This is a genomic window from Pseudomonas sp. TE36184, assembly GCF_054060055.1.
Genome location: NZ_JBSSCU010000001.1, coordinates 4258619 through 4314921, shown reverse-complemented (window position 1 = coordinate 4314921; position 56303 = coordinate 4258619). Strand labels below are relative to the sequence as shown.

The 56303-nt window shown below is 59.0% G+C and carries 51 protein-coding genes and 3 pseudogenes (1 of these 54 cut by a window edge); 19 read left to right on the top strand and 35 right to left on the bottom strand.

The features are described 5' to 3' along the window. The 3 genes in view from rimK to rimA are tightly spaced (at most 13 nt apart) and all read right to left on the bottom strand, a layout consistent with a single transcriptional unit that may run on beyond the window. Nucleotides 1-499: the 5' portion of a 30S ribosomal protein S6--L-glutamate ligase gene (gene rimK, locus ACVWZP_RS19395; protein WP_003213178.1), read on the bottom strand. Its footprint begins 407 nt before the window's first position; the window shows 499 of its 906 coding nt (coding positions 1-499); its start codon is at nucleotides 497-499; its stop codon lies off the left edge, out of view. Beyond that, the gene (gene rimB, locus ACVWZP_RS19390) at nucleotides 496-978 is read right to left on the bottom strand and encodes a retropepsin-like aspartic endopeptidase RimB (RefSeq protein ID WP_026140222.1); all 483 of its coding nucleotides are present in this window, start codon (nucleotides 976-978) and stop codon (nucleotides 496-498) included. The genes rimK and rimB overlap by 4 nt, the downstream gene beginning before the upstream one ends. Nucleotides 979-991: 13 nt before the next feature. After that, entirely contained in the window at nucleotides 992-1771 is a 780-nt protein-coding gene (rimA, locus tag ACVWZP_RS19385) for a S6 modification regulatory phosphodiesterase RimA (RefSeq protein WP_017848572.1), read from the bottom strand. A gap of 116 nt (nucleotides 1772-1887) precedes the next feature. Between rimA and ACVWZP_RS19380 the strand changes: the two genes are divergently transcribed. Beyond that, nucleotides 1888-2295 carry an RNA-binding S4 domain-containing protein gene (locus tag ACVWZP_RS19380; RefSeq protein WP_017848571.1) on the top strand — a complete coding sequence of 136 codons (408 nt, stop codon included), beginning with the start codon at nucleotides 1888-1890 and terminating at the stop codon, nucleotides 2293-2295. 45 nt (nucleotides 2296-2340) lie between these two features. Here ACVWZP_RS19380 and ACVWZP_RS19375 read toward each other — a convergent pair whose 3' ends face one another. Beyond that, nucleotides 2341-3144 (bottom strand): phosphatase PAP2 family protein, encoded by an 804-nt coding sequence (locus ACVWZP_RS19375; protein WP_017848570.1) that lies wholly within the window; start codon nucleotides 3142-3144, stop codon nucleotides 2341-2343. Between the two features lie 126 nt (nucleotides 3145-3270). Here ACVWZP_RS19375 and hslO point away from each other — a divergent pair, with 126 nt between their 5' ends. Next, nucleotides 3271-4173, top strand: a complete 903-nt coding sequence (hslO, locus tag ACVWZP_RS19370; protein WP_017848569.1) for an Hsp33 family molecular chaperone HslO — start codon at nucleotides 3271-3273, stop codon at nucleotides 4171-4173. Nucleotides 4174-4352: 179 nt separating this feature from the next. Beyond that, nucleotides 4353-5894, top strand: a complete 1542-nt coding sequence (locus ACVWZP_RS19365) for a phosphoenolpyruvate carboxykinase (RefSeq protein WP_017848568.1) — start codon at nucleotides 4353-4355, stop codon at nucleotides 5892-5894. A gap of 86 nt (nucleotides 5895-5980) precedes the next feature. Here ACVWZP_RS19365 and ACVWZP_RS19360 read toward each other — a convergent pair whose 3' ends face one another. The 4 genes and pseudogenes from ACVWZP_RS19360 to ACVWZP_RS19345 all read right to left on the bottom strand — a co-directional run. Further along, the gene (locus ACVWZP_RS19360) at nucleotides 5981-6337 is read right to left on the bottom strand and encodes a DUF1493 family protein (protein ID WP_017848567.1); all 357 of its coding nucleotides are present in this window, start codon (nucleotides 6335-6337) and stop codon (nucleotides 5981-5983) included. A 269-nt stretch (nucleotides 6338-6606) separates the two neighbouring features. After that, a complete protein-coding gene (locus tag ACVWZP_RS19355; protein ID WP_082107806.1) occupies nucleotides 6607-7242 on the bottom strand; it encodes a DUF1493 family protein in 636 nt (211 codons plus the stop codon). 5 nt (nucleotides 7243-7247) lie between these two features. Then, nucleotides 7248-7730, bottom strand: coding sequence for a hypothetical protein (locus tag ACVWZP_RS19350; RefSeq protein ID WP_046385050.1), 483 nt, complete (start codon nucleotides 7728-7730; stop codon nucleotides 7248-7250). A gap of 365 nt (nucleotides 7731-8095) precedes the next feature. Continuing rightward, a pseudogene (locus tag ACVWZP_RS19345) lies at nucleotides 8096-8254 on the bottom strand (Fic family protein); the annotation flags it as partial. Between the two features lie 160 nt (nucleotides 8255-8414). Here ACVWZP_RS19345 and ACVWZP_RS19340 point away from each other — a divergent pair. The 3 genes from ACVWZP_RS19340 (at nucleotide 8415) to ACVWZP_RS19330 (ending at nucleotide 12269) form a co-directional block, all read left to right on the top strand. Beyond that, nucleotides 8415-9590: a tetratricopeptide repeat protein gene (locus ACVWZP_RS19340; RefSeq protein ID WP_017848566.1), complete on the top strand. Its 1176-nt coding sequence runs from the start codon at nucleotides 8415-8417 to the stop codon at nucleotides 9588-9590. A gap of 286 nt (nucleotides 9591-9876) precedes the next feature. After that, nucleotides 9877-11814 (top strand): RecQ family ATP-dependent DNA helicase, encoded by a 1938-nt coding sequence (locus ACVWZP_RS19335; protein ID WP_457370062.1) that lies wholly within the window; start codon nucleotides 9877-9879, stop codon nucleotides 11812-11814. A gap of 23 nt (nucleotides 11815-11837) precedes the next feature. Beyond that, on the top strand, nucleotides 11838-12269 hold the full coding sequence (locus ACVWZP_RS19330; protein ID WP_102617764.1) for an acyl-CoA thioesterase: 432 nt from the start codon (nucleotides 11838-11840) through the stop codon (nucleotides 12267-12269). A gap of 118 nt (nucleotides 12270-12387) precedes the next feature. Here ACVWZP_RS19330 and ACVWZP_RS19325 read toward each other — a convergent pair whose 3' ends face one another. From ACVWZP_RS19325 to ACVWZP_RS19310, 4 genes are all read right to left on the bottom strand, one after another. Continuing rightward, entirely contained in the window at nucleotides 12388-12864 is a 477-nt protein-coding gene (locus ACVWZP_RS19325) for a glycine zipper domain-containing protein (protein WP_017848563.1), read from the bottom strand. A gap of 199 nt (nucleotides 12865-13063) precedes the next feature. Next, nucleotides 13064-15412 (bottom strand): FdhF/YdeP family oxidoreductase, encoded by a 2349-nt coding sequence (locus ACVWZP_RS19320; protein ID WP_126585936.1) that lies wholly within the window; start codon nucleotides 15410-15412, stop codon nucleotides 13064-13066. Further along, complete coding sequence (gene fdhD / locus ACVWZP_RS19315; protein ID WP_046385046.1) at nucleotides 15409-16248, bottom strand: formate dehydrogenase accessory sulfurtransferase FdhD; 840 nt, start codon at nucleotides 16246-16248, stop codon at nucleotides 15409-15411. The genes ACVWZP_RS19320 and fdhD overlap by 4 nt, the downstream gene beginning before the upstream one ends. A 97-nt stretch (nucleotides 16249-16345) precedes the next feature. Then, nucleotides 16346-17233: a LysR family transcriptional regulator gene (locus tag ACVWZP_RS19310; protein ID WP_017848560.1), complete on the bottom strand. Its 888-nt coding sequence runs from the start codon at nucleotides 17231-17233 to the stop codon at nucleotides 16346-16348. A 131-nt stretch (nucleotides 17234-17364) separates the two neighbouring features. Between ACVWZP_RS19310 and lysM the strand changes: the two genes are divergently transcribed. Beyond that, a complete protein-coding gene (gene lysM / locus ACVWZP_RS19305; protein WP_457370061.1) occupies nucleotides 17365-17808 on the top strand; it encodes a peptidoglycan-binding protein LysM in 444 nt (147 codons plus the stop codon). Nucleotides 17809-17850: 42 nt separating this feature from the next. Here the strand turns inward: lysM and yrfG are convergent, their stop codons facing one another. Continuing rightward, a complete protein-coding gene (gene yrfG / locus ACVWZP_RS19300; protein WP_046385044.1) occupies nucleotides 17851-18513 on the bottom strand; it encodes a GMP/IMP nucleotidase in 663 nt (220 codons plus the stop codon). 87 nt (nucleotides 18514-18600) lie between these two features. On the opposite strand from yrfG, the gene nudE reads away from it, so the two are divergent. Further along, nucleotides 18601-19167 (top strand): ADP compounds hydrolase NudE, encoded by a 567-nt coding sequence (nudE, locus tag ACVWZP_RS19295; protein ID WP_017848557.1) that lies wholly within the window; start codon nucleotides 18601-18603, stop codon nucleotides 19165-19167. Further along, complete coding sequence (cysQ, locus tag ACVWZP_RS19290) at nucleotides 19164-20000, top strand: 3'(2'),5'-bisphosphate nucleotidase CysQ (protein WP_046385043.1); 837 nt, start codon at nucleotides 19164-19166, stop codon at nucleotides 19998-20000. The genes nudE and cysQ overlap by 4 nt, the downstream gene beginning before the upstream one ends. A 60-nt stretch (nucleotides 20001-20060) precedes the next feature. Here cysQ and ACVWZP_RS19285 read toward each other — a convergent pair whose 3' ends face one another. From ACVWZP_RS19285 to rfbB, 7 genes are read right to left on the bottom strand one after another with little or no spacing between them, the layout of a single operon-like run. Beyond that, entirely contained in the window at nucleotides 20061-20516 is a 456-nt protein-coding gene (locus tag ACVWZP_RS19285; protein ID WP_457370060.1) for a thioesterase domain-containing protein, read from the bottom strand. A gap of 26 nt (nucleotides 20517-20542) precedes the next feature. Then, nucleotides 20543-21928, bottom strand: a complete 1386-nt coding sequence (locus ACVWZP_RS19280) for a sigma-54-dependent transcriptional regulator (RefSeq protein WP_046385041.1) — start codon at nucleotides 21926-21928, stop codon at nucleotides 20543-20545. Then, the gene (locus ACVWZP_RS19275; protein WP_046385040.1) at nucleotides 21925-23733 is read right to left on the bottom strand and encodes a sensor histidine kinase; all 1809 of its coding nucleotides are present in this window, start codon (nucleotides 23731-23733) and stop codon (nucleotides 21925-21927) included. The genes ACVWZP_RS19280 and ACVWZP_RS19275 overlap by 4 nt, the downstream gene beginning before the upstream one ends. Before the next feature lie 36 nt (nucleotides 23734-23769). Continuing rightward, complete coding sequence (rfbD, locus tag ACVWZP_RS19270; RefSeq protein WP_457370059.1) at nucleotides 23770-24651, bottom strand: dTDP-4-dehydrorhamnose reductase; 882 nt, start codon at nucleotides 24649-24651, stop codon at nucleotides 23770-23772. After that, on the bottom strand, nucleotides 24648-25193 hold the full coding sequence (gene rfbC / locus ACVWZP_RS19265) for a dTDP-4-dehydrorhamnose 3,5-epimerase (protein WP_177031907.1): 546 nt from the start codon (nucleotides 25191-25193) through the stop codon (nucleotides 24648-24650). Before rfbC ends, rfbD begins: the two co-directional genes overlap by 4 nt. After that, the gene (gene rfbA, locus ACVWZP_RS19260) at nucleotides 25190-26065 is read right to left on the bottom strand and encodes a glucose-1-phosphate thymidylyltransferase RfbA (protein WP_457370058.1); all 876 of its coding nucleotides are present in this window, start codon (nucleotides 26063-26065) and stop codon (nucleotides 25190-25192) included. The genes rfbC and rfbA overlap by 4 nt, the downstream gene beginning before the upstream one ends. Further along, the gene (gene rfbB, locus ACVWZP_RS19255; RefSeq protein ID WP_046385036.1) at nucleotides 26062-27144 is read right to left on the bottom strand and encodes a dTDP-glucose 4,6-dehydratase; all 1083 of its coding nucleotides are present in this window, start codon (nucleotides 27142-27144) and stop codon (nucleotides 26062-26064) included. The genes rfbA and rfbB overlap by 4 nt, the downstream gene beginning before the upstream one ends. 152 nt (nucleotides 27145-27296) lie before the next feature. Here rfbB and ACVWZP_RS19250 point away from each other — a divergent pair, with 152 nt between their 5' ends. The 4 genes from ACVWZP_RS19250 to ACVWZP_RS19235 all read left to right on the top strand — a co-directional run bounded on the left by ACVWZP_RS19250 (nucleotide 27297) and on the right by ACVWZP_RS19235 (nucleotide 33757). Further along, nucleotides 27297-30206 (top strand): aminotransferase, encoded by a 2910-nt coding sequence (locus tag ACVWZP_RS19250; protein WP_457370057.1) that lies wholly within the window; start codon nucleotides 27297-27299, stop codon nucleotides 30204-30206. Between the two features lie 120 nt (nucleotides 30207-30326). Continuing rightward, entirely contained in the window at nucleotides 30327-31433 is a 1107-nt protein-coding gene (gene aguA / locus ACVWZP_RS19245; RefSeq protein WP_046385034.1) for an agmatine deiminase, read from the top strand. A 234-nt stretch (nucleotides 31434-31667) separates the two neighbouring features. Further along, on the top strand, nucleotides 31668-31883 hold the full coding sequence (locus tag ACVWZP_RS19240; RefSeq protein WP_017848546.1) for a hypothetical protein: 216 nt from the start codon (nucleotides 31668-31670) through the stop codon (nucleotides 31881-31883). Nucleotides 31884-32470: 587 nt separating this feature from the next. Beyond that, complete coding sequence (locus ACVWZP_RS19235; RefSeq protein ID WP_079442642.1) at nucleotides 32471-33757, top strand: OprD family porin; 1287 nt, start codon at nucleotides 32471-32473, stop codon at nucleotides 33755-33757. A 73-nt stretch (nucleotides 33758-33830) separates the two neighbouring features. Here ACVWZP_RS19235 and ACVWZP_RS19230 read toward each other — a convergent pair whose 3' ends face one another. From ACVWZP_RS19230 to ACVWZP_RS19195, 8 genes are all read right to left on the bottom strand, one after another. Continuing rightward, on the bottom strand, nucleotides 33831-35960 hold the full coding sequence (locus tag ACVWZP_RS19230; RefSeq protein WP_457370056.1) for a M48 family metallopeptidase: 2130 nt from the start codon (nucleotides 35958-35960) through the stop codon (nucleotides 33831-33833). Nucleotides 35961-36096: 136 nt separating this feature from the next. Then, nucleotides 36097-37674, bottom strand: a complete 1578-nt coding sequence (locus tag ACVWZP_RS19225) for a M48 family metallopeptidase (protein ID WP_026140221.1) — start codon at nucleotides 37672-37674, stop codon at nucleotides 36097-36099. 13 nt (nucleotides 37675-37687) lie between these two features. Then, nucleotides 37688-38053, bottom strand: coding sequence for a hypothetical protein (locus tag ACVWZP_RS19220; protein ID WP_017848541.1), 366 nt, complete (start codon nucleotides 38051-38053; stop codon nucleotides 37688-37690). A 37-nt stretch (nucleotides 38054-38090) separates the two neighbouring features. Continuing rightward, a complete protein-coding gene (locus ACVWZP_RS19215; RefSeq protein ID WP_169863812.1) occupies nucleotides 38091-39434 on the bottom strand; it encodes a CHASE2 domain-containing protein in 1344 nt (447 codons plus the stop codon). Nucleotides 39435-39773: 339 nt separating this feature from the next. Next, nucleotides 39774-40772 carry an NADP-dependent oxidoreductase gene (locus ACVWZP_RS19210; protein ID WP_457370055.1) on the bottom strand — a complete coding sequence of 333 codons (999 nt, stop codon included), beginning with the start codon at nucleotides 40770-40772 and terminating at the stop codon, nucleotides 39774-39776. 68 nt (nucleotides 40773-40840) lie between these two features. Continuing rightward, nucleotides 40841-41710 (bottom strand): alpha/beta fold hydrolase, encoded by an 870-nt coding sequence (locus ACVWZP_RS19205; RefSeq protein WP_457370054.1) that lies wholly within the window; start codon nucleotides 41708-41710, stop codon nucleotides 40841-40843. A 46-nt stretch (nucleotides 41711-41756) separates the two neighbouring features. Then, the gene (locus ACVWZP_RS19200; RefSeq protein WP_457370053.1) at nucleotides 41757-42545 is read right to left on the bottom strand and encodes an SDR family NAD(P)-dependent oxidoreductase; all 789 of its coding nucleotides are present in this window, start codon (nucleotides 42543-42545) and stop codon (nucleotides 41757-41759) included. Between the two features lie 66 nt (nucleotides 42546-42611). Then, complete coding sequence (locus ACVWZP_RS19195) at nucleotides 42612-43712, bottom strand: alkene reductase (RefSeq protein ID WP_275958516.1); 1101 nt, start codon at nucleotides 43710-43712, stop codon at nucleotides 42612-42614. 146 nt (nucleotides 43713-43858) lie between these two features. On the opposite strand from ACVWZP_RS19195, the gene ACVWZP_RS19190 reads away from it, so the two are divergent. From ACVWZP_RS19190 to ACVWZP_RS19175, 4 genes are all read left to right on the top strand, one after another. Further along, the gene (locus ACVWZP_RS19190; protein ID WP_457370052.1) at nucleotides 43859-44428 is read left to right on the top strand and encodes a TetR/AcrR family transcriptional regulator; all 570 of its coding nucleotides are present in this window, start codon (nucleotides 43859-43861) and stop codon (nucleotides 44426-44428) included. Between the two features lie 619 nt (nucleotides 44429-45047). Next, entirely contained in the window at nucleotides 45048-45632 is a 585-nt protein-coding gene (locus ACVWZP_RS19185; protein WP_457370051.1) for a hypothetical protein, read from the top strand. Between the two features lie 317 nt (nucleotides 45633-45949). Next, nucleotides 45950-46336: a TIR domain-containing protein gene (locus ACVWZP_RS19180; RefSeq protein WP_434626535.1), complete on the top strand. Its 387-nt coding sequence runs from the start codon at nucleotides 45950-45952 to the stop codon at nucleotides 46334-46336. Continuing rightward, complete coding sequence (locus tag ACVWZP_RS19175; RefSeq protein WP_434626533.1) at nucleotides 46336-47322, top strand: caspase family protein; 987 nt, start codon at nucleotides 46336-46338, stop codon at nucleotides 47320-47322. Before ACVWZP_RS19180 ends, ACVWZP_RS19175 begins: the two co-directional genes overlap by 1 nt. Nucleotides 47323-47397: 75 nt before the next feature. Here ACVWZP_RS19175 and ACVWZP_RS19170 read toward each other — a convergent pair whose 3' ends face one another. Then, a complete protein-coding gene (locus ACVWZP_RS19170) occupies nucleotides 47398-47661 on the bottom strand; it encodes a hypothetical protein (RefSeq protein WP_457370050.1) in 264 nt (87 codons plus the stop codon). Nucleotides 47662-48227: 566 nt separating this feature from the next. Between ACVWZP_RS19170 and ACVWZP_RS19165 the strand changes: the two genes are divergently transcribed. Beyond that, nucleotides 48228-49226: a hypothetical protein gene (locus ACVWZP_RS19165; RefSeq protein ID WP_457370049.1), complete on the top strand. Its 999-nt coding sequence runs from the start codon at nucleotides 48228-48230 to the stop codon at nucleotides 49224-49226. A 55-nt stretch (nucleotides 49227-49281) separates the two neighbouring features. On the opposite strand, the pseudogene ACVWZP_RS19160 reads toward ACVWZP_RS19165, so the two are convergent. The 3 genes and pseudogenes from ACVWZP_RS19160 to ACVWZP_RS19150 form a co-directional block, all read right to left on the bottom strand. Next, nucleotides 49282-49605, bottom strand: a pseudogene (locus tag ACVWZP_RS19160) (hypothetical protein); the annotation flags it as partial. Between the two features lie 549 nt (nucleotides 49606-50154). After that, nucleotides 50155-50445 (bottom strand): DUF3077 domain-containing protein, encoded by a 291-nt coding sequence (locus ACVWZP_RS19155; RefSeq protein WP_457370048.1) that lies wholly within the window; start codon nucleotides 50443-50445, stop codon nucleotides 50155-50157. A 476-nt stretch (nucleotides 50446-50921) separates the two neighbouring features. Beyond that, on the bottom strand, nucleotides 50922-51332 hold the full coding sequence (locus ACVWZP_RS19150; RefSeq protein ID WP_457370047.1) for an NUDIX hydrolase: 411 nt from the start codon (nucleotides 51330-51332) through the stop codon (nucleotides 50922-50924). A 123-nt stretch (nucleotides 51333-51455) separates the two neighbouring features. Here ACVWZP_RS19150 and ACVWZP_RS19145 point away from each other — a divergent pair, with 123 nt between their 5' ends. Then, nucleotides 51456-51758 carry an SDR family oxidoreductase gene (locus ACVWZP_RS19145; protein ID WP_457370046.1) on the top strand — a complete coding sequence of 101 codons (303 nt, stop codon included), beginning with the start codon at nucleotides 51456-51458 and terminating at the stop codon, nucleotides 51756-51758. A gap of 97 nt (nucleotides 51759-51855) precedes the next feature. Here the strand turns inward: ACVWZP_RS19145 and ACVWZP_RS19140 are convergent, their stop codons facing one another. The 3 genes and pseudogenes from ACVWZP_RS19140 to ACVWZP_RS19130 all read right to left on the bottom strand — a co-directional run bounded on the left by ACVWZP_RS19140 (nucleotide 51856) and on the right by ACVWZP_RS19130 (nucleotide 55848). Further along, nucleotides 51856-54288, bottom strand: coding sequence for a TonB-dependent siderophore receptor (locus tag ACVWZP_RS19140; protein ID WP_457370045.1), 2433 nt, complete (start codon nucleotides 54286-54288; stop codon nucleotides 51856-51858). Between the two features lie 111 nt (nucleotides 54289-54399). After that, nucleotides 54400-55347: a FecR domain-containing protein gene (locus tag ACVWZP_RS19135; RefSeq protein ID WP_457370044.1), complete on the bottom strand. Its 948-nt coding sequence runs from the start codon at nucleotides 55345-55347 to the stop codon at nucleotides 54400-54402. Beyond that, nucleotides 55347-55848 (bottom strand): annotated as a pseudogene (locus tag ACVWZP_RS19130) (sigma-70 family RNA polymerase sigma factor). Before ACVWZP_RS19130 ends, ACVWZP_RS19135 begins: the two are co-directional and overlap by 1 nt. Nucleotides 55849-56303: the final 455 nt, after the last annotated feature.

The following is a 56303-nucleotide window of genomic DNA, read 5'->3' as shown; positions in this document are numbered from 1 at the left end:
ATGCCTCGATCACCGACTCCGCCGCCGTGGCGGTTTCGCACAGCACCACGCCGATGCCCTGGGTGCCTTCCAGCACCTTGATCACCAGCGGCGCGCCGTTGACCATTTCGATCAGGTCGGGAATGTCGTCGGGGGAGTGGGCGAAGCCGGTGACCGGCAGGCCGATACCCCGGCGCGACAGCAATTGCAGCGAGCGCAGCTTGTCCCGTGAGCGCGCGATCGCGACGGATTCATTCAGCGGGGAGACGCCCATCATTTCAAACTGGCGCAACACCGCGCAGCCATAAAAGGTCACCGAGGCGCCGATACGCGGGATCACCGCATCAAAGCCTTCCAGTGGTTTGCCGCGATAATGGATCTGCGGCTTATGGCTGGCAATGTTCATATAGGCACGCAACGTGTCGATCACCACCATTTCGTGGCCACGTTCGGTGCCGGCCTCGACCAGGCGGCGGGTGGAATACAGACGCGGGTTTCGCGACAGCACAGCAATCTTCATGCAGCACCTGGGGCAGAAATAGTGGAGACCGGGAACACCGGCTTGTCTTGAACGTACTTGACGCCGGGATTGACCACCAACTGGCCGTCAATCAGCGCCTTGGAACCGAGGAGCAGGCGGTAGCGCATGGCCTTGCGGCAGGCGAGGGTGAATTCCACCCGCCATACCCGGTCGCCCAGCGCCAGGGTGGTGCTGATCACATAGCGCACCTGCGCATGACCATTGGAGCTCTTGATGGTTTTCATCGCCACCAGCGGCGCTTCGCAGCGGCGGTGACGCAACTGCACAACGCTGCCCAGGTGTGCGGTAAAGCGCACCCATTTCTCACCGTCGCGCTCAAAGGGTTCGATATCGGTGGCGTGCAGGCTCGAAGTGCTGGCACCGGTGTCGATCTTCGCGCGCAGGCCTGCCACTCCCAAGTCGGGAAGTGCCACCCACTCACGCAGACCGACAACGGTCAAATGGTCAAATGTCTTCAATATGGGTAACCGGTCAATTCGCCCAGGCTTGAGGGGAAACCTCGGCCAGCGCGTTGAATGCGGGCTTGGCGAACCAGTAGCCCTGCATCAGAAATATTCCACAGTCGGACAGGAAGTCGCGCTCACCGGCACTTTCAATGCCTTCAGCGATGACAGTAACGCCCAACTGCTCACAGATTGTGACAATCCCCTGGACGATGACCTGGCGGACACGATCCTGGTCGACATCGCGAATCAGCGCCATGTCGAGTTTGATCAAGTCAGGTTGGAAATCGGCCAGCAGGTTCAGCCCCGAATAGCCCGCGCCGAAATCGTCGATGGCAGTTTTGAAGCCGAATTCGCGGTATTCACGCAGAATATTCGTCAAATGGCGATGGTTATCTATGTGTTCGCTTTCCAGTGTCTCGAAAATCAGCTGGTCAAGCGGAAAATTGTGCGTGCGGGCGGCCTCCAGGGTGCTGCGAATGCACAGCTCGGGTCGATACACCGCGTTGGGCATGAAATTGATGGAAAGACAGGTTTGCATCCCCAGGGCCGCGGCGCCGGCGATTGCCTGGGTACGGCAACGCTGGTCGAAACGGTAGCGGTTGCTATCGTTGACCTGGGCCAGCACCGACAACGCCCCTTCGCCCTGTGAACCCCGCACCAAGGCTTCGTGGGCAAAAACCGAATGGTCGCGAAGGTCTACGATCGGTTGGTAGGCGAATGCAAAATCAAAACCCAAGGGCTCGCTTTGCTGGCAGCCCACGCAATGCTGGTTGGGCGAGGTGAGTGAAGTCGGGAAGTCGGTCACAGGGTATCCTCGCGAAAACAGGGGGCTACCTGGCGTATCTTAGGTGAGCCTTGGGGTTTATGCGTCGAAGGGTTTCAACAGTAAAGTTGCGACATTTTTCAGAACGAGGAATTCAAGTGGCTCAGAAGCAGGCAGAGGAAGAAAAAATCCGTTTGGACAAGTGGCTGTGGGCGGCGCGTTTCTATAAGACCCGTGCCTTGGCCAAGGCTGCTATCGAGAGTGGCAAGGTGCATCATCGCGGCGAACGCTGCAAGCCGGGCAAAGAGCCGCGCGTGGGTGATGAGTTGCAGATTCGTATAGGGTTTGACGAAAAAACTGTCGTGGTTCAGGCGCTTTCCAGCGTGCGCCGCGGCGCGCCCGAAGCGCAGGCGCTGTATGCCGAGACCGAAGCCAGCGTCGCCAAGCGCGAAAACGCAGCGGCGATGCGTAAGGCCGGCGCCACAGGCATGACCACCGATGGCAAGCCGAGCAAGAAGCAGCGCCGCGACCTGTTCAAGTTTCGCGGCAGCGGTAATGACGATTGACCGCGCACATCGTCAGCGCAAAGCAGATCGATAGATGTGGGAGCGTCAGCAGGATGCGCGCATGACGCTCAATCGCCCGATCACCGGCAGCTTGGCGAGTAACCCGAACACCGGCGCGGTCAGCCGTAGCAACACCTGCGACACCTTTGCCGCAAACGGTGTGTAATAGCCCCATCCCAATGCCAGCAGTGCCAGCAACACTCCGCCGATATAATCGTCCTGCGCCCAATGTGCGCCCGCCACCAGCCGCGGCATCATGAACAACAACGCCAGGCCCCAGATCACCAGCACCTGGCCCAGCCGCTGGGCGAATACCGTCATGAACATTCCCCAGATCAGCAGCACCGAAGCATGATCCCCAGGGAAACTCTGGCTCGAACGGTCTTTCAACTCCCAGGTTTTCTCCAGACCCGGGAAATAGTCGCTCATCTGAATCGCGCCGCTGAGCACCATCGAAGGGCTGCTGTGTTGCCAACCCATCTGCGCCGCGAGTTTGGAAAACAGCATGCGGATAAACAGCAACAGCAGCAGAATCCCGAAGAAGCCAAGAAACGCCTGGCGCACCTGCGCCGCCTTGAACACCCAATCGCCGCGAATCAACAGCGTCAGCAGAATCACGCCGACCACCGCATCAAACGGCCGCAGGCTGGCCGCGGCCCACACATGCAGCCAGGTCGGATTGCTCGCCAGGGGGGCATTGAACAGGTGAAACAGCCACTCGTCGAAAAACACGCATAGCATCTGGCCTGCGGGCCACAGCCAAAAACACAGCAGCCCGAATGCGAGTAGATTGCAAAAAGCCCATCGCCGGAGGTTCCACTTGGCTTGGAACAAACCCGGATTGTTCATAAACTGTCCCTCTTTGCTCTATATAAGCTCTCTGTTTCCAGGAGAGAGCCGCACCAGAATGGTGCTAAAGCGTTCAATTTTATAAACGTTGTAACAATTTTGTCATCAATTCAGATACCTAGACCTATGACTGATTTACCGGATACCGACTTCACCCAACGCTTCATCTTCGACGAGAACGACGCCCGCGGCGAACTGGTCTCGTTGGAGCGCAGCTATGCCGAAGTCCTCGCCAAGCACCCCTATCCGGAGCCGGTCGCGCAACTGCTCGGTGAATTGATGGCGGCGGCGGCGCTGTTGGTAGGCACCATGAAATTCGACGGGTTGCTGATCCTGCAGGCGCGGTCCGAAGGTCCGGTCCCGTTGCTGATGATCGAGTGCTCCAGCGAGCGTGAGATCCGTGGCCTGGCCCGGTATGAGGCTGACCTGATCGCCCCGGACGCGACCCTGGCCGACCTGATGCCCAACGGCGTGCTGGCGCTCACCGTCGACCCGACCGACGGCCAGCGTTACCAGGGCATCGTCGACCTCGACGGCGAAAACCTGTCGGACTGCTTCACCAACTATTTCGTTATGTCCCAGCAGATCGGCACGCGCTTCTGGCTCAACGCCGACGGCAAGCGCGCCCGTGGCCTGTTGCTGCAACAACTGCCCGCCGACCGCATCAAGGACGACGACGAACGCGCCGAAAGCTGGCGCAACCTCACCGCCCTGGCTGGCACCCTGACCGCTGAAGAATTGCTGGCCCTGGACAACGAAACCATCCTGCATCGCCTGTACCACGAAGAGACTGTGCGCCTGTTCGACGCGCAGGGCTTGCGCTTCCATTGCAGTTGCTCTCGCGAGCGTTCGGCGAACGCGCTGGTCAGTCTCGGCCTGGAAGATGCGCAAAATCTGGTGGTGGAACACGGTGGTCAGATCGAAATCGACTGCCAGTTCTGCAACCAGCGCTACCTGTTTGACGCCGCCGATATCGCCCAATTGTTCGCCGGCGCCGGTATCGGTACCCCCTCCGATACCCGCCACTAAAACGTTTAAGCACAGGTAAATCACCTGACAAATGCCGGATTAGCGCTGTTCTGACGGGAGGGCCCTACTTTTTTTGGGCTTTTCTGGCATAATCCGGCCCACTTTTTTCGCGGTAGTAGTGCGCAACTTTCTACTACAAAACGTTTGGAGCACTCGGCCACAGGCCGACGGGGAACCTCATGACGCAAGCCAATAACGCCGTATACACCGATCTGAGTGTTGACGATCTGGTCAAAGAAGCCCTGCAGCGCGGTGAAGGCGTGCTTGCCGATACTGGCGCACTGGTCGTAGAAACCGGTCACCGTACCGGCCGTTCGCCAGTCGACCGTTTCATCGTTGAAGAGCCTTCGACCCAGGACGCCATTGCCTGGGGCCCGATCAATCGCAAGTTCCCGGCCGACAAGTTCGATGCCCTGTGGGCTCGCGTCGAGGCGTTCAACAACGCGCAAGAACATTTTGTTTCCCACGTGCATGTAGGGGCCTCCGAAGACCACTACCTGGCCGTGAAGATGACCACCCAGACTGCCTGGCATAACCTGTTCGGTCGTTGCCTGTTCATCAACCCGGCCCAGTACAACCCGGCCGGCCGTGACGAGTGGCAAGTGCTCAACGTGGCCAACTTCGAGTGCGTGCCTGAGCGTGACGGCACCAACTCCGACGGTTGCGTGATTCTCAACTTCGCCCAGAAAAAAGTGCTGATCGCCGGCATGCTTTACGCTGGTGAAATGAAGAAAGCCATGTTCTCGGTGCAGAACTTCCTGCTGCCGGCCGCCGATGTACTGCCGATGCACTGCGCCGCCAACATTGGCGAAGCAGGCGACGTGACCCTGTTCTTCGGCCTGTCCGGCACCGGCAAGACCACCCTGTCCGCCGACGAAAGCCGTTACCTGATCGGTGACGACGAACACGGCTGGGGCAAGGGCGTGGTGTTCAACATCGAAGGCGGTTGCTATGCCAAGTGCATCGACCTGTCGGAGAAGAACGAGCCGGTTATCTGGAAAGCCATCAAGCACGGCGCGGTGCTGGAAAACGTCGTCATCGACGAGGCCAAGCATGCCGACTACAGCGATGTCAGCCTGACCCAGAACAGCCGTGCCGCCTACCCGCTCGAGCACGTGGCCAAGCGTTCCGAGAAGAACCTCGGCGGCGAGCCAAATGCTGTGATCTTCCTGACCTGCGACCTGACCGGCGTACTGCCGCCTGTGTCGATCCTCAGCGAAGAACAAGCGGCCTACCACTTCCTGTCCGGCTACACCGCACTGGTGGGCTCGACTGAAATGGGTTCGGGCAGCGGCATCAAGTCGACGTTCTCGACTTGCTTCGGTGCGCCATTCTTCCCACGCCCGGCCGGCGAATACGCCGAGCTGCTGATCAAGCGCATCCGCGGCTTCGGCTCCAAGGTCTACCTGGTCAACACCGGCTGGACCGGCGGCGGCTACGGCGTCGGCCAACGCTTCAACATCCCGACCACTCGCGGCGTGATCGCAGCGATCCAGAGCGGCGCGTTGATCGGCGTTGAAACGCAACACCTCGACACCATCAACCTGGACGTGCCATTGGCTGTACCGGGTGTTGAGACCGGCCTGTTGAACCCACGTAACACCTGGGCTGACAAGGCTGCCTACGACGAAGCGGCGAAGGCGCTGGCGGGTCTGTTCATCGAGAACTTCAAGAAGTTTGACGTGAGCGATGCGATCAAGGCAGCGGGTCCGAAGTTGTAAGATTCGGTCGTTGTGAAAAAGCCGCCCCTTGTGGGCGGCTTTTTTGTGCGCGAACGGTCAGTTGGCGCCTGCCGCTGTTTTGTCGGTTAGCTCAAGTTTTCCAGCGTCTGCGTGTCCCAGCTGTGGGTTTTGATCGCCAGGTAAAGCATGCCGATAGTCAGCGGCACCTTTTCGCCACGCCCCTTGGCCCGCCGCTTGAGGAACACATCAAACACCGGTGGGTTGAAGTAACGATAAGTGTCGTAGTCGCCCAGATCGAGGGCGAATTCCTGTTCCAGCGCTTCCATGAGTTGCTTGGCTTCGCTGCCGTCGCAGCCCAGGTCGAAGTTGAGTGAGGTCTGCAGGCGAATGGTCTTGTGTTTGGGCAGGCCGATTTCTTCGTGCAGCAGTTGCAGGAGTTGCTGCATGACCGGGTCTTCGGGGAAGTTGGGGGCGAGGTTCATGGTGGGAGCACGCAGGAGTGGGTGAGGGGGACGGTCGCGTTTGAGGCGAAATTTGTTTCGGGTGATGAAGAGTGCCAAGCCTATCAAGAATAGAAAAACAGGCAGGAAGGGCATTCTAAGGATTACTGCTACGTAGGGTAGTAGGAAGGTGAAAATCAGGCCGGTTGCGAGAAATGTGATTGCCAAGCGCTTTCTGAGCGTGCAGTCGGTTATTTGGTAGTGCAGCACAAGGTAGAACCCGAGGAAACACATTGATTGCAGGTAGAAATTCATCGCTTCTGAGGTCCCGTCGCTTCGAGTGTTCGGGTATCCCAGCGTTTGGCTTTGACGGCTTGATAGAGCATGTGGATGGTTAGCGGGATCTTTCCCTCGCAGCCTCTTTCCACGAGTCGTAAGTACGCATCAAAACCTCGGTGCTTGAAGTAGCGGTTGTTTTTATAGTCGCCGAGGTTTATGCCGAAATATTGTTTCAGCGCTGCCATCAGTTGTTTTGCCTCGACGCCGTTACAGCCGAGATCATGGTTGATTGAGGTATTGATGGTTATGATTTGGTGTTTGGGCAGACCTACATCTTCATGAATTAGCTGCAGAAGATGGAGCATGACAGGATCGTCAGGAAAACCGGGGGCCAGGTTCAACGTTGGGGCGACGAGTAGCGGGTGAGTTGACCTGATTCGACTGTAGCGGTCGCGGTCCAAGAACAATCCTGAGCCTATTAGGATAGCGCCTATCGGGATGCTGGGAAGTTGGATTTCAGTTATCCAGTAAGGGAGCCATATTGAACAGATCAGCCCCGCAGCCAGTAGGGACAGGCCTGCGTATTTCCTGAGGTTATGGGATCTGATTTTTTTGACAAGGACAATGTCCAAAACGATAAAAACGATCCATTGAAGATATTCAATCATTGGGCTTAACCGCCTAGGAACGGGACGACAATGGCAGACATGGAGCGTTGAGGGCCTATCCCGCCTTCGACCTGGGCTTCAATTCCAATGACCACGTCGCCAGCGGGGTAGCTACGGATGATGCTTTTGATGATTAAGCCCACCGTGGTGCCAACGACGCGTGCTACAGGTTTTGAAAGCGGGTGAATGGGCGCACCGAAGGCCCCTGCCAATAATAAGGCGACGATGGTCCCGCGTTCGTTAAGCAGATCGGCTTGTTGCCGGGTCAGCGGCTTGGAAATCGCGACAGTCATCTTGCAGGGCAAATCACGAGCAAACATCTTTTCATAAAGATCCACTAGTCGATAGCGCACCTCGTTTGCTGAAGCACCGGCTTCTAACAAGCAAAGGTTTGCCAGAGCATGCTTGTGAGTGGGGAGAACGGTAAGGCGAATGACCGTGAAGGTGACGCCGTAGTGGCCGATGTGTTGAGTCCTTTCGATGTCCATGGGTTTTTGCCGAGGCAGTTGAGAGATCAATAGTTTCGGCCATGCGAAGGGGGGTTATGTAGAGGATTGGGCGGGTGTTTTAAGCAGTTTGGGAAGGGGACTACGCAGTAATAGATAGTTTCTTACGGAGGATTCCCGCATTTTCAATTTCACCGAGATTTGCAGGGCAAAGCCAATCAATTGTGGGAGTCGGGCTTACCCGCGATGGCGGTGGGTCAGGTATAGAAATATAGCCTGAAGTTTCGCCGTCGCAGGCAGGCCCACTCCCACAGTTTTAGCTGTGTGGCTGGCTTGGTTGTGTTTGCTTAATAGCTGGTTTAGCCGTTCGTGGTTCGATCAGGCACTGACAGGCCTACTGATACACCCTGGATGATTTTCGCCGCTTCCGGCGGGATGCGTTCCGGGGTGCAGAACAGTGTGCTGCCTTTCTGGATGTTGACGCTGCGCAACTCGCCAGCCCAGTCGTAGATGTCGTCGAACAGCGTGCGGTGGATGTGTTGCAGGCGGTCGAGGTCGTAGGGCGGTTACGCAGGACGCCGCTACCGGGGTAGCAAGGCTTGATTGTAGCGAAATAAAATCACCTCACATTTTGTATAAAAAGTCCGCAAGGGCTCTAAATTCAGCGTATGTTTCACCGCAAAATCTTGTAGGACGATCCCGTCCACTACTTAAAGGGAGTTAAGCATGGGTTTGCTTCGTGTCGCTTCGGCGATGTCATTGTGTGCAGTGGCTTTTTCGATCCAGGCCGAGCAGTTGCCGATCGAGGTGCTCAGTGCGGTGGTCAAGGACCAGAAAATCGCCGACGCCGAAGTCCTGCTGCAACGTAACGGCGCACAGAACGTAGTGGGCCGCACCAACGCCCAAGGCCAGGTGACCCTCACCAGCGAAGCGGCCGATGATGCCAGCAACCTGTTGATCATCAAGAAGCCCGGCTATTCCAACCTGGTAGTGAAGTGCCCCTGCGCCGGCATGACCTACGCCATCAGCCCGGTGATGGAAAACCTCGACGGCCTGCGTGTGGTGCTGACCTGGGGCAAGACCCCGCGCGACCTCGACTCGCATATGATTTTCCCCGGCAATAACATCTTCTTCCGTAACAAAAAGGGCACCGACGCTGAGTTGGATGTGGACGACACCGACAGCTATGGCCCGGAAACCATTACCCTGCAGAAGAAGCACTACGGCGAAAGCTACGTGTATGCCGTGCATGACTACTCCAACAGTGGTTATCCAAACTCGAACGAGTTGTCCAACAGTGAGGCCAAGGTGTTTGTGTACATGGGGCAATCCCTGGTACGCACCTACTACGTGCCGCAGAACCGCGCTGGCAACCTGTGGACCGTGTTCCGCATGACCGGTAGTGGCGACTTCCAGGACATCAACACGTTCACCGGTGTGAGAGTCGGTGCCGAAGACGTACTCAATGAGGTCAAGCCTCTGCTGGACGACAGCGTGGCCGTCACCGCAGTGGCTGTCAGCTCGTCGGTACAAGCGGATGCGAAGAAGCTGAACCTGAAGGGCGAAGCAGCCTACCAGGCAGGTAACCTGGACCAGGCCATCGACCTGTTCCGTCAGGCCATCGACCTGGACAATAGCTTTGGCAAAGCCTACGGCAACCTGGGTCTGGCGTATCAGAAGGCCGGCAACACCGCCGAGTCGATCTGGGCCAACCGCAAGGCCATCGCCCTGGCGAACGGTGCCACTGCCGCGACCGTGCGTGCCGGCGCCTACTACAATATTGCGCGGATCTACGAAGCGGCGGGGCAGTTCGCGGATGCGTTGCGTCACTACCAGTTGGCCAAGGAACAGAAGGCCAATCCGGTGTATGACACGGCGATCGAGCGTGTGCAGAACCGCTGATTTAGCTGTAGGGCCGTTCTAAGGTGTGGGAAGGGGGTTGCTCCCGATGGCGGTAATTCAGTCGGTTAATTTCTGACTGATACACCGCCATCGGGAGCAATCCCCTTCCCACATTTGGTTTGTGATGTTCCTACTTACACAGTCGAACTTGTCACATTTGGCCCAAGGCCATTGCCCCAGCCTGTGTATCATCCTGTCTCTTTTTTCCTTGCGACCTATCTCGATTCGCTGAGCGTCCCAGGCTATGTTTTTGAGCCACCTTCAGCGGTCAATGGAGTGACAGCTTATGCACGACACCCTCCAGCAGGTCTTTGGTTATCCACAATTTCGTTTGGGCCAGGAAGCCGCGGTCAGCGCCGTGCTGGCCGGTCGTTCGGCGGCAGCGATTTTTCCGACCGGGTCGGGCAAGTCCCTGTGTTACCAGCTGTCGGCGGTGTTGCTACCGCACCTGACGCTGGTGGTATCGCCGTTGCTGGCGCTGATGCAGGACCAGTTGGGTTTCCTGCAACGCCATGGCATCTCGGCCGGCAGTATCGATTCGGCGCAAAGCCGCGATGAGGCCAATGAGGTGATGGCGCGCGCGCGCTCGGGCGAGTTGAAAATCCTGATGATTTCCGTGGAGCGCTTGAAGAACGAGCGCTTTCGCAACTTCCTGCAGAGCGTGCCCATTTCATTGCTGGTGGTGGATGAGGCGCACTGTATTTCCGAATGGGGCCACAACTTCCGTCCGGATTATTTGAAGCTGCCGGACTACCAGCGTCAGTTCAATATCCCACAAGCGCTGCTGCTGACGGCTACAGCGACGCCCAAGGTGATTGCCGACATGCAGGCCAAGTTCGCCATTGCGCCTGACGACGTGATCACCACGGGCTTCTACCGGCCGAACCTCAACCTGTTGGTAGAGCCGGTGAGCGGCGCGGACAAGCGTCGGCGGCTGGTCCAATGGATGAGCGAGCGGCCCGGCCAGCCGAGCATCGTCTACGTCACCTTGCAGAAAACCGCCGAGCAGATCGCCGAGCACCTGAATCGCCATGGCATCCAGGCCGAGGCGTATCACGCCGGCTTGCCCCACGATAAACGCGAGGGCATCCAGCAGCGTTTCATGGGTGGGCGCTCCAATTGCATCGTCGCCACCATCGCGTTTGGCATGGGCATCGACAAGAGCGATATCCGCAACGTGGTGCATTTCGACCTGCCCAAATCCATCGAAAACTACAGCCAGGAAATCGGCCGCGCCGGGCGTGATGGGCAACCCTCGGATTGCCTGGTGCTCGCCAACCGCGACAGCCTCAATGTGCTGGAAAACTTCGTGTACGGCGACACGCCCGAGCAGGAGGGCATTTGCCGTGTGCTGGACGAGTTGCAGGCAGCGCGAGGGGACGGGCAGTGGGAGTTTCTGCTGCGCTCGCTGTCGGACCACAGCAACATCCGCGAGCTGCCCCTCAAGACGCTGCTGGTGCAGTTGGAACTCAAAGGCGTGATTGCGCCGCGCTACGCGTTTTACGCCGAGTACCGGTTCAAGTACCTGATCGAGCCCGATGCCTTGTTGGCGCGGTTTTCCGGGGAGCGGCAGGCGTTTGTCGCAGCGATCGTCCAGGTGTGCAAGCGGGCCAAGACCTGGGCGACAGTGGATTTCGACACGCTTTATCAACAGCACCAGGCCGAGCGCAATCGCGTGGTGAAAGCGCTGGATTACTTCCAGGAGCAGGGCCTGATCGAGCTGGAAAGCAAGCAGATGACGGAGGTCTACAGCCTGCTGAAGACCGATTTCGATCCGCAGGTGTTGAGCGCCGAGTTATACACAGGCTTCAAGCAACACGAGGTCACGGAAGTGGAGCGGATTCACGCCATGCTCGACCTGTTCGCCACCGAACACTGCCTGGGCCAGCGTCTGGCTCGCTATTTCGGTGATGAACATGCACCGCAGCGCTGCGGGCATTGTTCGGTGTGCCACGGCCATGTCGCGCATTTGCCGGCGCCGCCGAGCCTGGCGCCGCTTGTGGATAAAAACTTCATGGGGCTGTGCGGTGATTTTATCCACAGGCATCATGAGTACTGCGGCCAACTGCCCGGCGCCGAACGGCTGACGCGGTTCCTGGGCGGTATCAGCGTGCCGCTGTTCACCAAATTGAAGGCACGCGGCATCCCTGGTTTTGCTGCGCTGGAGGACTACCCCTACGCCGAGGTACGCGAGTGGGCCGAAATCCATTTGAATAACCTGTAAACCCACTTTGACGAGACGCGCCGATGCCTGACTCCATGCCCCAACGCGCCGATTACCGGCACTTCCAGCCGATCATTACGCGCTGGCACGACAATGATGTGTATGGCCATGTGAACAACGTGACCTACTACAGCTTCTTCGACACTGCGGTGAATACCTACCTGATCGAACACGGTGGCTTGGATATTCATGACGGCGAGGTGGTGGGGTTTGTGGTGAGTTCGGCGTGTGATTACTTTGCTTCCGTCGCCTTTCCCGAACGCATCGAAATAGGCCTGCGGGTCGGCAAGTTGGGCAACAGCTCGGTGCAGTATGAGTTGGCGGTGTTCAAGGCAGGCGAGGAGGACGCCTGTGCGGCAGGGCGCTTCGTGCATGTGTTCGTGGATCGGGGGACGAACCAGCCGGTGACGATTCCGGGGATGTTGCGCGAGGCGTTGCAGCGGTTGGTGGCCTGACTGTGGGAGGGGGCTTGCCCCCGATAGCGGTGTATCAGCCAGCACATGGGTGACTGAAACTCGGCTATCGGGAGCAAGCTCCCTCCCACAGTGTTTCTTCAGTGTTCTTTAGATCTGATCAATCACGGTAGTGATGCTTGTTCTTGCGATGGCCATAGGCATGGCCACGGCCAGGGTGACCATCCCGGTAGTAGCGACGGTCGTCACGGCCACGGTAACGACGGTCGTCGTCATCGCTCTTGTTGCCCATGTAGTTGCCCAGCGCGCCGCCCGCGCCGCCGCCAGCGGCTGCGCCGATCAGGCTGCCGGTGGTGCCGCCCATGCTGCGGCCTACCACGTTGCCGCCCGCTGCGCCCAGGGCGCCGCCAATGGCTGCTTCGCCGCGGCTGCGCTTGTCAGCGCCGACCGCACTGCCGCCCGCGCCGCCCAGGGCTGCACCGATGGCTGAACCGGTATTACCGCCGACCTGCTGGCCGACAACCGAACCGAGTACCCCGCCCAATGCGCCGCCTACACCGGCTTCGGTGGTGCCACCGGCCATGGCTGCGCCACTGACCAGGCCAAGGGACAACAAGAGAATCGAGGAGAACTTCATAGAGAGACCTCAAGAGGATGACGGCGCGATCCTGAGGCTGTGTCGACATTGTGACAATAGAAATCCGACCAGTAACACGACTTGTACACAATTCTCTAACTTACTGTTTTAGCTAGGGAACTTAAGTGATTTCGGCGGGTCTTTAGTTACTTCGGAACGGCCGCTTTTATGCAAAAGCGGCCTTTTTTGTGCCCGGGATTTACGCCGAGCGCGCCATGATCAGGCCATTGTCGCTCGCCGCTTCCAGACGGATCGCCACAAATTTTGACGTCGGCGTATGGCTGCCATCCCCGGTGCTTTCCAAGGGCACCAGCGGGTTCACTTCCGGGTAGTAAGCCGCTGCCTGCCCCGCCGGAATATCGAACGCGAGCAAGGTGAAGCCTTTTACGCGGCGCTCACGGCCGTCTTCCCACAGCGACACGATGTCGGCCTTTTGCCCTGGCTTGAAGCCCAGGCGGATGATGTCGGCTTCGTTGACGAACAACACGTCGCGTTGACCTTTGACCCCGCGATAGCGGTCGTCCAGGCCATAAATGGTGGTGTTGTACTGATCGTGGGAGCGCATCGACTGCATGATCAGGTCCGGCACGTGCCCGGTGGCGTGGGTGCGTTCGTGGATCAGGTCCTTGGGCAGGACGTTCGGGCGGAAGTTGGCGCGGCCCGAAGGCGTGTTCCAGCGACGTGCCCCGGCGGCGTTGCCCAGGTAGAAACCGCCCGGGTTTTTGATCCGCTCGTTGAAGTCCTTGAAGCCTGGGATGGTGTCGGCGATCAGCTCGCGAATACGTCCGTAGTCGGCCACCAGCCAGTTCCAGTCCACCGGTTGGCTGCCCAGGGTGGCGGCGGCGATGCCGGCGAGAATGGCCGGCTCGGATTTCATCCGGCTCGACAGCGGTTGCAGCTGGCCGTTGGAGCCGTGGACCATGCTGAACGAGTCTTCCACCGTCACCGCCTGCGGGCCTTCGGCCTGGATGTCGATGTCAGTGCGGCCCAGGCACGGCAGGATCAGCGCGTCTTTGCCGTGCATCAGGTGGCTGCGGTTGAGCTTGGTGCTGATCTGCACGGTCAGGTCGCAATTGCGCAGGGCTTCGAAGGTGCGCGGGCTGTCCGGGGTGGCTTGGGCGAAGTTGCCGCCCAGGCCGATAAATACTTTGGCGCGGCCTTCCAGCATGGCGTGGATCGCCTCGACCACGTTGTGACCGTTGGTGCGCGGCACCTGGAACTGGAAGCGCCGCTCCAGGGCGTCGAGGAACGCCACCGGCGGCCGTTCGTTGATGCCCATGGTGCGGTCGCCCTGCACGTTACTGTGGCCGCGCACCGGGCACAGGCCGGCGCCTGGGCGGCCGATATTGCCGCGCAGCAGCATCAGGTTGGCGATTTCCTGGATGGTCGGCACCGAGTGACGATGCTGGGTGATGCCCATCGCCCAACACATGATCACGTTCTTGCCTTTGGCGTACATGCGCGCCGCTTGCTCGATTTCCACCAGGGGCAGGCCGGACTGCGCGACGATTTCTTCCCAGGAGGTGTCGTCGATCTGGCCGAGGTAATCGAGCACGTGGGTGGTGTGTTCGTTGAGGAAGTCGTGGTCGAACACCGCTGCCTTGCCTTCGGCTTGGGCCTGGCGCTCCCACAACAGCAGGAACTTGGCCATGCCGCGCAGGATGGCCATGTCGCCCCCCAGCGCTGGGCGGAAGTATGCGGTGTTGGTCGGCTTGTCGCCGTTGGTGAGCATTTCCAGCGGGTGTTGCGGGTGCTGGAAGCGTTCCAGGCCGCGCTCTTTCAGCGGGTTGATGCACACCACCTGAGCGCCGCGTTTCACCGCTTCGCGCAGCGGTTCGAGCATGCGCGGGTGGTTGGTGCCGGGGTTCTGGCCCCAGACGAAAATCGCGTCGGCGTGTTCGAAGTCGTCAAAGGTCACGGTGCCTTTGCCGACGCCGACACTTTGCGCCAGGGCCACGCCACTGGCTTCGTGGCACATGTTCGAGCAATCCGGGAAGTTGTTGGTGCCGTAGGCGCGTACGAACAACTGGTACAGGTACGCCGCTTCGTTGCTGGCGCGGCCCGAGGTGTAGAACTCGGCCATGTCCGGGCTCGGCAGGGCGTTGAGGTGCTGGCCGATCAGCTCGAACGCCGCCTCCCAACTGATGGCCTGGTAACGGTCGGTCTGTGCGTCGTAGCGCATCGGCTCGGTCAGGCGGCCCTGGTATTCCAGCCAATAGTCACTTTGCTCCAGCAACGCGGTGACGCTGTGCTTGGCGAAGAACGCGGCATCGACGCGGCGTTTGGTGGCTTCCCAGTTGACTGCCTTGGCACCGTTTTCGCAGAACTTGACCATGCCGCTTTCCGGCGAGTCGCCCCAGGCGCAGCCCGGGCAGTCGAAGCCGCCGTTCTGGTTGGTCTTGAGCATCATGCGCAGGTTTTTCAGCGCGTTGTCGCTGGTCAGCCATGCCTGTGCCACGCTGATCAGCGCGCCCCAGCCGCCCGCCGCACCCTTGTAAGGCTTGTAGCGCGGGGTTGGGGTTTGGTCGGCTTGGTGGTGATTGCTCATGGCTGTTTCTCCATCGCAGGGCTGTAGACCCGCGGCGCACTTTTCTGCGGCAGGTGGATGAGATTGAGGTTGTGCCGGCGTGCCCATTGCAGGGCCAGGCCGGTGGGCGACGACAGGCTGACCAGGGTCTGGATGCCCGCGCGCAGGACTTTCTGGATCAACTCAAGGCTGCAACGGCTGGTGACAATGGCCAGGCCGCCTTCGCTTGGAATCCGTTGGCGGATCAGCGCGCCGATCAATTTATCGAGGGCGTTGTGTCGGCCGATGTCTTCGCGGCCCAGCAGCAGTTCGCCCTGGTTGTTCATGAACACCGCCGCATGCACCGCGCCGCTGTGCTGGCCCAGAGGCTGGAACGCGCTGATGCGCTGGCGCAGGCCGTCGAGCCACTCGGCCGGCGGCAGAGGCGCGCCGGGCAGTACCTCAAGGTCCGGCAGGGCGTGTTCCAGCGCTTCCACGCCGCACAACCCGCAACCGCTGGTACCGGCCAGTTGGCGGCGCTGCTGCTTGAGGTTCCAGAACGCGCGGCTGGAAATCTGCACCTGAGCGTACTGGGCAGAGCCCGTGCCGCTGAGTTTCAGGTCATAAATGTCGCTAACGTCGGCGATAATGCCGCTGCCGATACTGAAGCCTACAATGAAGTCTTCGAGGTCCGTCGGCGTCACCAGCATCACGGCCTGGCTGATGTCGTTATAGGCAATCGCCAACGCCACTTCTTCCGCCAACGCGGTGCTGGCGACTTCCGTGTGTTCGAGCGTGCAAAACTGGTAGCTCTGGCTGGCGGCGGGCGCGGGCGTTTGAACAGCGGGCGCCGCGCAGACTGGGCGCTTGGCGTTCATGAGGCAGTACCGACGGCGGATGGGTCAGTGTTTAGACTAGGCGCGACAAAGCGTCGCGTCTAATTGCCAGTACTGATCTACCGATAGATGACGTCGATCAAGACTCGGTTTGCGATTTCTGAAACAGCGCGAAACACGCTTCCGCCAACGCAGAGCGCGGGGCGCTGCGGCGCATGATCAGCCCCAGGCGCGCCAGGGTGTGGGCGTCTTCGATCGGTTGCAGGCGCAGATGCTCGGTCAGCGCGTCCAGGCCGCCGTCCAAGGGCATCACCGCACAGCACAGCCCGCCGTGGACCGCTTGTAACAACTGATGGACCGCGTCGGTCTGCAACAACGGTTGCGGGTGCAGGCCCCGGCTATGGAAGTTGTGATCGATGGACTGCCGGAAGTGCATGCCGCTGGTGAGCATGCCCAGCGGCAGTTCGATCAGGGCTTCCCAGCTCAGGGGCTTTTCGCCGAAGCTGAAATAGCGTTGGTCGTACAGCAGGCCCATGCGGGTTTCGCCGAGGGCCAGGGAGTCGAAGCGCTCGTTGTCCAGGCGGTCGAGGTAGGACACGCCGAGGTCCAGGCGATTGCTCGCCAATTGTTCGAGGATCTGTTCAGAGCTGAGGGCCGACAGCTCAAAGCGCAGGCTTGGGTGTTCTGTGTGCAGTTGCTGCATCAGCGCCAACGGATCGAAACTCGACAGCGGCACCACGCCCAGGCGCAACGTCCCCACCAGGTTGCCGCGACAGGCTGCGGCTTCGGCCAGCAGGCCGTCATACGCCGCCAGCACCGTGCGCGCCCAGGCCAGCACGCGCTCACCCGGGGCGGTGAAGCCTTCGAAGCGCTGGCCACGGTTGACCAGTGGCAGATCGAGTTCTTCTTCGAGGCTGCGCAGGCGCATCGACAGGGTCGGCTGGGTGATATGGCAACGCGCGGCCGCCTGGCCGAAGTGGCGCGTCTCGTCGAGGGCGATGAGGAATTTCAGTTGCTTGATGTCCATCTTCGCTCCAGGGCTTATTCCAATGGCGGGGGGATTCTAGCGTGTTTGGGTCTTTAGGCGGCTGGGAACCCAGATCTGTTGGGCTGGTCTAGTCTTTGGCATCTGGAACTCAAACCCAAGGAGAGAGCAGCATGAGTATTTTGAGCTTTGTTAAGGAAGCCGGCGAAAAGTTGATCGACCTGTTGACGCCGGGTAATGCGAACGCCAGCGAGCAGTTGAAAGAGCATGTGGCCAAGGTCGGTCTGGGTAATCCGAACGTACAGACCACGGTTGACGGCGACAAGGTGACCGTGACCGGCGAAGTCGCCAGCCAGGAAGAGAAAGAGAAGATCCTGCTGGCGCTGGGCAATATTGCCGGGGTCGCGAGTGTGGATGACCAGATCAAGGTCACCGACCCCGCACCGATTGTGGCGGCGCGTTTTGTCGTGGTGAAAAAGGGCGACACCCTCAGCGCGATTTCCCTGGCGATGTATGGCAACGCCAATCTGTACAACAAGATCTTTGAGGCCAACAAGCCGATGTTGTCGCATCCGGACAAGATCTACCCGGGGCAGACGCTGCGCATTCCCGAGTAGTACACGCGGTAAACCTGTGTGGGGGCTTGCTCCCACATGGGTTCAGAGTCCGACAATGAGATCCCGGTAATCCTCGACTGCCGCAAATTCCCCGGTGTCCTTTGGCCCTTTTTTGCTGTCCGGCTCTTTCACCGCCAGCAAATGCCCCACGCCGAAGTCCCTGGCGCTGCGCAGGATCGGCAAGGTGTCGTCGATGAACAGGCTGCGCGCCGGGTCGAAGTCGATATCGGCCTGCAGGGCGTCCCAGAACTGTGGGTTTTCCTTGGCGAAACCGTAGTCGTGGGAACTGATCATCCGCTCGAAATACGGCGCCAGCTCGATGCGTTCCATCTTCAATGACAGTGAATCACGGTGCGCGTTGGTGATCAGGATCACGCGCTTGCCGGCCTGTCGGATCGCCGCCAGAAACGTATCGGCATCCGCACGCAGGGCGATCAGGTGGGCGGTTTCCTGCTTGAGTTCGCGCACCGGGATTTTCAGCTCGGTACTCCAGAAATCCAGGCAATACCATTGCAACTGGCCGGCGTTACGCTCGAACAGAGGCTGCAACTCCATTTCGGCCATGGCACGGCTCACCCCGTGCAACTCGGCGTAGCGTTGGGGCAGGTGTTCCATCCAGAAGTGGTTGTCGTAATGCAGGTCGAGCAGGGTGCCGTCCATGTCCAGCAGAACGGTGTCGATGGCGTGCCAGGGCAAAGAGGGCATGGGGCGTTCTCACGTAAGTAAAGATATCCGACACAGACAATCGGAAAAGCCACGGTATAGTAACCCGATCACCCCAAGGAGCCGCTTATGCGCCAGAAACCCACCGTCCTCTCCCGCGAAATAGTCGCCAGTAGCCGTTTGTTCCGCGTGGAAGCAGTGCAATTGCGCTTTTCCAACGGCGTAGAACGGACCTACGAGCGCCTGGTGGGGCGCGGTGCCGGCTACGGCGCGGTGATGATCGTGGCGATGATCGACGCCGAGCATGCGTTGCTGGTGGAGGAGTACTGCGGCGGGACCGACGAATACGAGCTTTCGTTGCCCAAGGGTTTGATCGAACCGGGCGAGGATGTGCTGGCGGCGGCGGACCGTGAACTCAAGGAAGAAGCCGGCTATGGCGCGCGCCAGTTGGAGCACCTCACCGAGCTTTCGCTGTCGCCTGGCTACATGAGCCAGAAAATCCAGGTGGTACTGGCCACCGATCTGTATGAAGAACGCCTGGAAGGCGATGAGCCCGAGCCGATGCGTGTAGACCGGGTCAACCTGCGCGAGCTGGCGCAACTGGCGCAAAACGAGCAGTTCAGCGAAGGCCGTGCCCTGGCCGCGCTGTACCTGGTACGAGACCTGTTGACCCAGCGTGGAGTGTTCAGCGCATGAGCGAATTGTTTCTAGGCCACCCATTCATTGCCCCGGTGATCGAGCTGGCGCGCCAGGCCGGTGAAGTCATCATGCCGTTCTGGCGCGCCAATGTGGCCGTGACGTCCAAGTCCGATAATTCACCCGTGACGGCGGCCGACCTTGCCGCTCATCATCTGATTCTCGCCGGCCTTACCGCGCTGGACCCGAGCATCCCGGTGCTTTCTGAAGAAGACGCCGATATCGACCAGAGCGTGCGTGCCGGCTGGCAGCGCTGGTGGTTGGTGGACCCGTTGGATGGCACCAAGGAATTCATTTCCGGCAGCGATGAATTCACTGTCAACGTCGCGTTGATCGAACAGGGCCGCGTGGTGTTTGGCGTGGTGTCGATGCCCACCAGCGGTCGTTGCTACTTTGGCGGCGCGGGCCTGGGGGCGTGGCGCTCCGATGTGAACGAAGCGCCCAGGCCGATCCAGGTGCGCCTGGCCCCGGCCGCCGGCGAGGCGTTTACCGTGGTTGCCAGCCGCCGACACAGCAGCCCTGAGCAGGAGCGTTTGCTCCAGGGCTTGAGCGAAGGCTTGGGTGAGTTGAAGCTGGCGAATATCGGCAGCTCGTTGAAGTTTTGCCTGTTGGCCGAAGGCAGTGCCGATTGCTACCCGCGCCTGGCGCCGACCTCCCAGTGGGATACCGCCGCAGCCCAGGGCGTGCTCGAAGGTGCGGGCGGCGAAGTGCTGGAGTTGAGCGGCGAGCCGTTCAGCTATCCGGCGCGGGAATCGTTGCTGAACCCGTTCTTCCTGGCGCTGCCGGCCAAAGCCGCGTGGCGCGAACGCCTGCTCACCCTGGCCCGCGCTTAAGGCCTCAGCAGATCAAAATGTAGGGGGGGCTTGCACCCACTTTGTTTTGTGGCGCGGCGGCTAGCGGTGCAGGACGTACTGGCCGCTGAAAACCACCGCCCGCTCGTCACTGCCGTCATTCACAATCCGCGTTTCCAGGGTCAACCGCGCGCGGCCATGGCGCTTGTACGTCGCCACAAAGCGCTTCCACACTTTCTCCTCCGGCGCCTGGCAGATCACGGTCGCGTCTCGTGTGACGGGCAGCGGGTAACTGATCTGCCCTTCCTGGATCACGATATGCCCGTCTTCAATGCCTTCTTCGCGCAACTGCAAGTGCAGCCAACCCCAGCCCGCCAAGACCGCGCCGCAATACAGGCTGCCGCCGAACATGGTGCTCTTGTGGTTGATATTGGCTTGCAGGGGCAAGTGCAGTTGCAATTGGCCGTTTTGCCAGTCGAGCACCTTGAGGCCCATTTCCCGGGTGAGGGGGATGTCGTGGTGGAGGATAGATTCCAGGTAACGGCTGTCGCGGCTCATGGCGGCCTCTTGGCGGATAGGGTGGGTCATTCGTCGTCGCTGCTGTGGCTGGCGCTGTCGGCAAAGTTGAGGCCGTGCTTGCGCAGTTTGTCATGCAGGGTCTTGCGCGGTACGCCGAGGGCTTCGGCGAGGCTGCGCAGGGAACTGTGGGGGCGGCTCAGTTCGGCGGCGATCAGGCTTTTTTCGAACTGTTCGACTTGTTCGCTCAGGCCGCCGGGGGTGGAGGTCAGCAGGCCGGCGGAGAGATTGTCCGGGGTGTTGTCCAGCGCCAACTCCAGGCCCAGGGCGAAGCGCTCGGCGGCGTTCTGCAATTCCCGCACATTGCCCGGCCAACTGTGGCGCAGCAGCAGTGCGCGCTGGCCCGGCTGCAATTCGTGCAGCGGCAGGCCATGGCGGCTGCTGGCTTCGTCGGCAAAGTGCTGGAACAGCATCAGCGCATCTTCACCGCGCTCACGCAGCGGCGGAATGCGCAACGGCGCGACGTTGAGGCGGTAATACAAGTCGGCGCGGAAGCGGCCCTGGTCGGCGGACTGGCGCAGGTCTTCCTTCGTGGCGGCGATGATGCGGATATCCAGCGGGATCAGTTGATTGCCGCCCAGGCGCTCGACCACGCGCTCCTGCAGCAGGCGCAGCAGCTTGACCTGCACATCCAGGCTCATGCTTTCGATTTCGTCGAGGAACAATGTGCCGCCGTTGGCGAATTCGAATTTGCCGATGCGGCGTTTTTGCGCGCCGGTAAAGGCGCCCGGCTCGTGGCCGAACAGCTCACTTTCGACCACCGACTCGGCGAGCGCGCCAGCGTTGATCGCCACGAAAGGCCCGCTGCGCCGGCTCGACAAGTCGTGCAGTGCGCGGGCGACCACCTCTTTGCCGGCGCCGGTTTCGCCGAGGATCAGTACATCGGCCTTGGTTGCCGCCAGCGCGCCGATCTGCTCGCGCAGGCGCAGCATTTGCGGGGAATGCCCGACCAGGCGCGTGCTCAATTGCTGGCGATCGCTGAGGGCCAGGCGCAGGCTGCGGTTATCCAGCACCAGCCGGCGCAGGGCCAGGGCGCGGCGCACGCTGTCGAGCAGGGCGTCGCTGGCGAACGGCTTTTCGAGGAAGTCATACGCACCGGCACGCATGGCCTGCACCGCCAGCGGTACATCGCCGTGGCCGGTGATCAGCAGCACCGGCAGCTCCGGGTCCTGGCCGTGCAGCTCGGCCAGCAACTCCAGGCCGTCCATGCCGGGCATGCGGATATCGCTGACCACCACGCCCGGCCAATCCCGCGACAGCTGCGCGGTGAGGCCGGTGGCTTCGCCCAGGGGCAGGACTTTCAGCCCGGCCAGGTCCAGGGTCTGGCACAGGGCCTGACGCAAGTGTGGATCGTCGTCGATCAACACCACCTGAATCTGGTTATCGATACTCATACACTGCGGTCCTCGGACGGTTGCAGACTGACGCCCGGCGAGCCGGCACGCAATTTCAAGGTTAACAGCGCGCCGCCTTGCTTGTGGTTGGCAAACAGCAGTTCGCCACCAAAGGCACGCATCAAGGTGTCACAGATCGCCAGGCCCAGCCCGAGGCCCTGGGTGCGGGTCTTGGTGGTATAGAACGGCTCGCTGGCGCGTCCCAGGGCTTCCATGCAAAACCCCGGGCCGTTGTCGCGAATGTACAGGTTGACGCCCTGCTCGGTGGTTTCGGCACTCAGCCAGAGTTTGCGCGGCGGGCCTTTTTCGGTGAGGGCGTCGAGGGCATTGGCCAGCAGGTTGCCCAGCACTTGGCGTAGACGGGTTTCACCGGCCTCGACCCACAAGGTCGCCTCGGGCAAATCGCGGATCAGCTCGACTTCCATCGCGCGCCGCCGCTTGGCCAGCAACGCCAGCGCGTCGTCCAGCGCCGGTTGCAGGGCGACGCTTTCCGGCGCATGCCGATCGCGGCGGGCGAACGCGCGCAAGTGGGCGATGATCGAGGCCATGCGCCCGGTCAGCTCGCTGATCAGTTTGAGATTGCCGCGCGCGTCGTCGGTTCGCTCATGGTCGAGCAGGATTTCGGCGTTTTCCGCGTAGCTGCGAATCGCCGCCAGGGGCTGATTGAGCTCGTGGCTGATGCTCGCCGACATGGTGCCCAGCGCCGACAGTTTGCCCGCCTGCACCAGGTCGTCCTGGGCGCGCACCAGTTCCTGCTGCGCATGTTCGCGCTCCAGCACTTCCTGTTTCAGGCGCCGGTTGAGCCCTTCCAGGTCGCTGGTTCGCTCGGCCACGCGCATTTCCAGTTCGCGTCGGGCCTTGGCTTCGAAGGCGATGCGGTCCAGGTAGTGTCGACGGCGCTGCATCATCAGGCCCAGCAGCAACATCAGCACCAACAGCGTGGCGCCGCCCACCGCGACCACGGTGCGTACCGGGCGGTTGATCAACGATTGTGGCGCGAGGATCTCCACGTTCCAGCCGGTTTCGGCGATGGCCGTGGATTGGCGCAGCCAGGCCGTCGGGCTCAAGGCCAGCGGTTGCGGATCGCGGGTCGGGTAGGGCTGGATCGCGATGATCGCCTGGCGCTCTTCGTCTGTCAGTGGCCGGGTGGCGCGGAACCGCCATTGCGGGCGCGAGGTCAGGATCACGACGCCGTTGTGGTCGGTGACCAGCAGTTGCTCGGGGGTGTTGCCCCATAGGCTTTCGGTGTGGTCCAGGTCGACCTTGACCACCAGCACACCGATGACTTTCTCGCCATCGCGCACCGCGGCGGCGAAGAAGTAGCCGCGTTTGGCCGAGGTAGTGCCCAAGCCGAAGAACCGGCCCAGGCGCCCGGCCATGGCTTCGCTGAAATACGGGCGGAACGAGAAATTGCGCCCGACGAAGCTGTCTTGCTTGTCCCAGTTGGACGCAGCGAGGGTCTTGCCGGTGGTGTCCATCAGGTACATCACTTCGACCCCGGCCTGGGCGGCGACGTCCTTGAGCAACAGGTTGGCGTTGGCCAGGTTGGTACTGACCTGCGGTGCCGCCAGCGCGGTGCGCAGGGCTGGCAAGTCGCCGAGGATCTGCGGCAGCACTTCATAGCGGTGCAGGGTGCCCAGCAGGTTGGCGACGTACAGGTCGAGGGTCTGGCGGTTCTGCCCGGCCAGTTCGCTGCGGTAGTAGCGCTCGGCCAGGTGCTCCAGCGGCCACAGCAGCGGCGCCAGGCACAGCGCCAACAGGGCGAGGCTGCGCCAGCGGGGTCTTCGCGGGAGGGGTGGGGTCATGGGAGTCATGCGCCTGAGGGTACAGACGCATTATGCCTAGTGCTGCTGTGCAAGACACTCGCGCAATGCGTCTTGCCATAGCGGCTGGCTGACCTGCCACTGCTGTTGCAGGCGGCTGCAATCGAGGCGCGAGTTCAGTGGGCGCCTGGCCGGCGTCGGGTAGGCGCTGGACGGGATCGCTTCCAGGTCGGCGCAGGGTTTGCCTGTGGCGCGCAGGTGCTCGCCAATCGCCTGGGCGAAGCCGAACCACGACGTTTCGCCTTGGGCGGTCAGGTGATAGATACCCCAGTCGCCCGCTTGCCCGGCCTGCCAGCGCTCGATCAACGCGCGGGTGCTGTTGGCGATGGTGCCGGCCCAGGTCGGCGCGCCGATCTGGTCGGCGACGATCCGCATCTGCGGTTTTTCTTGCAGCAGACGCTGCATGGTCAACAGGAAGTTCTTGCCGTGAAGGGAGTAGACCCAACTGGTGCGCAGGATCAGGTATTCGCCCCCCACTGCCACGATCGCCTGCTCACCGGCGAGCTTGCTCTGGCCGTAGACGCCCAGCGGGTTGGGTGTGTCGGCTTCGGTGTAGGGCGCAGGTTTACTGCCGTCGAACACGTAGTCGGTGGAGTAATGGATCAGCGGCACGCCCAAGGCCTTGGCTTCCTCGGCGAGAACGCCGGGCGCGGTGGCGTTGATCGCGAAGGCCGCGTCCGGCTCACTTTCGGCCTGATCGACCGCGGTGTGGGCCGCGGCGTTGATGATCAGGTCGGGGCGATGGGCGCGCACTTGCTGGCGGATCTGGTCGACGTGAGCCAGGTCCAGCCTGTCGCGGCCCAGCACGATGAGTTCGCCCAGGCCCAGGAGTCGTTGTTGCAGCTCTTGGGAGAGTTGGCCGTGTTGGCCGGTGATCAGAATTTTAAGGCGGCTGCTCAAGGGAATAGCTCCGCGTCCCTCAGGTCTTTGCCGTTCTGATCCTTGGCGGACAATGTCGGTGTGCCGTCCAACTGCCAATCGATGTCGAGTTCAGCGTCGTTCCAGCGAATGCAACGCTCTGCGGCAGGCGTGTAGTAGTCGGTCGTCTTGTAGAGAAACTCGGCGTAGTCGCTGAGGACCACAAAGCCGTGGGCGAACCCCGGTGGAATCCACAATTGGCGGCAATTGTCGGCAGACAGGCGCACGCTGGCCCACCTGCCGAAATTAGGCGAACTGCGGCGAATATCCACCGCCACATCCAATACTTCACCCGCTGTCACGCGTACCAGTTTGCCCTGGGCGTGTTCGATCTGATAGTGCAGGCCCCGCAGCACGCCTTTTTGCGAGCGTGAGTGGTTGTCCTGCACAAATTGTGGTTGTAAACCTGTGGCCTGGGCAAAGTCCCGGGCGTTGAAACTTTCGTAGAAAAAGCCGCGCTCATCGCCAAAAACCTTCGGCTCGATGATCAATACACCGGGCAACTCAGTGGCGGTTACATTCATTCAGTATCCCCGGCGAGCGTGTACAAATATTGACCGTAGCCGGTTTTGCCAAAGTACTTGGCGCGTTCCAGCAGATGGTCACGATCGATCCAGCCATTCTCGTAAGCGATCTCTTCAAGGCAGGCAACTTTCAGCCCTTGGCGGTGCTCGATGGTCTGCACATAGGTCGAGGCTTCGAGCAGGCTGTCGTGGGTGCCGGTGTCGAGCCAGGCAAAGCCACGTCCAAAACGCTCCACATGCAAGTCGCCGCGCTTGAGGTAAGCGTTGTTCACGTCGGTGATCTCCAGTTCGCCACGGGGCGAGGGCTTGACCGCCTTGGCGATCTTGATCACGTCGTTATCGTAGAAATACAGACCGGTCACGGCATAGCTGGATTTCGGCTTCGCCGGCTTCTCTTCGATCGACAGGGCGCGGCCCTCTTTGTCGAAGTCGATTACGCCGAAACGCTCTGGATCTTTGACCCAATAGCCGAACACGGTGGCGCCGGACGGGCGTTCGGCCGCGGTGCGCAGTTGATCACCGAAGTGTTGGCCATGGAAAATATTGTCGCCCAGGATCAGGCACACCGGATCGTCGCCGATGAATGCTTCGCCAATGATGAAGGCTTGAGCCAAACCGTCCGGCGACGGCTGCTCCGCATAGCTGAAACGCACGCCGAACTGGCTGCCATCCCCCAGCAGATTGCGGTATTGCGGTAAGTCCACTGGCGTGGAGATCACCAGGATGTCCTTGATTCCCGCGAGCATCAGCACCGAGATCGGGTAGTAGATCATCGGCTTGTCATACACCGGCAACAGTTGCTTGGACACGCCCAGAGTGATGGGGTGCAAACGGGTGCCGGAGCCGCCGGCCAATACGATTCCCTTTGTCATGCAATCAGATCCTTCATGTCGGTATTGCCCAATCGTTCGCCCTGATAACTGCCGTCCTGGACCCTGCGGCACCATTCCAGGTTATCGAGGTACCACTGCACGGTTTTGCGCAGCCCGGTTTCAAAGGTTTCTTGCGGGACCCAGCCCAACTCGCGTTCGATCTTGCTGGCATCGATGGCGTAGCGCTGGTCGTGGCCGGGGCGGTCCTTGACGAAGGTGATCAGGTCGGCAAAGTGCGCGACACCGGCCGGGTGTTGCGGTGCCAGCTCTTCCAGCAGGGCGCAGATGCTGCGTACCACGTCGATATTCTTCTGCTCGTTGTGGCCGCCGATGTTGTAGGTCTCGCCGACCACGCCTTCGGTCACCACCTTGAGCAACGCACGGGCGTGGTCTTCGACGAACAGCCAGTCGCGGACCTGCAAGCCGTCGCCGTAGACTGGCAACGGCTTGCCAGCGAGGGCGTTGAGGATCACCAGGGGGATCAGCTTCTCGGGGAAATGAAACGGCCCGTAGTTGTTCGAGCAGTTGGTCAGCAATACCGGCAGGCCATACGTGCGCTGCCAGGCGCGAACCAGGTGGTCGGACGCGGCCTTGCTGGCCGAGTAGGGCGAGCTGGGTGCGTAGGGCGTGGTTTCAGTGAACAGATCGTCTACGCCGTGCAGGTCGCCGTACACCTCGTCGGTGGAGATGTGGTGGAAGCGGAACGCGCTCCTGGCCGGTTCTGCGAGCGTTTGCCAATACGCGCGGGCGGCTTCCAGCAGGCTGTAGGTGCCGACAATGTTGGTCTGGATAAAATCCGACGGGCCGTCGATGGAACGGTCGACATGGGACTCGGCCGCCAGGTGCATGATCGCCTGGGGCTCGAAGCGCGCGAGCACGGCGCTGACGGTGGCCTGGTCGACGATATCGGCCTGGACGAACTCATAGCGGCTGTTGGACGCGATGCTGGTCAGCGACTCCAGGTTGCCGGCGTAGGTCAGTTTGTCCAGGTTGAGCACTTCGTGCTCGGTGTGTTGAATCAGGTGGCGGATCAGGGCAGAGCCGATGAAACCGGCACCTCCGGTGATGAGAATACGCATGTCGGGGGGCCTTTTCCTTAGACGGACATTTAGCGAATGGGGCATAGCTTGAGTTGTGACGCGGATCTGTGCAAGCGCGGCACGTTGGGGGGTTGCTTAACCCCCATTAACAATGGCGATATAGGCGCCTGATAAAAACAGAGGTCCTCATCATGTTGCTTGCCACGTTGATCCATCGTACCAGCCTGCCTTGCCCGCAAGTGGGGCCCGATCAGGCTGCACACTTGCTTGAGCGGCATTATGGCCTTGGCGGCACATTGCAATCACTTGGCAGCCAACAAGACCTCAACTACAGCGTCGACACCAACCATGGCCGCTTTGTTCTGAAAATCTGCCTGGGCGACTACGCCGCCGTCGAATTGCACGCCCAGCATGCCGCGCTCCACGCCTTGCAGACGCAGGACGGGTTGCGCGTCCCCCGAGTCATCAAGGCCCTGACCGGTGAGGACCTGCTGACCGTGACCGTCGACGGGCAAACCCTGCACCTGCGGCTGTTGGATTACATCGACGGCCAGCCCTTGACCCACCTGCCTCACGTGGGCCGCGAGGTCATCGCAGGCTTCGGTGACTTGTGCGGGCGGATGAGCCAGGCGCTGGCCGATTTTGCGCATCCGGGCCTGGAGCGGACCCTGCAATGGGACCCGCGCCACGCGCAGGAACTGATCAGCCACCTGCTGGCGACCCTGCCAGACCTGCCCCACCGCGCGGCATTGGAGCAAGTCGCCGAGCAGGTCGGCGAGCGCATTCGGCCCCTGGCGGATCACTTGCCGTGGCAAGCGGTACACATGGACATTACCGATGACAATGTGGTCTGGCAGCGCGATGCCCTGCGTCATTGGCAGATCCAGGGGGTGATCGATTTCGGCGATCTGGTGCACACCTGGCGCATCGCCGACCTGTCGGTGACCTGCGCCGCCTTGCTGCACCATGCCCAGGGCGATCCCTTTGCCATCTTGCCGGCAATCCAGGCCTGTCACGCCGTTACGCCGTTACAGCGCGAAGAACTGCAGGCGCTATGGCCGCTGATCGTCGCCCGTGCGGCGGTGCTGGTGCTCAGCAGCGAACAGCAGCAACGCCTGGACCCCGATAACGACTACCTGTTGAAAAACGCCGAGCATGAGTGGGAAATTTTCCAGGTTGCAACGTCGGTGCCGTTTGAATTGATGGAGGCGGCGATCCTGCTCTGTGTCGGGCAGACGCTGCCACCGATCGCCAGCGAGGGGTTCGCGCCGCTCTTGCCGGGGCTGGTGGGACGCGAGTTCGCGCTGATCGACCTGGGAGTGCTCAGCCCACACTTCGAAGCGGGTAATTGGGAACAGCCGGGGATTGACCGGCGCTTACTGGACGAGGCTGCGGCGGTTCACGGGTTGGCCGCCAGTCGCTACGGCCAATACCGTTTGTCGCGCACCTGCCCGGACAGCGCCACGGAACCGCAGACGTTCCCGCTGCATGTCGAGTTGCACCTGCCCCACGATACAGCGGTGGAGGCGCCCTTCGCTGGGGTGCTGCGTGTCGGTGCCGATGGCTTGCTGTGCGTGCAGGATGGTCCGTTGAGCCTGCGCTTGTGGGGTGTAAGCACCTCATTGAGCGCGGGAGCGGCGGTGGTGGAGGGGCAAATACTGGGCGAGGTCCATGCTCCCCTGACCGTGCAATGGTGCCGCGCCGACGTTGAGCCACCGCTGTTCTGCACGCCGAGCCGGGCGTCGGCGTGGCAAGCGCTATGCCCGTCACCCTCGGCGCTGCTGGGGCTGGCCTGCGATGCCGAACCCGAGCTCGACCCCCAAGCCCTGCTGGCGCGACGCGATGCCAGCTTCGCGCGCTCGCAGAAGCATTATTACGTCGATCCGCCGCGCATTGAACGAGGCTGGCGCAACCATCTGATCGACATGCAGGGCCGCTCCTATCTGGACATGCTCAACAACGTCGCCGTGCTCGGCCATGGTCACCCCCGCATGGCAGCGGTGGCGGCGCGGCAGTGGTCGCTGCTCAACACCAACTCGCGCTTTCACTATGCGGCGATTGCCGAATTCTCCGAGCGCTTGCTGGCGCTGGCGCCGGACGGCATGGACCGGGTCTTCCTGGTCAACAGCGGCACCGAGGCCAATGACCTGGCCATCCGCCTGGCCTGGGCCTACAGCGGCGGGCGCGACATGCTCAGTGTGCTGGAGGCCTACCACGGTTGGTCGGTGGCGGCGGATGCGGTGTCCACGTCGATTGCCGACAACCCCAAGGCCCTGAGCAGTCGTCCGGACTGGGTTCACCCGGTGACCGCGCCCAATACCTATCGCGGTGAGTTCCGCGGGCAGGACAGCGCGCCGGATTACGTGCGAAGTGTGGAACACAACCTGGCGAAAATCGCCGCGAGCCAGCGCCAACTGGCCGGCTTCATCTGTGAGCCGGTGTATGGCAATGCCGGGGGCATCTCCCTGCCGCCGGGCTATTTGCAGCAGGTGTATGCGTTGGTGCGCGCCCAAGGTGGCGTGTGCATCGCCGATGAGGTTCAGGTGGGTTATGGCCGCATGGGGCATTTCTTCTGGGGCTTTGAAGAGCAGGGCGTGGTGCCCGATATCATTACCATGGCCAAGGGCATGGGCAACGGTCAGCCGTTGGGGGCGGTGATCACCCGTCGCGAGATTGCCGAGGCGCTGGAGGCCGAGGGGTATTTCTTCTCGTCATCGGGGGGCAGCCCGGTCAGTTGCCGGATCGGCATGGCGGTGCTGGATGTGATGGAGGAAGAAAAGCTCTGGGAAAACGCCCAAGTGGTCGGCGCGCATTTCAAGGCGCGGCTGGAAGCCCTGATCGACCGTCACCCGTTGGTCGGCGCGGTTCATGGGTCCGGCTTCTATCTGGGCCTGGAGCTGGTGCGCGACCGGCATACCCTGGAACCCGCCACCGAAGAGACCACACTGCTGTGCGACCGCTTGCGTGAGCTGGGGATTTTCATGCAGCCGACCGGTGATTACCTGAACATTCTCAAGATCAAGCCGCCGATGGTCACCTCCAGACGCAGTGTGGATTTCTTTGTCGACATGCTGTCGAAGGTGCTGGATGAACAGCTATAAATAATCGATTGTTATCGGTTAAATGCTGTCATCTTTATCGGCTATATTGTTTTGATGCTTTTAAGGCCGATTTTTATCGGTTATAAAGTCGGCCTTCACCCTTTCGGAGCCCTGATCGCCATGACTACCCTGCACAGCACACCTCGCGCCGATGGCTTTCATATGCCTGCCGAATGGGCGCCACAGACCCAGGCCTGGATGATCTGGCCCGAGCGCCCGGACAACTGGCGCCTGGGTGGCAAGCCGGCGCAGGCCGCGCACATGGCGGTGGCCAAGGCTATCGCGCGTTTCGAGCCGGTCACCGTGGCGGTTTCCGCCGGCCAGTACGAAAACGCCCGTGCCCGCCTCGACGTGCCCAATATCCGCGTGGTGGAAATGTCCAGCGACGACGCCTGGGTGCGCGACACCGGCCCGACTTTCGTGATCGACAACCGTGGTGAAGTGCGCGGCGTGAACTGGGATTTCAACGCCTGGGGCGGTTTTGACGGCGGCCTGTATGCGCCGTGGAACCGTGACGCGCAGGTTGGCGGCAAGATCCTCGAGATCGAGCGTGCGCCGCGCTACCGCACCGAAGGGTTTGTGCTGGAAGGCGGCTCGATTCATGTCGACGGCGAAGGCACCCTGATCACCACCGAAGAATGCCTGCTCAACCGCAATCGCAACCCGCATCTCGACCGTGCAGCCATCGAGGCGGTGCTGAGCGCCAACCTGGCTGTGGATAAGATCATCTGGTTGCCAGACGGCCTGTTCAACGACGAAACCGACGGCCATGTGGATAACTTCTGCTGCTATGTACGCCCGGGCGAAGTGCTGCTGGCCTGGACCGACGACCCGCAAGACCCGAACTACTCACGCTGCCATGCCGCCATGGACGTGCTGCAAAGCAGCACCGATGCCCGGGGCCGCTCGTTCACAGTGCATAAAATGCCGATTCCGGGGCCGCTTTATGCCACCGAAGCAGAGTGCGCGGGTGTGGACCCGGTGGACGGCAGCCAGGAGCGCAACCCTTCCGTGCGTCTGGCCGGTTCCTACGTCAACTTCCTGATCGTCAACGGCGGCATCATCGCGCCGAGCTTCGACGACCCGCTGGACAACCAGGCCCGCGAAATCCTGCAGAACCTGTTCCCGCAGCACGAAGTAGTGATGGTGCCGGGCCGCGAACTGTTACTGGGTGGGGGCAATATCCATTGCCTGACCCAACAACAGCCTGCCCCGCAGAAAAACTGAGTGCGGTTGTAACAACGTCGGAGCGACGACCGGGCGCCACTCGGTTCTAGCGTTCACAGCAAGCCCGCGGCCCCGTAAGGCCGTGGGCTTTTTTGTGTCCAACTGCCTATAAATACTGCACATTGGCATAGCTCTTGTATTGGTATTGTCACAGTGGCCCACGGTGATGACTGCGCAGTTCTGTCATAAACCTTGAGTAAGTTAGCCGCTCATGCAGTAGGAGAGAGCGCTGAAATGAATGTCGATATCAACTTGATGCACACGCGCACGTTCCACCCCGTGCGAGTCAACAGTGACGAAATCCATGCGCTGGCGCTCTGGTTGAAGGCACATGGCTCACGGCAGGTCAGGCAGCCGCCTGATTTATTCAGTGTGATGAGTGAGCGCTACCCGGCAGGCTTGTTCAGCGACGAAGAAATGCACGCATTGTGCGAATTGATGAATAACTGAGAACTCGCCGATCAACCATCGGCGAGGGAGCATGTTCGCCATTGCGGTGTGCCCTTCACTGAATAAGTGATTGAGCTATACCTGTCGCGAGCAGGCCCCCGTTTAAAGTCGGTTCAGTCTTAGAAACGGCAGGTTCCCCTCACCATGATGTGACGACAGATCTTCGGGCTGAATCTGCGTCACATGGTTCGCTTAAGCGCATAAGACCTTACTTGAGAATAATGACAATTATTTGCATTTGTGCGCGTACCTGTTCCCACGCGTTCGACTTATAAAATATGTTAGTGGGGCCGTATTTTTTCTGTATGGATAAGATTTCCAGGCGATGGCCGAAGCGCTGTAGGCCGTGGCTTAGAATTTTTTTGCCTAAATACAGACGATTCGCGAAATTGACACATAGTTCAACGCAAGACTAGCATTGCGTCCAACGCCTGTGGCTAACAGCCATGACTCAACCAATAAGAAAAGGCCTGCGGCAGTTCAGTCGTCCGCGGGCTTTGTTTTTTTCGGAAAAAGTCGACACCAAAACAGCAATATGGAGCCTGGTGTCATAGCGCGTACTCAACCAGTAATAAGGAATATAAGAAATGTTGAAACAACGGATGAGTCTGATCGCTCTGGGGATTTTGAGCGCATCGACAGCCATGGCAAACGACCAGGAGCAATCCAAGGGTTTCGTTGAAGACAGCCACCTGAACATCGCCGCACGTAACGCTTACATCAGCCGTGACTACAAGAATGGCAAGCAAGACAAAGCCGAATGGGGCCAAGGCTTCATCGGTAAGTTCGAGTCCGGTTTCACCCAAGGCACCGTCGGTGTGGGTGTGGACGTGATTGGCCAGTACGCCATTCGCCTGGACGGCGGTAAAGGCCGCAGCGGCGCGGGCGGTATCGACTTCTTCAAGCAAGGCGACAGCGGCTCGGCCGCCAACGACCTGGCCAAAGGCGGCGCGGCGGTGAAGTTCCGCCTGTCCAACACTGTGCTCAAGTACGGCGACCAGTTCCCGAACGTGCCCGTGCTGGCTTACGACAACTCTCGTCTGTTGTCGGAAACCTACACCGGTACCTCGATCGTTTCCAAAGAGATCGAAGGTCTGCAACTGGACGCGGGTCACTTCACCAAGGAAGCGCGTAAGAGCGCTGAAGGTACCGACAGCGGCCGTCTGAAAAGCATCGATTACATCGGTGGTAGCTACAAATTCACCGAAAGCCTGTCGGCAGCGCTGTACGCCTCCGACATGCAGGACGTGCTGAAGAAGCAATACGTCAACGTCAACTACGTACTGGCCCTGCCGGAAAAGCAGTCGCTGACGTTTGACTTCAACGGCTACAAGACCAAGCTGGATCGCAGCTTCGCCCTGGAAAACCAAGGTGATGCAGACGCGCGCGACAACAAAATCTGGAGCCTGGGCGCCACGTGGGCTGTTGGTCCGCACAGCTTCACCGTCGCTCACCAGCGCAGCACCGGCGACACCGGCTACCTGTACGGCGGCTACCGCAACGATGGCGGCATCGGAGACGGCGGCAACACCATCCTGCTGGCCAACTCCTACTGGTCCGACTTCAACGGCAAGGACGAGCGTTCGTGGCAAGCGGCCTACGGCATCGACTTCGCTACCTTCGGCATGCCTGGCCTGACCTACAACGTGGCCTACGTGCGCGGTACCAATATCGACGACGGCAGCGGTCGTGGCGATGGCACCGAGCGTGAAATCTGGAACCAGTTCAAGTACGTCGTTCAGAGCGGCCCGGTCAAAGACCTGAGCCTGCGTGCTCGTGCCTCGTGGTTGCGCGTTTCCAACAACGCCAGTAACTACAACGTAGGCGGTAACGAGTTCCGCCTGTTCGCCGACTACCCGATCAACGTTTTCTAATTGATCCGGCGTCGCGCCTGATTGCAGGCGATAAAAAACCCCGACTGGTTCGGGGTTTTTTTATGTCGCGGGTTCAGTCCTGCCGGTTTTGCAGAATCTTGCGGGCGAGGGATGCGTTGACGTAGTCGGTCATCAGCGTCAGGCCTTCATAGGGTTCGATCTTCTTGTTGTCGATGCACAGCTGCGCCATCTGCAACAGCACCTGACGTTTCTTGCGGTTGACCCGCGCACCGGGTACGCCGAATGCGGTTTTGCGCAGTTCGGGTAACGGCGCCTCGGGCGTCAGTTCGACGGTCACCCAGATGCCTTGGACAAACTGCAGCGTGACAGTGGCGATGTGTTCGATGGGCAGCGGTTGCGCCAGATTGGCAAACACGAAATGTTCCGGCGTCAGGCGCAACGCGGTCTGCGGCGCGCGTTTGAACCGGCGGATGCCCAGCCACAGAAATATCAGCGCAATGCTGGCAATCCCCGCCCCGGCACCCACGGCGGACAGCGCCGTGCCTTTCAAGCGCTCCGGGGCAAGCCAGGGCTCGCTCATCATCGCCAGCCCCAGCAACATAAACGGCAGCGCCAACACCGCCATTAACACGGCACGTCGGCGACCGCCTTCGTGCAGGGCATGTTCGCCTTGCGCCGAGGCGGCCAGGGTTTCCAGCAGATGAGTGTGAGCTGTTTGTTCGCAGGCCGCTGCGGCGATCAGGTCGTGGGACAGTTGCTCACGCAGCGGGTGCGCCGCGCTGAAAAGGGCATCGATTTGCCGGCTCGCAGCCTCTGCGTCCACGCCACGGGTGGCGCTGTGCATGGCGTCGGCCCAGGGCACACGCAATGCGTGCAGGCGCTCGCCGTTGGAGGGGTGGGAATCGGTCGGGTGGGGTTGATGCGTTTCCAGCGCTTCGTCGGGTGCCTGCAATTCTTGGCCCTGCAACGCGGCGAGGGCGGCGTTCAGCACATCGCCCTCAACGGGGGTGTCGCAATGGGCCAGTAGCACGTCTTCCACAGGCGTCTGCAACACCGATATGCGCAACAGCGCCGAGGCTACTGCCGCATTGCCTGCCAAGCGGCCACCGGCGGCGTCGGCCAGCAACTCGCGCTCACGGCTCCAGCGGTTCACCGCATGATCGAAGCGCTGCATGAAAAACACCCCGAACAGGAACGACGGGCGCATCAACCAACCCTGGATCAGATCGCTGTTCATCATGGTCTGCGCCAGCGTCTCCAGGCTGCGGCTGACGCCATCGTAGATCGGCACAAAGCGCAGGCTGTACTCGGTGTCTTCGCCGACAAAATGCGCCAGCTCATGGCCGATCACGGCGTCGACTTCCTCGCGGCTCAGCAACCCGAGGTACAGCAGCGGCACATGCAGGGTGCGCCCGTGCAGCGGCGTTTCAGCGGGCCGCACCGTGGCGGGGCTGGAGGTCACGTAAAAGCCCAGGGCGAGGCTGACCACAATATGATCCGGCGGCAACGCGCCCAATCTGTCGGCCAACTCGCGCACCTGGCGCCATAACCCGGGCGCCTGTTCAGCCGTCACCACGCGGCCGAACATCTCGAGCGGCGTGGGCTCGAACATCACCAGCATGTGCCGCAGTTGTTTGAGCAGCAGCCAGATCGAATACAGGCAGATTACCGCGATTACCCCCAGCCACCCCATCAGCTTGACTTCGCCCCGGCCCAACCGGCCGATATGCCACAGCGCCAGGCCCTCATAACTCAGCACCAAGGCGAGCGTCGCCGCCATCGCCACCACCTGGCTTACCAGCACGTAGGGCAACAACCGGCTGCCCAGGGAAAATACCTGCAGCAACTGTTCTCGCGACTGCTGCGCGCGCCGCCCTGCCCATTGCGTACCGGCCAGCGCGGCCACGCCGATCAGCGCGGCGAGCAGTCCGAGCCCCATCACCCAGGGTGCCAGCGTGCGCAAGACGCGATTGAGTTGGCGCGCGGTGGGCAGCTCGGCCTCGATTCGCGCCAGTCGGGAGAGAAACTGCTCCGGGCTGAGGGCGTCACTGCCCACCGTAATGGGCACCGTCGGATTTTCTTCCACCCACCTCTTCAGCACGGGCTTCATCACGTTGACATAGGCTTGGGCTTGCTCGGGAACCAGCGCGCCCTCGGTGGCGCGCTGCAATTGCCATGTTCCAACGCCGGCCAGCAGCAGGGGAAAAATGATCAGCAGGAAAATCAGTTTTATGGCGTTCATGGGAGTCCGTTCGCAACGCAGAAAGCGAACGTTTATACCGAAGAACACGTGGGCTGGGCGAGAGGAGCGGTCTTCCCGGGCGTTAGGAAAAAGCGCCGCGGGAAGGAGGAGGGCTCTGTAGGCTAGATCGTCAGCCTCAGGCTTTGGCTGGCGCCAGTTTCTTGCAGTTTGCCTTGCGGGTCGGGTATTGCTCGCACTTGCGCAGCACGGTTTGCACCTGCTGCGCGTTCTGCAGTTGCTGGTTGGCCAGCAACTTCTCGGTGATGAACAGTTCTTCCGAGCCCAGGTTGCGTTCGGCCTTGTCGATCATCGCCAGTGCCGATTGCCCGTCGCCGCGCTTGAGGTGGTAGCTGATCATCAGGTCATAGGTCGACGGGCCGGCCAGGCTCCAGTCCTTGATGGCCTGCAACTCTTTCAAGGCTTCGCCGCTGTTGCCCTGGGCCAGGCGCACGGTATACGCCGTGCGCCGGATGCTTGGCTGGTCCTTGACCGGCGAGGCCAGGGCTTTGCGGATAAACCCGTCGGCCGCAGGCAGCTTGTTTTTCTCCAGGGCGTCGTTGGCGAAGTAGGCGTCCTTGTAGCCCTGCATGGCCTTGGCCACTTGTGGCGTACTTTTGATCTTCGCCCAGCTCTCGGGGTTGATGCGCGCGCGGCGCTCCTGGCGGTACTCGCGCTGCAGGTACTGGCGCAACTCGGTGTCGCGATCCATCGCCGACATGTGGGAGCGATTGAAATACTGGGTGGTCGCGGAAATGCTGGTGGTCAGCCCATCTTTGACCAGCACGTCCAGCTCCTGGGTGAAGCGGTTGAGATTGAACTGCTGCAGCGAATCCTGCATGGCGTTCTTGCGCGCGGTCAGGAAGCCGCTGAGCAACGGTTTCTGTTTGCCCTGGAAGTCGTTGAGGCGCTCCAGGCTATGGGTGGCGGCACGGGGCGCGTAACCGGCGCGGATCATCAAGTCGGTGCCGAGCAGGTCGGCCTGGTCTTCCTGGGTGCGGCCCCACGCGGTGCTCCACACATGGTCGGAAAACGTGTTGGCCAACGTGGTGTAGAGCACGGTGTTGCCGATGGTTTTCTGGGTGCCGGCGGGGTCTTTGCTGAACAGCTTCATCGTGCCGGAACTGCGGTCCACGCCGGTATCGGCGGCCATGGTGGCCAAGGCCACGGTGGAGGCCACTGTGGTGAACATCTCTTTCTGCTGCTGGAAGGCCGCCATGCGGTCATGGTGATGCAGCAGAACGTGGCTCATTTCGTGGCCGAGCATTGCAGCGATTTCATCTTCGCTGCCGACGTTGTCCAGCATGCCCAGCGGCACGAACACATTGCCGTAAGGGTCCGCCGAGGGCCCGAAGCTGTAGCTGTCGGTGATTTTCACCTGCAAGGCCGGCAACTCCCCCGGCCAACCTTTGGACAGGCGCGTGACAATCCCCTGCAGATACACCTGCAGCATCGGGATATCCACCAGGTTCTGCTGGCGTGCTTCGGCCGCCGGTACGGCGCGCCCGTCATAGCTCAAGCGCTGCTGGCTCTGGCGTTGCGGGTCGAGCTTGTAGTACTGGCGCACGTCGGTGTTATCCACGTAGTGGCCCTGGACCCTGGATTGGGTCGACGGACCCACCAGGTTCAGGAACGCCTGGTCGGCGCCCTTCAATGTCGCGCAACCACTGAGTACCGTGCTGGCCAGTAAGCTGGCTGCCAATAGAGATCCCTTCACCGCACCGCTCCTTTTATTGATTGCAGCCCGCACCAAAACCGATGGTGGAGTTGTTGCGGCTGTCTTTGGTCTGGCTCTTGGTCAGGCCCTGGCAGGGCAGGTCGACCACATTGAGTGGCGGTTCGATGCGCAGGTCCATGGTGTCCAGCCAGACCTTCTGACCCGCCAGCTCAACCTGCACCAGATCCAGCGCCTTGTTGTACTGCAACACGGGGACGGGTTGGGTCGGCGCGTCTTTTTTCGGCAGCTCGCGCTGTTGTTTACCCTGCTCATCCAGCACCGCCACCGGGTCGGCCAGAAACGCCTTGATGCTGTGGGTTTCCGCCCAGGCACCCTGGGTGAAGAGTGCAACGAGCACGACGATCAGACTTCTGTTCATCCTTGGATTCCTTGAGTCAAATGACAAAGCGACGCGCTCAACGATCGCGATCGAAGAAGGCTTCGATACGTTCGCTGAACAGCACCAACGACAGCAAAACAATGCCCAACACGTTCACCGGCGTGATGTGGCTGACGCTCAGCAGCACACTCACCGAGACGAGCACCGACATCACCAGCAGCCATGACGGGCACGGCGAAGAAAAAAACCAGATTTCCTGGCGCCGCCACCGGCTCCAGGTGCGCTGACCCGCCAGCCGCCGCGCGTGCAGCGCCTTGAGCACGGCAATCAACGCCAGCAGGCCCAGTTCGAGCAGGTCCAGCCAATTAAAGGGCAGGCCAGGGAAGTTGGCAGGCTCATGGTCATAGTCCATGCCCGCATTGATCAGGTTGTCGAGGGCCATGGCATGCAGATAAACGCCAGGTAGCTGGCCGTGTACCGGCGACTCCACCAGATCACCCGTCGAAGTGATATTGGCCCCGACCAGGACCAGACGGTCGCGCAGCAACTCGGCGACCAGGGCTTGGTCGTCCGGGTCGCTGACTTCCAGGTCGCTCGCCGCCAACGTCAGCGTATAAGGGCAGCGTGCCTGCTCCGAGTCATCGAGTTTCCAGAACACCGCCTGGAGCAACTGCGCCAGGCCATCCAGCAAAAAATGCCGCGCCGGTGCGCAGTGGCGCACGTCGGCGATCCGCGCCTGCTCCGGTGCCAGCTTCAGCCCCCATTGCACCGCGATCGGTTGCCGGCGTGCGGCGGTTTGGGCGTCCACCGGCGGCGACGGGCAGGCCTGTGTCCCACAGAATGCGCGGTACAGCGCCAGGGCCGGTGTTTCCATCAGGCCTATGGGCGTATTCACCGCCAGCGGGTACTTGTCATCGACTCCATCCCATGCCACCAGGCCCGGGCGGCTGACCTCGACAAACGGTGCCAGCGTATTGGCCTGGCCTGCCTCACCCCGCTCCACCCCGGTATTGGCCAGCCACAACGGAATGCCCTGGCGTTGATAGCGCTCGAACACATTCGCCAATAACTGACTGCCCCGTGCCGGGTCGCCGAAAGAGTGGTCATGGCTGTAGAGCAAGTCGACAAACACCGCCTTGGGTTTGAACGCCAGCAAGCGCTTGAACAACTTGCTCTGCTCGCCATAGGGCATCGGCCAGGAGGTGGCGTTGCGCATCAGGTACGCGTCATCGATCAACACCACCGCCACCCGCTGCTGCCCTTCATGGGCGTAGTGGCTGGCGAACATCCGGTTGAGCCACTGCGCCGACGCCTTGTCGCTGGAACTGGCCAGGCCGAAAGGATCGAGGATCGCCAGCAGCACGATGAGGGCCGCCAGCCAATAGCGGCGGTATTTGAACAGCGGGGGGGTCGACAACATCCATGTCTCGATAAAAGGCAGCAGCAAGACAGGGTTTTTAACGTGGTGGAGAGGGGGTGTCAATTGGAAAGGTGGCTAAGTGCCATATCCTGTGTGTGAATTGCCGGCGCAACCTGAAACATCGTGAGCAGGCACAAACAAAAAGGCTCATCTTTCGGCGACCCTTTCCCGTTACTGCTCAAGCATCAAGCTACGCCAAATGATTATCGGCGCTTCCACAGGTGCAACTTGCGGTTGCAACGGCGCCTGTGTGTGCGGTGGCGGTTCCTCTGGTTCAGGCGCTGGGGGCTGGTACTTGGCGGCGTGCACGTTATCGACTGACATATTGTTGGAGTGCGCTTATTGGAGAGTGATGATGACTTTGCCTTTTGACCTGCCCTGCTCGACGTAGCGCAACGCTTCTGCCGTCGATTCAAAAGGGAAGGAACGATCGATGACCGGTTTGATGACACCAGCTTCGATAAGCGAGGTGATTTTTTGCAGTTGTACGCCGCTGGCCCGCATAAACAGAAATGCATAGTTCACCCCGTGCTTGCGGGCTTTTCTACGAATACCGCTGCTCAGCAGGCGCATGACTTGTCGCAGCATCCAGGACAAGCCTTGCGCTTGGGCAAAGGCTGCCGTCGGTGGCCCGGAGAGGGAAATGAGCTGTCCGCCGGGCTTGAGAACCTCGACCGATTTCATCAGCACATCCTTGCCCTGGCTGTTCAATACCACGTCGAAATCGTGTAATTCGCTCGCAAAGTCGTGCTTCTTGTAGTCGATGACCACATCCGCCCCGAGCGCCTTCACCCATTCGACATTCGCCGTGCTGGTGGTGGTCGCAACGAAAGCGCCGAGGTGTTTGGCGAGCTGGATGGCAAACGTGCCGACACCGCCGGAGCCGGCATGAATCAACACCTTCTGGCCTTTTTTCAGCTGGGCGGTCTCAACCAGCGCCTGCCAGGCCGTCAAGGCGGCCAAGGGGACGGACGCCGCTTCGGCCATGTCCAGATTCGAGGGTTTCAGCGCGAGTGCGTTTTCGTTCACGGCGATCAGTTCGGCAAACGTGCCGATGCGATCCTCGGGAGGGCGTGCATAGACTTCGTCTCCCGGGTTGAACCGCGTCACCGCCGAACCTGTGCGAACGACCACCCCCGCCAGGTCGTTGCCCAAGACCAATGGAAATGTGTAAGGCAGGATCAGTTTGAATTCGCCGGTTCTGATCTTCGAGTCCAACGGGTTCACGCTCGTTGCGTGCACCTGGATCAGAACGTCATGCACACCGACCGCAGGGTCGGGCACTTCGCCAAGCATGCCGTTCTGCTTGCCGTAGCGGTCGATAAAAAATGCCTTCATGTTGCAACGCTCTTGTCGGTGGAATGAGAACGGGGCGCGGCCCCGGCAACGTTGATGCGATGAGACGTTCAGGCGTCGAGGAACGCCAAGGCCTTGCTCACGAAATCGCCAGGGTGCTGGAAAATGCTGCCATGCCCGGCGTCCGGGTAAATGACCAGTTGCGCGTCAGGGATTCGCTTTGCCAGCTCAAGCGAGTTGACCGTGGGCACCATGATGTCGTTGTCGCCGTTGGCGATCAGTGTCGGCATCTGCAAGCGCCCGAGGTCTTGCGGCGCCTGCTTGCCCCACGCAGTAATGGCTTTTAATTGCCGAAAAAACGCACGGGGTGTCGGGCCTTTGTCCCGGTCTTGCTGGCGTTCTTTCAGCCGTTGCAAATACTCGGACGCGCCGCGTTGTCCGTTGGCCGTGCCGGTAAAGAATAGGTAGAACTTGGGATCGCGTAGCGTCAGCAGCCCCTTGAGCATCAACGGCCAGGTCACCGAGCCGACGTTGTCGATGCCTGTGCCGCCGGCCGGTCCGGTTCCGGTGAGGATCAGCCGGCGCACGCGTTCGGGGGCTTTCAGGGCGATGTCTTGAGCGACGAAGCCGCCGAGTGAAAAGCCGAGCAGGTCCACCTTGTCCAAACCCAACGCACGGATAAAACCGATGCCATCGTCAGCCATTTCACCGACGGTCAACGGCGCGGCGCCACCCGAGCCACCGATACCACGGTAATCGGTGGTGATGACACGCCGGTTTTTCGCCAGACCGTCAATGATCCTGGGGTCAAAGTTATCCAGCACTGCCCCCCAATGGTTGAACATGACCAGCGGGACCTGCGTTCTGGGGCCCAGATCGCGGTAGGCAAAAGGTATCCCGCCCACCAGAACCGACTGGTTCGCCGCGTGGATAAATGACGACGGCGAACCGGGATGATTGCTGCTAGCCAAAAGAGTCATGTTTATTCCGTGCGATTGCGGAGCGGGCCGACCTGCTCGACAGGGTTCAGACTTCAGTCAAATAGCGCGGCGCCACGACGGACTGTCTGATCTGCGACAAAAGACCCTGACGTGCGGTTTGCAGGGCATTCCAGCGCTCGCCTTCTTGCAGCGGCGGAATGGTCACCGGTTCGCGGCGATCGAAGCCGACCAGTGCGGCATCGACCAGGTCAGCCACTTCCATGACTTCGCTCAAGGTGTTGATGTCGATACCGGCGCGATCCCAGATCTCCGTGCGGGTGGCCGCGGGCAATACGGCCTGCACATAAACGCCCTGAGGCGAAAGCTCCAGGCTCAGGCCTTGGGAAAGGAACAGCACAAACGCCTTGGTCGCCCCGTAGACCGACATACCAAACTCAGGCGCCAGGCCCACCACCGAACCGATGTTGATGATCGCGCCTGCACCGGCTTTGGCCAGGCGTGGCGCGATGGCGCTGGCGAGTCGCACCAGCGCAGTGGTGTTGAGGGCCACCAGCTGCGCCACGCTGTCGGTGCTTTGCTCGATGAAGCTGCCGGACTGCGCGGCACCGGCATTGTTGACGAGGATGCCGATGCGAGCGTCATCCCGCAGGCGCGCTTCGACGGTCTGCAGGTCGCCGAGTTGAGTCAGGTCGGCCGGCAGCACTTCAACGGCGACGTTGTGTTCGCCACGCAACTTTGCGGCGAGTGTTTCCAGGCGCGCGTGGTCGCGGGCAACCAACACCAGATCATGCCCGCGTTGGGCAAAACGCTCGGCGTAAACCGCGCCGATGCCAGTGGAAGCGCCAGTGATGAGAACGGTAGGGTAAGTTGTCATGATGTCAGCTCTTTATCGGGAACATGGATTGATGCACGAATAAAACCGGGCTCGATCAGCCAGTGCTCAGTTCGCGCGGGTGCTGGATTCGGCAAGCGTTGGGTAGTCGATGTATCCCGCCGCGCCGCCGCCGTAGAGCGTGGAGGGGTCGAAGGCGGACAGTGGCGCAGCGGTCTTGAGCCGCTCCACCAGATCGGGGTTGGCGATAAACGGGCGGCCAAAGGCGATCAGGTCGGCCCTGTCGTGCGCAAGGCGTGCGGTGGCCAGGTCCAGGTCATAGCCGTTGTTGGCGATGTAAGTGTTCTTGAAGCGCTGGCGCAAGGCGTCGAAATCAAAGGGCGCCACGTCGCGTGGCCCACCGGTTGCGCCTTCGACGACGTGCAGATAAACGATGTCCAGGGCATTGAGTTGATCGACGATGTAATCGAACTGAGCCTGCGGATCAGTGCTCGATACACCGTTGGCCGGCGAGACCGGCGAAAGGCGAATCCCCGTGCGATCAGCACCAATCTCGGCGGCTACCGCGGCCGTCACTTCCAGCAGCAGGCGCGCACGGTTTGCGATCGAGCCGCCGTAGGCATCGGTGCGCAGGTTGGCGCCGTCCTTGATGAACTGATCCAGCAAATAGCCGTTTGCACCGTGGATTTCCACACCGTCGAAGCCTGCCGCAATGGCGTTTGCCGCCGCTTGGCGGAAATCGTTGACGATGCCTGGGAGCTCGTCAATTTCCAGCGCGCGCGGCTCGGAAACGTCCTCGAAGCGATTATTGACGAACACCTTGGTCGCCGCACGCAGCGCGGAAGGGCCTACCGGCGCCGCGCCGTGCGGTTGCAGATCCACGTGGGAAACACGGCCCACATGCCACAGTTGTAGGAAAATCCTCCCGCCCTTGGCGTGTACGGCATCGGTCACCTTGCGCCATCCCTCTATCTGAGCCGCTGTATAAATACCAGGCGTGTCCTGATAGCCCTGCCCCTGCTGGGAGATCTGCGAGGCTTCGGAAATCAGCAACCCCGCGCTGGCCCGCTGGCTGTAATAGGCCGCAGCAAACTCACTCGGTACAAAACCCTTTCCGGCGCGATTGCGCGTCAGTGGCGCGAGAACCACGCGGTTCGACAGCGTCAGAGCCCCCAGTGTGTAGGGGGTAAACAGGTTTGAGTCGCTCATGGGTGTGTGTTCCGTGCCCGTTGGTAAATGGTCATCTCGCTTGCGATTAGGATGATGATCGAAATCTAAACTGTCAACGGTTTTGATTATGGTCGACATCTATGTATCATCAGCCGATGAATTTCAGCGGCAGAGAGGTATCGAACATGCGAGTGTCCAAGGCTCAGGCCCAGGCAAATCGGGAGCACATCGTCGAAACGGCCTCAGTCGTGTTTCGCGAGCGCGGCTTTGACGGAGTCGGCGTGGCCGACCTGATGGCCGCCGCCGGTTTCACCCATGGCGGTTTCTACAAACATTTCGGCTCAAAGGCCGACCTGATGGCCGAAGCCTCGGCCAACAGCCTTGCGCACTCACTGGCCAACGCCGAAGCATTGAGCGTGAAGGACTTCATCGATCTGTACGTCTCCAGGGACCATCGCGACAGACGCGCCACGGGTTGCACCATGGCAGCGCTGTGCGGTGACGCAGCGCGTCAATCGGGCGACTTGAAGTCGGCATTCGCTGAAGGCATCGAGCACATGCTGCAAACGCTCGGCGAAAAATACCCGACCAGGCCGGATGCCGCGCCGGGTGAGGCAAGGGAGAAAATGATCGACCTGCTGGCACGCGCGGTCGGCGCGATCACGCTATCGCGCGCCTGCCCTGACGACTCGGCGCTGGCGGATGAGATTTTGGCGGTGTGTCATGGGCAGATGATCGAGTCGTTGTCGGATTAGTTGGGGGGGTGATGGTTTTGGGGGGCGGGGGAGGAGCATGATTTTCTTGTGTTGGGAGGCAAGCCCTCGGGGAGGGCAGGACTTACTCGCTAACTCTCCCCTAAGTAACCGCCAGTTCACCCCGGAAACAACAAAACCCCCGCATTTCTGCGGGGGCTTTGTTTTGTATGGTGCGGCACCAGGAGTCGAACTTTCGCATAAAAATTTGTTTTTTATCGATATTTAATACTTCCACTTTTATCTCTACCCCTAAAATTACCCCAGCGGCATCCGAGTGATAACAGGAGCTTCGGTGTATTCCTCTTCTTTGAAAGCGGGGAGCCCCGAGCGCCTAAAATCTCGCTGCAGCGTCGCGGACGTTACCGAGCCCTCGCACAAACGCCGCTTGAGAGAAAAAGCCTCTGAGAGTTGCTGACTTCAGCTGATGCCCACTTGGTTCCCCGGAGTGATCGACAGCCGATCTAGACTCAGTGCTTACAGACCACTCGGCTGAAAGCAGCAGCGGTAACTCCGCCCCTGCACAATCCGCAAAAAGTTGGCCCGATCCGCAAAAACCCCTAGCAACGCATGGCCTTTTGATACTACTATCAAGCTTCGCCTAAATGATAGTTGTAAGAAAATGAAGTCTGACGACGAAGAGTACAAACTCTACGAAAAAATTTATCTTGCAGAAGCCGAGCGAAAAGAAAAATTGCTGGCACGTCTAAACTTGCCATTGGCTATGATAGTAGCGCTGTTGAGTTACCTTTCATATCTACTTTCGAAAGCTCCGAGCGTCGATAGCAAAGAAGGGGTTTTCTTCTGGGTCACATACCTGATGGCTGGAGTCTATCTTTTAGTTGCGGTGGCTCATTTCTCTAAAGCTTGGCGAGTTCGAAAAGATGATTTAGTTATCCCAACCGCTGAAGACCTTGAATGTCACCGAAAAATATTGATTAAGTATTATGATGGAGATATTTCAAAAGCCAACGGCCAATTTATGCAAATCATGATGGAATATTACATCATGGGCGCAACAAGAAACGCAAAAAACAATGATGGCCGCAGCACTCAACTAGACCAATTTTCGAAATACGTCATTTACTCTGTAATAGCTTCAGTTATCGCTTTCATCCCGGTGTACTCAGCAACTCATAACGAGGAGATTTGTGATGTCCGATCAAAAGCCGCCACCGCCACCGCCACCTCCGATGCGCAATGTTAGAGGTGATGTTCCATTACCACGTCGCGAGTCGCCGCCACCTCCACCAACCAAAAAAGATTAAGTAAAAATCCGATCGGTGATATGTCCATGACTAAATCAGTCCAGCAGTTTGGATGTACCCGATCTCTAAAAAAACCTTTTGCGCAAAATGGTCGACGGGCAAACTTTTGCGAAATTGAGAAAAATAAAATCCCAAGATTTATCAATAGTATTTAAGGGCGAAAAAACAAGCCAGCTATGCTAGCTAAAAATCCGGAAGCACAAATGACACAACTATAAACCGTAGTTGTCAAATGCCAATACATGGAGTTACTGTAATGAAAAAGCGCGTATTCATTTCTTTCGATTATGACAACGATGTAACCCTGAAAACTTTTTTGGTGGGGCAGGCAAAACTTGACGACAGCCCATTCGATTTAGCAGATTGGTCTATCAAAGAGCACATTGATGACAACTGGAAGGCCAAAGCCAGAACGAGGATTAAAGCCGTTGATGTAGTGTGCGTAATTTGTGGCAATAACACTGACACGGCTGTTGGAGTAAGCGCCGAAGTGAAAATCGCCCAGGAAGAAGGGATACCGTATTTCCTTCTCAATGGCTATTCTGATACGACATGCATAAAACCTAAAGCTGCGCTATCCAGCGACAAGTTGTATAAGTGGACGTGGTCTAACCTTAAGGCACTTATCGGCGGAGACCGATAATGAAAAAAGCCTTAGTCATCGGTATAGATGATTACCCAACAGCACCATTAAAGGGCTGTGTCAATGACGCAGTTGCGATTGCTGAATTACTAGAAAATGACGGGGGCGGCGATCCCAATTTTTCTGTTATCAAATTAGTCAGTAACGAACAACAAGTCACAAGCGAGCTACTGATAAATTCCATCTCTGAGCTTTTTAGTGGAGAGGCTGATACAGCGCTCTTATATTTCGCCGGGCACGGAATAATTGTTCCAGAAACCAACGCTGGGTACATTGTAAGTAGTGATGGGCGACGTGGCGCATGGGGCACCTCACTTTCAGAAATACTCGCACTGGCAAATAGATCTCACCCCAAGATTAAGTCCTGCGTGATAATTCTTGATTGTTGTCATTCGGGTTACGCAGGAGAAGTGGCGGGAGTAGACGGAAATGCATCTGTAATTGGCACTGGAGTAACTATATTAACTGCGAGTCATCGTGAAGGTGGTGCGATGGAGGAAGATGGCCGAGGAATATTCACTGATATATTACTTGACGGTCTTAGAGGTGGGTGCTCAGACATTCTTGGAAATATCACCCCAGCCGCAATTTATTCCCATGTTGATCAAACGCTCGGACCATGGGAGCAGCGCCCAATGTACAAAGCGAATGTACAGCACTTTGTCGCCTTGAGAAAAGTAGATCCAAAGGTACCAAAAGAAGTATTGCGGAGACTTGTAAAATATTTCCCAAACAAAACTGATATTTTTGCATTAGACCCATCCTTTGAGCCTGACAGAGAAAATATTCCAGACGAGTTCAAACATCTACCTGTAAGCGAAGAGAATGTGAAAATATTCAAAGAGCTCCAACAGTGCAATCGCTACGGCCTTGTGATCCCAGTAGATGCGGACCATATGTTTTATGCCGCAATAAATTCGAAAGGATGCAAGCTTACTGGACTAGGAGCCCACTACAGAAAACTAGCAGAGATGAAAAGAATATAACCCTTATCGCTACTTTCTAATCCTTGGGGAGCGTTTCTCATAAATCTCTCCAAGCCAAATTTCACGTAAAAATCATCAATCCAAACCAATATTATTTATAATAAATTCCAAATACTTCCTCACTTGTTCCCTATCGCTATCCTTTTCCGCCTCAGTAAGATTACGGTAAGGTATTTTTATCTGTTGCTCCCATTTCACTACAAGCTCGCTAGGAACTGTCAGCGAGCCGTCGTCATTTCGCGAACACTTAGAATGAAGGTATTTTTGCCAGTGCGCCCAGCGCTCGTGCTCAATTGCGGCAAGCGGCTCCAATAATTTAAGCAGATGCGACGCTGACATGTCATTTCACCATATTAATTCAGTCAACGTTTATTCTAGCAGCTATTGCAAAATCTGCGAACCCTGCTCGGATATACACAAGCATCAACGTTCGCAAGAATCAAAATTAAGGCTTTATTTTCGAAATAGCTCATGTGTTTCTTCCAGTTCGCTACAGTATGTCGACCGTAAATATCCAGATTTATATGTGTTTAATTTTCGAGCGTACATTGAATGAGCATGTCTTTCCCAATCGAATTTTGATCAACCGTGCAGTCAGGAAATAGTAATACCGAGTCGCCTCACTCCGCTCAGCTAGGCGGTGTTCAAGAAACCAAACCACATGCTCTCTCTGCCAGCTCCAAGCGATTCTCGGTATAGGCGATCGTCTGTTCCTAGTCAAAACCACCTTAGATCAGTGATTGCGGCCGCTAGAAAAGCCTTGCGCTGAACGTCAGCCAAAAGGGACGTCCGATCTACAAATTCATGCGTCCCTTTTTTTAGCTTTTTTCAATCAAAAATGGCGTTATAGTGGGTTAAGGGATATTGGTTGCGCGTCCGGTGGGACGTCGACATAAGGAGAAGTTATGGAAAACTCAACAAGAAATCAACATTTTATCTCTCAGTCCGAGCAACGAAGTAATTGCATAGACGAGAGCAGACCAAAGGATAAGCAGCGAATCTACAAATTTGAAATTGCAGATCGAGAAAATAGCGTTGTTCGCCTGACCAATGCTGGGGGCGTCAAGATCAAGAAGAATCTCTCTTTTGATGATCTTTTCAGTTTTGATGTAAAAAACTCATCCCTAAGAAAAAATCTAGAAGATTTCTTTCATAAATTTGAAGCTGATCTTGCTCCAGCCGCTGACCTTCTCGTTTTCGAGTCAAAGGCCAATTCTGGAGGCGACGTGTTGAAGGGCGCCGCTGAAAAAGTGTTCAAAGCAAAGTTTATGGGGTGGATAAGAAACCCATATTCTATTGCTCGAACAATTGATATGTATAAGGGGGTGGCGGGATTGTATCCAACCAGCCCTATTTTGCTAGCCGACTTCTGTGACATTCGCACGGGAGTCAAGCCCCACCTGGCTGCTGTTTGCACAGAGTTTGGGGTGACGAGTGATCAGTACTTCCAGTGGCTGGAGATTCTTTTTCTGGCGTTAATGATCCCGCCTGGCAGCACAAAAAGTATTTTGGAAGCTACCGTCGAGAAGATTGTTGAGTCAAAGGGTCAAATGGGCCATGTAATAGTGGCAACTTTTGACGACGTTACGGGCTGCCGAGTCGCTATACCGGACACAGGCTATCTCCAAGGAACTGAGGATCCCAATCACAATATGTTTCTTTTTAATTTGAGTCGGAGTGCGTTTGCTGCATTCAATGTCGTGGACTTGTCAAAACAGACCCTTGTAGAGGTCCCATCGCGGATGAGGGGCCAAGTAGGATCATTCAATATGAAATTCTCGGCACAGCATCATCATAATGATATGAAGCTACTTGAGAGATTTAACGCGCTTGCCGCGTATCAAGCCCATTCTCATATTTTTTGTGCCGATCCTCAGGTCTTCGGAATTACCACTATTCAATGAGGAAACAGGGGTCAGACCACCATTATTGAAAACATGCTCTGACCCCTATTTTCCCTACGGGTGCCTCAATGCCCAGGGCTGGGTTCACTTCTAGGAAGCCCCGGTTGCGCCCCCACTGCAGTACACGGCGAAGGTAGCGCAGTGCGTGAGCGGCTTTCGACGGTGTGCCTTCGTCCGCGAGGCGATCAACGATCCGTTGAACCAAGGCAGAAGTGAATTTACGAACTGCCAGTTCGCCCAGCGGCTTGCCCAACTTGGTGGGAATTTTCAGGAGAACATCGCGGGAGTAGCAATAGTCGTCATGAGTTTTGGAACTGAGCTTCTTGTATCGATCGCTGTCGTGGAAGCACAACGCCACGGTGGGGGAAACAGGGGTCAGACCACCATTATTGAAAACATGCTCTGACCCCTATTTTCCCTTGTTTGAGTAAGGTGGGTTTTAGTTATATTGATTATTAAAAAATGTTCTAATTGACTGTTGTTTTTAACAGGTTTCAAGATTTATGCATTGTGCAAAGGTTTTTATGTCGTGTGTCTGGTTTTTATTTTGGTGGAGATTGATCATGATAAAAAGAATATGGGTGGACGGTATCGAACCTGGACTAAGTGAGGAGGAAGTTAGAACTAAGCTCGTGTCGGCCGGGTATAAAGTATTAGACTTAATTTATGACCCCAGAAGTGGCCGTACGGTAATAGTTCATGCTGTTGGCGTGGCAAGTGATGCTGAGATCCAAAGAGAATATTCCATCTGGCGGATCGAGGACGCAATTATGCATGTGGACGCCAAAATAGTTCCAGGTGGCGACGGTGGTGAGTGAGAGGTGAAAGGATTGAGCAATATTTCATTGCCTATGAAATAAATCGAGTTTTTAAGTATGTAAAAGATGCGCAAGCTGGCGCCCGACTCTAAGTGACGGGCGCCGTTTTTTTACTGCGGGTGTGGGCCTCCCGGTTGTATCGCCAAGACTAGGTCGTCAATGATGGCCTTGCCCATGTCGCATAGGTAATGCGAGGCAAACGCGAATTTCTCAGCCCTTGGGTCCATTGCGGCTTCAAGCGAGAGCATTTTTGCGTAGTAGAGCAAGTGTGCCGCATGTTCAAGGGCTTCTCGAATCGGAACCCCGGCGTTGACGCGAAACAACTTCAAATGGTTTTTTTCTTCGCCACACTCTGCGAAGGTTTGGGCGCCAATGGTTTCTGCTGAGAGAGGATCGCTCATTGCTGGCCTCCCATGTGATCGGAGGCGGCATTGGGACGGACGGCACTACGGTAATCAAGCATGGTGTGAAACCTCTGTGATGACCAACTGAGACGGCCACACATCGATTCCAGGCGATGGGTGGCAGCCGTGCGCAGGCTGGAAACCGAGACAGAGACAACTCGGCAGACACGAATGTCTCCCGCACACGGCCGCCATGAAGCACAAACGGCAGGCACAAAAAAAGCGTCCGCTGATTGTTTGACGACGCTACGTGCGTCTCGGTTTCGGGTTTCCAGGCCCGGTCGCTGATGAACAGCGACGGGAAGGAGGTTAGCGCTATGGCCTGCTATCTGCAACTGGCTCTATGTCCCCTAATTCCGCTTTGCAATAGTGACGGAGGGCGTCAGAAGTAGTAAAAACGGGGTCAGACCCTTATTCCCCAGCCTCATCGGTGGGCGCTGGCCTGAATGACTCAAGAAGAGCTGAATACACACTCAGATTTCAGCAAGAGTAGTCCTGAGAAAGCTCAAAGCATCCTTGAAAACCTGATGCCATCTTTCAGAAGGCTCACTCATTAGTGGATGCCAAAAAAATCTGAACTCATGACCTCCATCGTCTTCTGCAAAATGCACCCAAGTATCGGGAAGGTCTTGGGCAACATGACACTCATGAAATGCCCATGTGTGTCCCGTTTCAATGGCACGCCATTCACCCAGATTTCGCCCTACCGCGGATTGAATCCCTGCTTCTTCTATCAGCTCTCGCACGGCAGCCAAATCGGTGGACTCACCTGGTTCCACACTGCCCTTGACCAGTTGTAGCCCTGCCAATGGATGCTCAAATGCCAAGATCTCCAGCGTTTCACGGGCTCGCAGAACCACAGGACAAGATTTATCTGCTCTCATGCCGTCACACCTTTCCCTGTTTCAACTAATCCTTAGGCAAGTCGAGAAGCATAGAGGAAGCAAGCTGTCATCGAAACCGAGTGACGCGAAAGCCCCGTCAAGGCGTGTTAAGCGTCCGCGACCATGACGATGAAGTACACACATTTCAGTCCTGGGCATTTGGCAGAGGTGGTGACGCTGAATCCATTGTCTGCTGTTCAAGCTGCAAGGAAGGGGAAGCATGGAGTGGAAATAGGGGTCAGACCACCATTATTGAAAACATGCTCTGACCCCTATTTTCACCGCCGAAGACGTCGCCGCCGGCACCCGGTCGGCCACATGGGCGAGATCAGCGACATTGCCCAGGCGGTGGTTTACCTGGACAGCGCCAAGTTTGTCACCGGTAAAATTCTGCACGTGGATGGTGAGCAGAGCGCGGGTCACTAAGACCGGGTTTCCACACCGCGAAAAAACGAAGCCCTCGTAGCGATACGAGGGCTTTGTTGCATGAGCTGCAGAAAGGAAACCGGTTTGATCGCAGAAATCAGAAATCCCAGCGAGTGGTGACCATTACGTTGCGGGGGTCACCGTAGTAGGCGGTGTTATAGAAGCCGATGTTGGTGTAGTAGTACTTGTCGAACAGGTTGTTCACGTTAAGCGTCGCGGAGACGTTGTCGGTGATCTGGTATTTGGCCATTGCGTCAACCACCCAGTAAGCTTCCTGGGAGAACTCTTCGTAACGGCTCTTGCCACTGTTGTATACGTCTTGCCAGGCCTTGCCCTGCCAGCGTGCACCGCCGCCGATGGTCAGGCGGTCCAGAGCCCCTTTGAGTTTGTAGGAGGTAAAGAGGCTGACTTGGTCCTGGGGTTCCCAGGTCGAGACCTTGTCGCCATTCTCGTCGCGGATGATTTTGTGGGTATAACCAGCCTGTGCCTGCCAGCCAGGGGCCAGTTCGCCGGACAGCTCAGCCTCGAAGCCTTTGGTCTTGGCGGTAATGCCTTTGTAGGCATATGAAATGGCGGAGTTGGTCGGGTTGGCGTTGTACAGCGCATCTGCTTCCGCGCGGTTGGTTTCGTGCACTTCAAAGTAGGCCAGGCTGGTGTTCAACCCCCCGTTGAAGAACTCGCCCTTCACACCAATTTCGTAGTTCTTGCCTTCGTCAGGTTCAAGCAGCTTGTTCTCACTGTCGCGGTTATACACCTGCGGCATGAAGATTTCGCTGTAGCTGGCATACGCGGTGAAGTTGTCGTTCAGGTCGTAGGTGACGCCGGCGTAGGGCACGACCTTGCCAGTTTCAGTGGAATTGTTATCGCCTGTCAGCCAGTAGTTGGCTACGCGGCTGCCGAGGAAGACGTTCAAGTCATCCGTCAGGCTGAAGCGCGCGGCCATGTAGCCTGCGGTTTGCCGAGTGGTTTCATCAATGATTCTGGTCGGCTTGCCCCAATCCGGCTCTGCGAAGTTGCCGTCGAAGTTCCAGAAGTCGACGACGCGACCGTTGGCATGGATGGGGGCGCCATAGTCCTTGCCCCTCCATCGGGAGTTGGAGGCCGAGGCACCAATCACCAATTCGTGTTCACGGCCGCCCAGGCTGAATGGGCCACTGGCGTAGATGTCGCCAGAATCGGCACGGGTATGGCCGGTGAATTTGTTCGCATAGAGCGTCGACAGACCGCTTGCAGTGAATGGGCCCAGTTGGATCGCACCCATCGGTGCGTCATATCCAGTGAACTGGTGGGTATATTGGCCCTTCACGACCCAACCGTTCTCGAAATTGTGTTCCAGAGTGGAGAACACGCTCTGGGTGTATTGCTCCCAGCTGCTCCACTTGGCGCCGTTGTTGAACGAGCGCTTTACATCGATGCGGTTACCGCTGCGGTCGAACAGGGGACGGCTACCCGACCAGCCAGAACCTTGAGGGTCGCTGTTCTGGTAGTCGAAGCCCACGGTCAGTAGAGTGTCTTCGTCGAGGTCTGCTTCCAGGGTACCGAAGTACACATTGGTCTTGCGCTCATAACGGTCCACGAACGAATTCTTGTCCTGGTAAGCCGCCACGGCGCGGCCGCGCACGTTGCCGCTGTCGGTCAGCGGCCCGCTGACGTCGACCTGGGAACGGTAGTTGTCCCAGCTTCCCACACCCAGTTCCGCACTGCCTTTGAACTCACGGGTAGGCTTTTTGCGGATTAGGTTAATGGTGGCCCCAGGCGCCCCGGCCCCCGTTAACAGGCCACTTGCCCCCTTGAGGATTTCCACGCGGTCGTAGATCGCCATGTCACTGAGGGTTTGCCCGGATGAATAGGCCGAGTTACGCAAGGTAGGGATGCCGTCGTATTGGAAGTTCTCGACCGAGAACCCTCGTGAGAAATAGTTGGTGCGCTCGCTGTCCAGGGTCGACAGGGTAATGCCCGGGGTATGGCGCATCACGTCATCGATGGAGTTAAGCGCGAAATCGTCCATGTGCTGACGGGTGATGACGCTGATTGACTGAGGTGTTTCACGCGGGGTCAGCACCATGCGGGTAGCCGTAGCGATGGTTCCTGGCGTGTAAGAGCCAGTGCCTTCAGTCACGGTTCCCAACTGGTTGGTAGTGACCTGCGTGGCCCCCAGTTCCAGGGCATCGTCGGTGCTGTTCGCGACCAGAACGTACCCGCCATTGCTCTGACGTTGCGCTTGCAGTCCACTGTTGGCGAGCAGGCGCGACAGCCCATCCTCGATGCTATATGAGCCTTTGAGCCCGGCCGTTGTGAGATGACGAGCCTGCTCGGTGTCGAACGAAATAGTAACCCCCGCTTGCACACCAAACTGGGCCAGGGCGGTACCCAACGGCCCGGGGGCGATCTGGTAAGCGCTTAGGCTTTGAGCCATGACCTGAATCGGCATTAGCGCCAGGCCAGACAGGCTGGCGAGGGAAGCGCCCAGTACGGCCAGGCGAACGGCGCGCGTCAGCAGCGTCGGGGTTTTGAGGGGAAGCGGGGGCATTCAGTGATCCTTCCGTTGTCATGGCAGAAACCCGCTATATCGCGGCTTATGTCATTGACGGATGAGAATCGAAATCAGCAAGGTTTACGGTGAGGATTCTGCGACGCAGGTTCACACCGGTTCAATGCTGGCCCAGTAACGCGTCAGGTAACGCACTTTTACCGGCAAGGATTTTCCCAGGTTTTCCAGCACTGTGTCCGTATCATCGATGCGGAAGGCGCCCGAAATGCTCAACCCCTGAACCTCTGCGGCACAGCGCAACACGCCCGGGCGATAGCGCCCCAACTCCTCGATGAAGTCCCCTAGACGCCAGTCGTCCACGCTCAGCATTCCCTGCACCCAGGCGGTCGAACCCGCTGGCAGGGGGCGGGCGCTGCCCACCCGATCACGATCGAACGTGACCTGCTGGCCGGTTTCCAGGCGCAGCGCGTGATCGGCATGCCGCTGCGGGCTGACTTCAACCGCCGCCTCTAGCACACCGACCCGCGTTTGCTCGGGCAGTTGTCGCACACTGAACCGGGTGCCGAGCGCGCGCACGCTCCCTTGCGCGGTCTGAACCATGAAGGGGCGCTGGGCGGGATCCTTGGCGGTCTGCACAATAATTTCGCCACGGAGTAGCTGGATCAGCCGCTGTCTGGAGTCGAAATGGATGTCCAGTGCGGTGTCGGCGTTCAGTTCCAGTTGCGAGCCATCGTCTAGGCGCAGCGAGCGACGTTCCCGGATGCCCGTGCGCTGTTGCGCCAGCATCAAGCGGTACGGCACCTGCTCAACGGCCAGCCATGAACCGCCGCCAACGGCCATCAGCATACCGAGCATTTTCAGTACGTCACGGCGTTGCGCTTGCGCTGCACCCAGGCCGGACAACGCCGCCTGCTGCGGCATCATCGCCCACTGCTGCTGAAGTTTTTCAACCCGCGACCAAGCGGCCGCATGTTCAGGACTGGATTGCATCCACGCCTGCCACGCCTGCGTGCGCGCTTCGCTGGCTGCACCGTCATTGAGCTGGACGTACCACGTGGCGGCCGCTTCCAGCGTCTCCAGGGTCAGGGGCGAGGACATCAGTTATCCACCAGCAACAGGCATTGGGTCATGGCGCGAATCAGATGATTCTTCACCGTGGTCACCGACACACCGAACCGCTCGGCCGCCGCCACGTAGCTCAGCCCTTCGAGCTGCACCGCCAGGAAAATCTCCCGCGTGCGCTGGCCCAGCTCATCTAGCAGGGCTATCGACCGCCATCAGCATCTCGATGATGGACAAGCGAATCTCCGGCGAAACATCCACCGGTTCCGGCCGCTGGGCCAACGCGTACAAGTAAGCCTGCTCAATGGCGCGGCGACGGGATTTATCGATCAGCAGCGAACGGGCGATGGCGCTCAGATAACCACGGGGTTCGCGGATGGGCGCGTCATTGCGCGCCGTCATCACCCGCAGGAACGTGTCCTGGGCCAGGTCCGAAGCATCGGCGGCGTTGCCCAAACGCACACGCAACCAGCCTTTCAGCCAACTGTTGTGTTCGCTGTACAACCGATGAAGAGCCGAATGATCAAGCGCCGACATGAGAGAGACACCGAGGTATAAATGGTAATCGATCTCATTATCGTGATGGCGGGATTTTAATGCAAGGGACTTCCCATAGCACCCACTGAATGAAGTCCGTGGAAAACCTGATATCGCGAACAGGCACTCCACGGATCGAGCATGATTTTTACGCGCAGCGTATCAGGCAATTGGGTCGAGCTGCTCCAGCATAAAAACGGGGTCAGACCCCTATTCCCCAGCCTCATCGGTGGGCGCTGGCCTGAATGACTCGAGAAGAGCTGAATACACACTCAGACTTCAGGGAAACAGGGGTCAGACCACCATTATTGAAAACATGCTCTGACCCCTATTTTCCTAATTTAGCCGTGAGCGCGAAACCAGTTGCCATCCAGCGGCTATAACTGGCGTAGGAACCCCGTCGATGGTTGGATCATCAGCGTAGGGTGAGCCCCCCACACCCCTGCTTGAGGGTG

Bases quoted from the DNA above. Each gene is read 5' to 3' on its own strand.
- ACVWZP_RS19375 (WP_017848570.1), bottom strand. From the start codon at position 3,144: ATGAACAATCCGGGTTTGTTCCAAGCCAAGTGGAACCTCCGGCGATGG.
- hslO (WP_017848569.1), top strand. From the start codon at position 3,271: ATGACTGATTTACCGGATACCGACTTCACCCAACGCTTCATCTTCGAC.
- ACVWZP_RS19365 (WP_017848568.1), top strand. From the start codon at position 4,353: ATGACGCAAGCCAATAACGCCGTATACACCGATCTGAGTGTTGACGAT.
- ACVWZP_RS19360 (WP_017848567.1), bottom strand. From the start codon at position 6,337: ATGAACCTCGCCCCCAACTTCCCCGAAGACCCGGTCATGCAGCAACTC.
- ACVWZP_RS19355 (WP_082107806.1), bottom strand. From the start codon at position 7,242: ATGATTGAATATCTTCAATGGATCGTTTTTATCGTTTTGGACATTGTC.
- ACVWZP_RS19350 (WP_046385050.1), bottom strand. From the start codon at position 7,730: ATGGACATCGAAAGGACTCAACACATCGGCCACTACGGCGTCACCTTC.
- ACVWZP_RS19340 (WP_017848566.1), top strand. From the start codon at position 8,415: ATGGGTTTGCTTCGTGTCGCTTCGGCGATGTCATTGTGTGCAGTGGCT.
- ACVWZP_RS19335 (WP_457370062.1), top strand. From the start codon at position 9,877: ATGCACGACACCCTCCAGCAGGTCTTTGGTTATCCACAATTTCGTTTG.
- ACVWZP_RS19330 (WP_102617764.1), top strand. From the start codon at position 11,838: ATGCCTGACTCCATGCCCCAACGCGCCGATTACCGGCACTTCCAGCCG.
- ACVWZP_RS19325 (WP_017848563.1), bottom strand. From the start codon at position 12,864: ATGAAGTTCTCCTCGATTCTCTTGTTGTCCCTTGGCCTGGTCAGTGGC.
- ACVWZP_RS19320 (WP_126585936.1), bottom strand. From the start codon at position 15,412: ATGAGCAATCACCACCAAGCCGACCAAACCCCAACCCCGCGCTACAAG.
- fdhD (WP_046385046.1), bottom strand. From the start codon at position 16,248: ATGAACGCCAAGCGCCCAGTCTGCGCGGCGCCCGCTGTTCAAACGCCC.
- ACVWZP_RS19310 (WP_017848560.1), bottom strand. From the start codon at position 17,233: ATGGACATCAAGCAACTGAAATTCCTCATCGCCCTCGACGAGACGCGC.
- lysM (WP_457370061.1), top strand. From the start codon at position 17,365: ATGAGTATTTTGAGCTTTGTTAAGGAAGCCGGCGAAAAGTTGATCGAC.
- yrfG (WP_046385044.1), bottom strand. From the start codon at position 18,513: ATGCCCTCTTTGCCCTGGCACGCCATCGACACCGTTCTGCTGGACATG.
- nudE (WP_017848557.1), top strand. From the start codon at position 18,601: ATGCGCCAGAAACCCACCGTCCTCTCCCGCGAAATAGTCGCCAGTAGC.
- cysQ (WP_046385043.1), top strand. From the start codon at position 19,164: ATGAGCGAATTGTTTCTAGGCCACCCATTCATTGCCCCGGTGATCGAG.
- ACVWZP_RS19285 (WP_457370060.1), bottom strand. From the start codon at position 20,516: ATGAGCCGCGACAGCCGTTACCTGGAATCTATCCTCCACCACGACATC.
- ACVWZP_RS19280 (WP_046385041.1), bottom strand. From the start codon at position 21,928: ATGAGTATCGATAACCAGATTCAGGTGGTGTTGATCGACGACGATCCA.
- ACVWZP_RS19275 (WP_046385040.1), bottom strand. From the start codon at position 23,733: ATGACCCCACCCCTCCCGCGAAGACCCCGCTGGCGCAGCCTCGCCCTG.
- rfbC (WP_177031907.1), bottom strand. From the start codon at position 25,193: ATGAATGTAACCGCCACTGAGTTGCCCGGTGTATTGATCATCGAGCCG.
- rfbA (WP_457370058.1), bottom strand. From the start codon at position 26,065: ATGACAAAGGGAATCGTATTGGCCGGCGGCTCCGGCACCCGTTTGCAC.
- rfbB (WP_046385036.1), bottom strand. From the start codon at position 27,144: ATGCGTATTCTCATCACCGGAGGTGCCGGTTTCATCGGCTCTGCCCTG.
- ACVWZP_RS19250 (WP_457370057.1), top strand. From the start codon at position 27,297: ATGTTGCTTGCCACGTTGATCCATCGTACCAGCCTGCCTTGCCCGCAA.
- aguA (WP_046385034.1), top strand. From the start codon at position 30,327: ATGACTACCCTGCACAGCACACCTCGCGCCGATGGCTTTCATATGCCT.
- ACVWZP_RS19240 (WP_017848546.1), top strand. From the start codon at position 31,668: ATGAATGTCGATATCAACTTGATGCACACGCGCACGTTCCACCCCGTG.
- ACVWZP_RS19235 (WP_079442642.1), top strand. From the start codon at position 32,471: ATGTTGAAACAACGGATGAGTCTGATCGCTCTGGGGATTTTGAGCGCA.
- ACVWZP_RS19230 (WP_457370056.1), bottom strand. From the start codon at position 35,960: ATGAACGCCATAAAACTGATTTTCCTGCTGATCATTTTTCCCCTGCTG.
- ACVWZP_RS19220 (WP_017848541.1), bottom strand. From the start codon at position 38,053: ATGAACAGAAGTCTGATCGTCGTGCTCGTTGCACTCTTCACCCAGGGT.
- ACVWZP_RS19215 (WP_169863812.1), bottom strand. From the start codon at position 39,434: ATGTTGTCGACCCCCCCGCTGTTCAAATACCGCCGCTATTGGCTGGCG.
- ACVWZP_RS19210 (WP_457370055.1), bottom strand. From the start codon at position 40,772: ATGAAGGCATTTTTTATCGACCGCTACGGCAAGCAGAACGGCATGCTT.
- ACVWZP_RS19205 (WP_457370054.1), bottom strand. From the start codon at position 41,710: ATGACTCTTTTGGCTAGCAGCAATCATCCCGGTTCGCCGTCGTCATTT.
- ACVWZP_RS19200 (WP_457370053.1), bottom strand. From the start codon at position 42,545: ATGACAACTTACCCTACCGTTCTCATCACTGGCGCTTCCACTGGCATC.
- ACVWZP_RS19195 (WP_275958516.1), bottom strand. From the start codon at position 43,712: ATGAGCGACTCAAACCTGTTTACCCCCTACACACTGGGGGCTCTGACG.
- ACVWZP_RS19190 (WP_457370052.1), top strand. From the start codon at position 43,859: ATGCGAGTGTCCAAGGCTCAGGCCCAGGCAAATCGGGAGCACATCGTC.
- ACVWZP_RS19185 (WP_457370051.1), top strand. From the start codon at position 45,048: ATGAAGTCTGACGACGAAGAGTACAAACTCTACGAAAAAATTTATCTT.
- ACVWZP_RS19180 (WP_434626535.1), top strand. From the start codon at position 45,950: ATGAAAAAGCGCGTATTCATTTCTTTCGATTATGACAACGATGTAACC.
- ACVWZP_RS19175 (WP_434626533.1), top strand. From the start codon at position 46,336: ATGAAAAAAGCCTTAGTCATCGGTATAGATGATTACCCAACAGCACCA.
- ACVWZP_RS19170 (WP_457370050.1), bottom strand. From the start codon at position 47,661: ATGTCAGCGTCGCATCTGCTTAAATTATTGGAGCCGCTTGCCGCAATT.
- ACVWZP_RS19165 (WP_457370049.1), top strand. From the start codon at position 48,228: ATGGAAAACTCAACAAGAAATCAACATTTTATCTCTCAGTCCGAGCAA.
- ACVWZP_RS19155 (WP_457370048.1), bottom strand. From the start codon at position 50,445: ATGAGCGATCCTCTCTCAGCAGAAACCATTGGCGCCCAAACCTTCGCA.
- ACVWZP_RS19150 (WP_457370047.1), bottom strand. From the start codon at position 51,332: ATGAGAGCAGATAAATCTTGTCCTGTGGTTCTGCGAGCCCGTGAAACG.
- ACVWZP_RS19145 (WP_457370046.1), top strand. From the start codon at position 51,456: ATGACGATGAAGTACACACATTTCAGTCCTGGGCATTTGGCAGAGGTG.
- ACVWZP_RS19140 (WP_457370045.1), bottom strand. From the start codon at position 54,288: ATGCCCCCGCTTCCCCTCAAAACCCCGACGCTGCTGACGCGCGCCGTT.
- ACVWZP_RS19135 (WP_457370044.1), bottom strand. From the start codon at position 55,347: ATGTCCTCGCCCCTGACCCTGGAGACGCTGGAAGCGGCCGCCACGTGG.